At 67.2% G+C, this 57671-nt stretch carries 49 protein-coding genes, 1 tRNA gene and 6 pseudogenes (1 of these 56 running past the window's edge); 25 read left to right on the plus strand and 31 right to left on the minus strand.

Annotation, left to right across the window (positions count from 1 at the left end; all coding sequences use genetic code 11):
• Positions 1 to 6: 6 nt before the first annotated feature.
• Positions 7 to 79: transfer RNA gene (locus tag ASC56_RS07060), tRNA-Arg, on the plus strand.
• Positions 80 to 169: 90 nt separating this feature from the next.
• Here ASC56_RS07060 and ASC56_RS07065 read toward each other — a convergent pair.
• From ASC56_RS07065 to ASC56_RS07075, 3 genes and pseudogenes are all read right to left on the minus strand, one after another.
• Positions 170 to 1294 carry a tyrosine-type recombinase/integrase gene (locus tag ASC56_RS07065; RefSeq protein ID WP_055490356.1) on the minus strand — a complete coding sequence of 375 codons (1125 nt, stop codon included), beginning with the start codon at positions 1292 to 1294 and terminating at the stop codon, positions 170 to 172.
• Complete coding sequence (locus tag ASC56_RS07070) at positions 1294 to 1506, minus strand: excisionase family DNA-binding protein (RefSeq protein WP_055490641.1); 213 nt, start codon at positions 1504 to 1506, stop codon at positions 1294 to 1296. The genes ASC56_RS07065 and ASC56_RS07070 overlap by 1 nt, the downstream gene beginning before the upstream one ends.
• A pseudogene (locus tag ASC56_RS07075) lies at positions 1506 to 2081 on the minus strand (replication initiator); the annotation flags it as partial. The gene ASC56_RS07070 and the pseudogene ASC56_RS07075, both read right to left, overlap by 1 nt.
• Here ASC56_RS07075 and ASC56_RS07080 point away from each other — a divergent pair.
• The 7 genes and pseudogenes from ASC56_RS07080 to ASC56_RS07110 form a co-directional block, all read left to right on the plus strand.
• Positions 2082 to 2207, plus strand: a pseudogene (locus ASC56_RS07080) (GntR family transcriptional regulator); the annotation flags it as partial.
• Between the two features lie 67 nt (positions 2208 to 2274).
• Positions 2275 to 2400 (plus strand): annotated as a pseudogene (locus ASC56_RS41675) (GntR family transcriptional regulator); the annotation flags it as partial.
• 551 nt (positions 2401 to 2951) lie between these two features.
• Positions 2952 to 3329, plus strand: a complete 378-nt coding sequence (locus tag ASC56_RS07085) for a hypothetical protein (RefSeq protein WP_159039603.1) — start codon at positions 2952 to 2954, stop codon at positions 3327 to 3329.
• A gap of 936 nt (positions 3330 to 4265) precedes the next feature.
• Complete coding sequence (locus tag ASC56_RS07095; protein ID WP_055490360.1) at positions 4266 to 4784, plus strand: SigE family RNA polymerase sigma factor; 519 nt, start codon at positions 4266 to 4268, stop codon at positions 4782 to 4784.
• The gene (locus ASC56_RS40520; RefSeq protein ID WP_159039604.1) at positions 4781 to 5821 is read left to right on the plus strand and encodes a hypothetical protein; all 1041 of its coding nucleotides are present in this window, start codon (positions 4781 to 4783) and stop codon (positions 5819 to 5821) included. The genes ASC56_RS07095 and ASC56_RS40520 overlap by 4 nt, the downstream gene beginning before the upstream one ends.
• Positions 5822 to 6949: 1128 nt before the next feature.
• Positions 6950 to 8791 (plus strand): trypsin-like serine protease, encoded by a 1842-nt coding sequence (locus ASC56_RS07105; RefSeq protein WP_055490362.1) that lies wholly within the window; start codon positions 6950 to 6952, stop codon positions 8789 to 8791.
• Positions 8792 to 9460: 669 nt separating this feature from the next.
• A complete protein-coding gene (locus ASC56_RS07110) occupies positions 9461 to 10123 on the plus strand; it encodes a hypothetical protein (RefSeq protein WP_055490363.1) in 663 nt (220 codons plus the stop codon).
• 490 nt (positions 10124 to 10613) lie between these two features.
• Here ASC56_RS07110 and ASC56_RS07115 read toward each other — a convergent pair whose 3' ends face one another.
• A complete protein-coding gene (locus ASC56_RS07115; RefSeq protein WP_055490364.1) occupies positions 10614 to 10967 on the minus strand; it encodes a hypothetical protein in 354 nt (117 codons plus the stop codon).
• A 215-nt stretch (positions 10968 to 11182) separates the two neighbouring features.
• On the minus strand, positions 11183 to 12658 hold the full coding sequence (locus tag ASC56_RS07120; RefSeq protein WP_055490365.1) for a helix-turn-helix transcriptional regulator: 1476 nt from the start codon (positions 12656 to 12658) through the stop codon (positions 11183 to 11185).
• A gap of 999 nt (positions 12659 to 13657) precedes the next feature.
• Between ASC56_RS07120 and ASC56_RS07125 the strand changes: the two genes are divergently transcribed.
• A complete protein-coding gene (locus ASC56_RS07125) occupies positions 13658 to 14182 on the plus strand; it encodes a hypothetical protein (RefSeq protein WP_055490366.1) in 525 nt (174 codons plus the stop codon).
• Positions 14183 to 14520: 338 nt separating this feature from the next.
• On the opposite strand, the gene ASC56_RS07130 is transcribed toward ASC56_RS07125, so the two are convergent.
• Positions 14521 to 15360, minus strand: a complete 840-nt coding sequence (locus tag ASC56_RS07130; RefSeq protein ID WP_079102340.1) for a site-specific integrase — start codon at positions 15358 to 15360, stop codon at positions 14521 to 14523.
• A gap of 255 nt (positions 15361 to 15615) precedes the next feature.
• On the opposite strand from ASC56_RS07130, the pseudogene ASC56_RS37635 reads away from it, so the two are divergent.
• The 7 genes and pseudogenes from ASC56_RS37635 to ASC56_RS39465 all read left to right on the plus strand — a co-directional run.
• Positions 15616 to 15780 (plus strand): annotated as a pseudogene (locus ASC56_RS37635) (winged helix-turn-helix domain-containing protein); the annotation flags it as partial.
• Positions 15780 to 16325: pseudogene (locus ASC56_RS41680) on the plus strand (transposase). The pseudogenes ASC56_RS37635 and ASC56_RS41680, both read left to right, overlap by 1 nt.
• 40 nt (positions 16326 to 16365) lie before the next feature.
• Positions 16366 to 16914 carry an AAA family ATPase gene (locus ASC56_RS07135; RefSeq protein WP_199835936.1) on the plus strand — a complete coding sequence of 183 codons (549 nt, stop codon included), beginning with the start codon at positions 16366 to 16368 and terminating at the stop codon, positions 16912 to 16914.
• 120 nt (positions 16915 to 17034) lie between these two features.
• Positions 17035 to 17892, plus strand: coding sequence for a sugar phosphate isomerase/epimerase (locus tag ASC56_RS07140; RefSeq protein ID WP_055490369.1), 858 nt, complete (start codon positions 17035 to 17037; stop codon positions 17890 to 17892).
• A 376-nt stretch (positions 17893 to 18268) separates the two neighbouring features.
• Entirely contained in the window at positions 18269 to 18637 is a 369-nt protein-coding gene (locus tag ASC56_RS41685; protein ID WP_234376865.1) for a GNAT family N-acetyltransferase, read from the plus strand.
• Positions 18638 to 18686: 49 nt separating this feature from the next.
• Positions 18687 to 19484, plus strand: coding sequence for a class I SAM-dependent methyltransferase (locus ASC56_RS37645; protein ID WP_159039605.1), 798 nt, complete (start codon positions 18687 to 18689; stop codon positions 19482 to 19484).
• A gap of 31 nt (positions 19485 to 19515) precedes the next feature.
• Complete coding sequence (locus ASC56_RS39465; protein ID WP_159039606.1) at positions 19516 to 20565, plus strand: glycosyltransferase; 1050 nt, start codon at positions 19516 to 19518, stop codon at positions 20563 to 20565.
• Between the two features lie 73 nt (positions 20566 to 20638).
• On the opposite strand, the gene serS is transcribed toward ASC56_RS39465, so the two are convergent.
• From serS to ASC56_RS07180, 8 genes are read right to left on the minus strand one after another with little or no spacing between them, the layout of a single operon-like run.
• A complete protein-coding gene (gene serS, locus ASC56_RS07155; RefSeq protein ID WP_055490371.1) occupies positions 20639 to 21877 on the minus strand; it encodes a serine--tRNA ligase in 1239 nt (412 codons plus the stop codon).
• Between the two features lie 10 nt (positions 21878 to 21887).
• Positions 21888 to 22973, minus strand: coding sequence for a Gfo/Idh/MocA family protein (locus tag ASC56_RS37650; RefSeq protein ID WP_371330040.1), 1086 nt, complete (start codon positions 22971 to 22973; stop codon positions 21888 to 21890).
• Positions 22951 to 23820 (minus strand): phytanoyl-CoA dioxygenase family protein, encoded by an 870-nt coding sequence (locus ASC56_RS37655; protein WP_267887615.1) that lies wholly within the window; start codon positions 23818 to 23820, stop codon positions 22951 to 22953. Before ASC56_RS37655 ends, ASC56_RS37650 begins: the two co-directional genes overlap by 23 nt.
• Positions 23821 to 23863: 43 nt before the next feature.
• Positions 23864 to 24703, minus strand: a complete 840-nt coding sequence (locus tag ASC56_RS07160; RefSeq protein ID WP_055490642.1) for a shikimate dehydrogenase — start codon at positions 24701 to 24703, stop codon at positions 23864 to 23866.
• Positions 24704 to 24730: 27 nt separating this feature from the next.
• Positions 24731 to 26248, minus strand: a complete 1518-nt coding sequence (locus ASC56_RS07165; protein WP_055490372.1) for a nucleotidyltransferase domain-containing protein — start codon at positions 26246 to 26248, stop codon at positions 24731 to 24733.
• Positions 26249 to 26258: 10 nt separating this feature from the next.
• Complete coding sequence (locus tag ASC56_RS07170) at positions 26259 to 27956, minus strand: radical SAM/SPASM domain-containing protein (protein ID WP_079102343.1); 1698 nt, start codon at positions 27954 to 27956, stop codon at positions 26259 to 26261.
• A 31-nt stretch (positions 27957 to 27987) separates the two neighbouring features.
• Complete coding sequence (locus tag ASC56_RS37660) at positions 27988 to 29025, minus strand: Gfo/Idh/MocA family protein (RefSeq protein WP_159039609.1); 1038 nt, start codon at positions 29023 to 29025, stop codon at positions 27988 to 27990.
• Positions 29022 to 29828 carry a sugar phosphate isomerase/epimerase gene (locus tag ASC56_RS07180; protein ID WP_055490375.1) on the minus strand — a complete coding sequence of 269 codons (807 nt, stop codon included), beginning with the start codon at positions 29826 to 29828 and terminating at the stop codon, positions 29022 to 29024. The genes ASC56_RS37660 and ASC56_RS07180 overlap by 4 nt, the downstream gene beginning before the upstream one ends.
• 682 nt (positions 29829 to 30510) lie before the next feature.
• On the opposite strand from ASC56_RS07180, the gene ASC56_RS37665 reads away from it, so the two are divergent.
• Positions 30511 to 30780 (plus strand): transposase, encoded by a 270-nt coding sequence (locus ASC56_RS37665; protein WP_371330041.1) that lies wholly within the window; start codon positions 30511 to 30513, stop codon positions 30778 to 30780.
• On the opposite strand, the gene xerC is transcribed toward ASC56_RS37665, so the two are convergent.
• Positions 30665 to 31066: a tyrosine recombinase XerC gene (gene xerC, locus ASC56_RS07185; RefSeq protein WP_055490376.1), complete on the minus strand. Its 402-nt coding sequence runs from the start codon at positions 31064 to 31066 to the stop codon at positions 30665 to 30667. The genes ASC56_RS37665 and xerC overlap by 116 nt on opposite strands.
• 202 nt (positions 31067 to 31268) lie before the next feature.
• Between xerC and ASC56_RS07190 the strand changes: the two genes are divergently transcribed.
• Both ASC56_RS07190 and ASC56_RS39470 read left to right on the plus strand, forming a co-directional pair.
• Positions 31269 to 31577, plus strand: coding sequence for a transposase (locus ASC56_RS07190; RefSeq protein WP_055490377.1), 309 nt, complete (start codon positions 31269 to 31271; stop codon positions 31575 to 31577).
• Positions 31574 to 32446 carry an IS3 family transposase gene (locus ASC56_RS39470; protein ID WP_055490378.1) on the plus strand — a complete coding sequence of 291 codons (873 nt, stop codon included), beginning with the start codon at positions 31574 to 31576 and terminating at the stop codon, positions 32444 to 32446. Before ASC56_RS07190 ends, ASC56_RS39470 begins: the two co-directional genes overlap by 4 nt.
• A gap of 21 nt (positions 32447 to 32467) precedes the next feature.
• Here ASC56_RS39470 and ASC56_RS07200 read toward each other — a convergent pair whose 3' ends face one another.
• A complete protein-coding gene (locus ASC56_RS07200; RefSeq protein ID WP_055490379.1) occupies positions 32468 to 32857 on the minus strand; it encodes a hypothetical protein in 390 nt (129 codons plus the stop codon).
• Between the two features lie 504 nt (positions 32858 to 33361).
• Between ASC56_RS07200 and ASC56_RS42965 the strand changes: the two genes are divergently transcribed.
• The gene (locus tag ASC56_RS42965; RefSeq protein ID WP_159039610.1) at positions 33362 to 36067 is read left to right on the plus strand and encodes a PKD domain-containing protein; all 2706 of its coding nucleotides are present in this window, start codon (positions 33362 to 33364) and stop codon (positions 36065 to 36067) included.
• A gap of 480 nt (positions 36068 to 36547) precedes the next feature.
• Here ASC56_RS42965 and ASC56_RS07210 read toward each other — a convergent pair whose 3' ends face one another.
• The 3 genes and pseudogenes from ASC56_RS07210 to ASC56_RS07220 all read right to left on the minus strand — a co-directional run bounded on the left by ASC56_RS07210 (position 36548) and on the right by ASC56_RS07220 (position 38543).
• Entirely contained in the window at positions 36548 to 36844 is a 297-nt protein-coding gene (locus ASC56_RS07210) for a GYD domain-containing protein (RefSeq protein ID WP_055490381.1), read from the minus strand.
• Between the two features lie 253 nt (positions 36845 to 37097).
• A pseudogene (locus ASC56_RS39475) lies at positions 37098 to 37498 on the minus strand (IS5 family transposase); the annotation flags it as partial.
• Positions 37499 to 37826: 328 nt separating this feature from the next.
• Positions 37827 to 38543, minus strand: coding sequence for a TetR/AcrR family transcriptional regulator (locus tag ASC56_RS07220; protein WP_055490382.1), 717 nt, complete (start codon positions 38541 to 38543; stop codon positions 37827 to 37829).
• Between the two features lie 101 nt (positions 38544 to 38644).
• On the opposite strand from ASC56_RS07220, the gene ASC56_RS07225 reads away from it, so the two are divergent.
• Entirely contained in the window at positions 38645 to 39838 is a 1194-nt protein-coding gene (locus ASC56_RS07225) for an FAD-dependent monooxygenase (protein WP_055490383.1), read from the plus strand.
• A 448-nt stretch (positions 39839 to 40286) separates the two neighbouring features.
• On the opposite strand, the gene ASC56_RS07230 is transcribed toward ASC56_RS07225, so the two are convergent.
• Complete coding sequence (locus ASC56_RS07230) at positions 40287 to 41063, minus strand: alpha/beta fold hydrolase (protein ID WP_055490384.1); 777 nt, start codon at positions 41061 to 41063, stop codon at positions 40287 to 40289.
• Between the two features lie 478 nt (positions 41064 to 41541).
• On the opposite strand from ASC56_RS07230, the gene ASC56_RS37675 reads away from it, so the two are divergent.
• From ASC56_RS37675 to ASC56_RS07245, 3 genes are all read left to right on the plus strand, one after another.
• A complete protein-coding gene (locus ASC56_RS37675) occupies positions 41542 to 42093 on the plus strand; it encodes a hypothetical protein (protein WP_159039611.1) in 552 nt (183 codons plus the stop codon).
• A gap of 391 nt (positions 42094 to 42484) precedes the next feature.
• Positions 42485 to 43315, plus strand: coding sequence for an RNA methyltransferase (locus ASC56_RS07240; RefSeq protein WP_055490386.1), 831 nt, complete (start codon positions 42485 to 42487; stop codon positions 43313 to 43315).
• Positions 43316 to 43638: 323 nt separating this feature from the next.
• Positions 43639 to 44544, plus strand: coding sequence for a LysR family transcriptional regulator (locus ASC56_RS07245; RefSeq protein ID WP_055490387.1), 906 nt, complete (start codon positions 43639 to 43641; stop codon positions 44542 to 44544).
• Between the two features lie 28 nt (positions 44545 to 44572).
• Here ASC56_RS07245 and ASC56_RS07250 read toward each other — a convergent pair whose 3' ends face one another.
• The 8 genes from ASC56_RS07250 to ASC56_RS07285 form a co-directional block, all read right to left on the minus strand.
• Positions 44573 to 45139 carry a nitroreductase gene (locus tag ASC56_RS07250; protein WP_055490388.1) on the minus strand — a complete coding sequence of 189 codons (567 nt, stop codon included), beginning with the start codon at positions 45137 to 45139 and terminating at the stop codon, positions 44573 to 44575.
• A 345-nt stretch (positions 45140 to 45484) separates the two neighbouring features.
• Complete coding sequence (locus tag ASC56_RS07255; RefSeq protein ID WP_055490389.1) at positions 45485 to 46513, minus strand: TauD/TfdA family dioxygenase; 1029 nt, start codon at positions 46511 to 46513, stop codon at positions 45485 to 45487.
• A gap of 26 nt (positions 46514 to 46539) precedes the next feature.
• On the minus strand, positions 46540 to 47622 hold the full coding sequence (locus ASC56_RS07260; RefSeq protein ID WP_055490390.1) for an aspartate kinase: 1083 nt from the start codon (positions 47620 to 47622) through the stop codon (positions 46540 to 46542).
• Positions 47619 to 48662, minus strand: a complete 1044-nt coding sequence (locus ASC56_RS07265; RefSeq protein WP_055490391.1) for an aspartate-semialdehyde dehydrogenase — start codon at positions 48660 to 48662, stop codon at positions 47619 to 47621. The genes ASC56_RS07260 and ASC56_RS07265 overlap by 4 nt, the downstream gene beginning before the upstream one ends.
• A 105-nt stretch (positions 48663 to 48767) precedes the next feature.
• Complete coding sequence (locus ASC56_RS07270) at positions 48768 to 49745, minus strand: DMT family transporter (protein ID WP_055490392.1); 978 nt, start codon at positions 49743 to 49745, stop codon at positions 48768 to 48770.
• Between the two features lie 212 nt (positions 49746 to 49957).
• The gene (locus ASC56_RS07275; RefSeq protein WP_055490393.1) at positions 49958 to 50932 is read right to left on the minus strand and encodes a transporter substrate-binding domain-containing protein; all 975 of its coding nucleotides are present in this window, start codon (positions 50930 to 50932) and stop codon (positions 49958 to 49960) included.
• Complete coding sequence (locus ASC56_RS07280; RefSeq protein ID WP_079102348.1) at positions 50929 to 52254, minus strand: methylaspartate mutase; 1326 nt, start codon at positions 52252 to 52254, stop codon at positions 50929 to 50931. The genes ASC56_RS07275 and ASC56_RS07280 overlap by 4 nt, the downstream gene beginning before the upstream one ends.
• 1 nt (position 52255) lies before the next feature.
• Positions 52256 to 52729, minus strand: a complete 474-nt coding sequence (locus ASC56_RS07285; protein WP_055490394.1) for a cobalamin B12-binding domain-containing protein — start codon at positions 52727 to 52729, stop codon at positions 52256 to 52258.
• A 361-nt stretch (positions 52730 to 53090) separates the two neighbouring features.
• On the opposite strand from ASC56_RS07285, the gene ASC56_RS07290 reads away from it, so the two are divergent.
• Positions 53091 to 53972 (plus strand): slipin family protein, encoded by an 882-nt coding sequence (locus tag ASC56_RS07290; protein WP_055490395.1) that lies wholly within the window; start codon positions 53091 to 53093, stop codon positions 53970 to 53972.
• Positions 53973 to 54015: 43 nt separating this feature from the next.
• Here the strand turns inward: ASC56_RS07290 and ASC56_RS07295 are convergent, their stop codons facing one another.
• The 3 genes in view from ASC56_RS07295 to ASC56_RS07305 are tightly spaced (at most 5 nt apart) and all read right to left on the minus strand, a layout consistent with a single transcriptional unit that may run on beyond the window.
• Complete coding sequence (locus ASC56_RS07295) at positions 54016 to 55362, minus strand: DUF4407 domain-containing protein (protein ID WP_055490396.1); 1347 nt, start codon at positions 55360 to 55362, stop codon at positions 54016 to 54018.
• Positions 55352 to 56893: a hypothetical protein gene (locus tag ASC56_RS07300; RefSeq protein WP_055490397.1), complete on the minus strand. Its 1542-nt coding sequence runs from the start codon at positions 56891 to 56893 to the stop codon at positions 55352 to 55354. Before ASC56_RS07300 ends, ASC56_RS07295 begins: the two co-directional genes overlap by 11 nt.
• Before the next feature lie 5 nt (positions 56894 to 56898).
• A protein-coding gene (locus ASC56_RS07305; RefSeq protein WP_234376867.1) for a hypothetical protein crosses the window boundary here: on the minus strand, positions 56899 to 57671 show its 3' end. 1291 nt of this gene lie beyond the right edge of the window; the window shows 773 of its 2064 coding nt (coding positions 1292-2064); its start codon lies off the right edge, out of view; the stop codon is at positions 56899 to 56901.

The raw sequence follows: 57671 nt of genomic DNA on the forward strand, positions 1-57671 counted from the left end.
AACCCCGCCTTCGTAGCTCAGGGGATAGAGCACCGCTCTCCTAAAGCGGGTGTCGCAGGTTCGAATCCTGCCGGGGGCACACGACTAAGGGCCAGTTCAGGGGCGTAATCCCCTCGAACTGGCCCTTTGCCGTGATCACGGCCGTGCCACGCACGTGCCACAAGGTCCGCTAGGAGTCCGCATCACCCCGTTCCCCGCGGATCATCGAGCCGAGCCGATCGGCGATCTCACGGTCACGTCCGTTGACCATGTGCTGATAGATCAGCGCGGCGCGGGGCGTGCTGTGGCCCATCCTGGTCATCAGCTCACGCAGGCTCGCCCCGGACGCGGCGAGGGTGTTCCCGGTGTGCCGAAGATCGTGGAAGTGCACGTCTGTCGTGATGCCTGCCTTCTTCCTGGCTCTGATCCAGTCGTCCCGGAAGTTGCTGCGGCGGAGCCGACCGCCCTGGGGACCAAGGAAGACGTGGCCGTCACGGCCGGGGCCGGCGTTGTCGTCGAGGTGGCGCTTCACGTCCGGAAGGAGTTCGGTCGGGACGGCCACCGGGCGGACGCCGGCGTCGGACTTGGGGGCCTTGTCGAAGAGGGCGCCCGTCTGCATCTCGGCTTGTGAGCGCTGGACCATGAGTACTGAGTTGTCCGTGTCGACGTCCCGCCGGCGGAGTGAGGCCAGTTCCCCGAAGCGCAGGCCGGTGAAGGCGGCGAGGAGGACGAGCAGCCGGTAGCGCGGGGTGATCGCATCGGCCACGGCGTACACCTCCGCCACGGTGAGGACGGGCCGCTCTGGCACGTCGTAGCAGTCGGCGCCCTTGATCCGGCACGGGTTACGGCGGATCAGCTCGTCATCAACGGCCGTGTTCAGGATGGCCCGCAAGATCTGGTACGCCTTGACCACGGTCGGCTCACCTGTGCGCGTGAGGCACGCCGTACGCCAAGCCCGCACCTGTGCCGTCGTGATCGACGACAACGGACGTTCACCGAAGGCCGGCAGGAGGTAAAGCCGGATCACCGACTCATGGCGCTCGCGCGAACGGGCCGCAAGCTTGCGGTCCTTGAGCCATGCCGTGGCGTACTCGCCGAAGTGAACCTTGCCCGCGTCGGGGTCATTCCACTGGCCACGGGTGATGTCTGACTCGATGAGGGTCAGCGCGACCTCAGCATCGGTCTTGGTGGCGTAGGTCTCCTCTGCGCTGCGAAGCTGACCCGTGTGCGGATCACGGTAACGCGCCTGCCAGCGGCCGGACTTGAGCTGTCGGACCGAGCCGAACCGGCGACGCCTGCCCTGGTTATTCGCCATCAGGCAACCCTCCTCAGTGCGGCGCGACGTACGGCCACCGGCTGAACGGTGTGCTCAGCGACGTAGGCGGACACCGCGCTCTCCGGGATGCGGACATGCCGCCCGACCTTGACGAAGGTGATCCGACGCTCTTCGATCAGGCGTCGGGGGAAGCGCACGCCGGTGCCGAGGACTTCGGCGACCTGCTGAACGTTGAGAAGTCGATCCACGATCACCACTCCCCCGAGATCTCGTGTTCGTACAGGTCCGCATGCACTGCGCGGGCGGTTTCGCGGTTGAGCTGGATGTCCCGGCGGATGTTGGCGGCGAGCCAAGATTCACCGGGCGTGTAGCCGTGGCCGGCGTAGGTCCAGTGGGCGAGAGTGAGCGTGGTTGCCTCCGCGTCATCGGTGTCGGGCAGACCGAGGGCGGCGCGTTGTTGGGCGGCGCGGTAGTCGGCGCGGGTCTGGCGCAGGGCGCCGACGGTGGTGGAGTAGCGGCGGGACTTGGTGGAGAAGTGGCCCCGGAAGCCGAGCATGTGAGCCCAGTCCCGCAGCTTCCGGTCCGGGTAGAGCGCGTGCAGGTCGAGGCACGCGGTGATGAGCCGGGCGGGGTGGTCTGGGACGCCGAGCAGGGCGAGCGCCTCTCTGTTGCCGATGCGGCGGTCGACGGTGCCGGTGGTCTCAGCCGCTTTGGTCGCGTACTTGGCCACGTAGGAGGCGACGGCCTGTTCGGTGATCTCCTCACCGTGGCCAAAGGCGCCGATCGGCTGGACGTCGAGCTGTGTGCCCCACCGCAGGGTGCGGGCTCCGCCGGCACTCCGGTCATCCTCATCTGCCGGACCGCGTTCGCGGATGAGGGGCGCCCCGTCGAGATCAACGAAATGACGCTCGATGCCGCCTCCTACATCCTGGAGTACGACTTCGACGCGTAGACCCCGCGCGAGCTGTTACAGGTTTCTCTACCTCATCGAGCTGTGTGCCCCACCGCAGGGTGCGGGCTCCGCCGGCACTCCGGTCATCCTCATCTGCCGGACCGCGTTCGCGGATGAGGGGCGCCCCGTCGAGATCAACGAAATGACGCTCGATGCCGCCTCCTACATCCTGGAGTACGACTTCGACGCGTAGACCCCGCGCGAGCTGTTACAGGTTTCTCTACCTCATCAAGCCCCGGCTGCGCTCCGCTCCGCCGGGCGCGCTTCCCGGCTCCGCTGCGGGCGACGCTCCTGCCTCCGGCCCGCTCCGCCCGCGCTGCGCCGACGCGCGCCCACATGTGGATAGGGCCGGTGGCCATGAGTCGATCACCGCATAGAGCGGCCACGGTCAAGGCCATGCCTCCGGCGGGGGATCGGCCGGCACCGGGATGGAGGGGGCGCCGTCGCCGACCGCGGGCCGCGTAGTGGCGTGCGTGGGATGCTCCCATCCCGTCCACCGTCGACCCAGGCAGAGCCGAGCAGACGCGGCCCAGGGGCGTCAAGGTCGTTCGTACAGTGGCGCGCTCCACCTTGACGCCCCTGGACCACGCCTGCTCCACGGTGTGTGGGTCGACGGCGGACGGGATGGGAGCCGGGGGTGGTTGCTGCCGGAGGCAATAGCGAGCACACGGCTGTCCCGCCGGTGAGGTGTCGATCTATTCTCAAGCGAGCCGTGTGCAGGGGGACGATGAGCGGAGTTGGCAAGTGATCGGGGGCCTGATTGCGCTAGCCGTGCTCGTGGCGCTGGCTGTCCGGTACGTCGTGGTGGCCGTCCGGCTCTGGAGGCATCCCGAGCGTGCTTCCGAAGCCGCGCGGTCGTTCAGTGTGAGAGGGGCGCCAGGGTGGGTCATCACACGGGGCATCGTGGTCGTGGCGGCCCACTTCGTTTTGATGGCCATCGCGGTGATCGCGCTGGGAACCGCGGTCACGCAGACGCAGAAACCGGCTGAGCCGTGGTGGGCGATTTCGCTGGTGGCAGGCGGCGGGGTGATCCTCTGCTGGCTGCTAATCACCCTGATCGGGGTCTTCAACAGGCCGCGTTTCCTTGTGGTTCCCTACCTCAGAGACAAGCGGCGACTGTGACGCAAGAAACAGCCACCCTTGGGAAGCCCTGGCCCTCACGTGCCCCCTGCGTGCCCGATCCAGCAGCGCCGCACAGGGAACAACGGGGAGTCACGGTGACCGGTCTGGGGACGCGCACGTCAGCGTCTTGCCATCTCAGACAGCATCCCCATACGCGATCTTCCAAACTGGTGCTGCCGGGTGGATGGCCACCCTGGTCAACCAGCCAGCACGATTCGCACTTTATGTGAACAGTGCCGAGGCAACCCAGAGAAGGATGAACCCAACGGGAATGGTCGCGAAGGCCGTACCGACGGACAGACATCCGTAGGCGAAAATCTTCGAGACCTTGTGGTTCTGGGCACGGAACGCAGCGAAGCAAATGAAGCAAATGATTGCGAGGCAAGGCAGGAAGACGAAGAAGATACCCAGCGCTCGCACGCTTCCTCCCCCAAGTCACAGGATGCGCAGTACAGCAGGAAAGTACAGCAACCACCGTAACCGTGGCCGTCCACCACTGGCCCCGGGACCACCGCCTTACCTGCCGAGCAGATCTCAACAACCGTCCAGCCCGTAGTTCGCATCGAGGGGGCACACCGAAAGAGCCCCGCTCGGGCCGTCTCTGGGCCGTCCGGGGGCGGCCGACGACGACAGATGACGACAGCCGACGACAGCCCTTCCCCTGCTCAGCGAGGGTGGTCTGCGCACCGGCGCAGGCGCCCATCAGCGAAGCACAGTTGAGGAACCACTGAGATAGGCCGCCTGCGGTACAGCACAGAAGTGGCTGAACTGAAGGCGGGGTGCAGGCCGGCCCGCAGGTGAGCGATGCAGGAGTACGTCGGCGCGCGCTGAGCGTGATCCCACGCGATTTCGACGTGGCATGCAACCAAAAGAAGGCTCGCGCGCATTAGAGGATCGAAGACGGACGTGAGATGACCGAGAGGGGCGTGGGCGCGGATGGCGGAGCGCAGACGCGACGCCGAGTTCACCGAGTATGTCACCGCGAGGAGTTCATGGTTGCGTAAGGTCGCCTACCTGCTGTGCGGGGACTGGCATCACGCTGACGACTTGGTGCAGACGACCATCACCAAGCTCTACACCAACTGGCGTCGCGCGGAAGGGATCGAGAACGTCGATGGTTATGCCAGGGCGATCCTCGTCAACACCTTCCTGGCCGAGCAACGGTCCATGTGGGGTCGGCGGGTCGTCCTGCGGGCAGCCGACGATGATCCTGCTGCACTGAGTCCCGATGTCGACACCGCGCTCGACCTGCGTGCGGCGCTGGCGCGTCTTCCACCCCGTCAGCGGGCCACCGTGGTCCTGCGCTACTACTGCGACCTTTCGGTCGAACAGGCGGCCCAGGCAATGAGCTGCTCGCCCGGGAACGTCAAAAGCCAGACGTCACGAGGCATCGACGCGCTACGTCGCTTCCTCGAAACCCGTCCCGTCGCTTCGCCAGAGGGGGCCCAGCAGTGACCGGAGACACCATCAACCTCGCAACACGACTTGAACATCTGACACAAGCGCCCGCACCGCCGAGCAGTATCGACATCGCCAAGGCTCGCGTGCAGGGGCGGCGACGCCTACGCCGACGCAGGGCCGCATGGCTAGGAGCCACCTCCTGCGCTCTAGCCGTCCTCCTCTGCGTCATCGCACTGCCAGGCCACGGCGCCACGCTGCTCAACCCTCCGGCGGATGGCACAACCGGCACACCTCCCTCCACGGGCGCCACCAGCCACGTTCCACTGGTCGCCCCCGCCAGCTTCGGCTGGCTCCCCGCGTCGATCGCCGGGGTCGGCTACACCGAGGGCTCCGAGACAGGATTGCCGGGCGCGACGGCCCAGGCTCTTGGCCGGGGAATCTCGGCCCCGCGCATCCTGCTGAGCCTTTACCCGACCGGAGTGACACCCAGTCTCGGCAGATTCGCCGGCGGCGCCCGCCAGCTGAAGGTGCCCGCCCCGTCCGTCCATGGGCGCACCGCGTACTGGCTCACTGACGACAGTGCCAATCCCACCGACCAGCGTGCCGGATCAGGCACGCTGCGGTGGCAGACGAAAGACGGACGATGGGCCCAGATCATCGCATATAACCTCACTACCCCTGACATTCAGGGCACATTGCTCCGGGTGGCAGATGGGGTCGCCGTCGGCGATACGGCCGTACCCCTGCCTCTGCACATCAGCGGTCTGCCCGCGGACTTCCATGTCAACGAGGTCGACCTCGACCGACCGGATCTCCCCGGTCACGGAGCCTGGAGACTGTGGATGGTCTACGGCGCCAGGGGCGGCGCCAAAGACGCAGACGTCTCCATCGTCGTCCGTCCAGCGGAAGGCGCTCCAGGCCCCGACCCAGGCTCGACCTGCACCACGGCCAACAAACTGAGCCTGTGCATCGCGGTCGACCGCGGCCCGATCCCCTCACTTACCGCCATCGGTGGCATCCAAGGACTGCAACGCCGTATCACCCTGCTCGGCACCGATGAGCACAACTGGACCGCCAGGGTTATCGGCTGACAGCCGCGCCGCCCCACCCGCAACGAGGGACGGGACGGCACACCCAGGCGACAAGAGTCCAGCGCCTTCTTTCCCCATGCGGGCAACCGGTCCGACTTCCCCGATGAGCGCCACCTCCCCTCTCCCGTCGCGGGGAAAGTGATCGGCCGCGCTGACCACAACTGCCAGATCCGACTGAGGCTCAACGAGTAGGCACAGACCGGACTGTGGTCGGCGCCAGATCGCACCAGATAGAGCGGTGAACCACGGTCAACAGCGGCGAGATCGGCATGCGCACGAACGCCGGTCTCGCCGCTGTCCGTGCAGGACGACGACAGTCCTTCCCCTGCTCAACGATGGTGGTTTGGGTACCGGCGCAGGCGCCCACCAGTGAAGCAGAGTTGAGGAACCCTGAGATAGGCCGCCTGCGATACAGCACAGAAGTACAGCAACTGTGGAGACCTCAGGTGACCGCCCTCGGCCGCTAAGAACCCCGTGACCGGCTCAGGAGACCTCAGCGCACTACCCGCCCGTAGTTCGCATCGAGAGGGTCACCGGTGCACGGCCCTGTGCCACTCTCGTGCCAGAACGGGCGGGGAGTCACGGGGAGTCGGGGTGCGCAAGGGTACGGCCGCCGGACTCCGCCCAAGATAGGGAACCCGCAGCTCAGGCCCGTGACCGCCCAACCTCGCTCCTAAAGCGGGTGTTGGGTTGCTGATCAGCACATCTCACCGGCTACAGGACAACACGATTGGTCAGCCGAGCAGACCTCAACGACCGCCCCGCCCATAGTCGGCTTCGGAGAGCACACCGCGACACCCCCGCCCGGGCCGTCTCTGGGCCGTGCGGGGGTCGCAGGTCGCAGCGTTGGTCGATCACACGGCCGCAGGTCAGAGACCCCGCCCTTCACTTCTTCGGCTACTGGTCACACTCCACGGCGCGTGACTCGCCCGCTGTGCCGCCGCGGCCGTTCAAGCGAGAGACGATGTGACCGGTGGTGTTGCCAATGTTTTGGATAGTGCAGGGCAACGGCGAGAAAATTAAAGACTTCTGTGGTGCATGAAACTGGTGAAGATCGATGAGCCGGAAGTACGATCAGCCGCTTTGTTCGATGCCACCCCCCCAGCATCTTCATCACAGGAGACATAAGTGTCCTCTGCCCACAGAGGCGGGAAACACCGTCGCCGGGGCCGGATAGCCGTACCTGCCGCTGCCGCCACGCTGCTCATCGGCGGCGCCGGTGCGCTCACCATGGCGCCCGCCAACGCGGCACCACTACCGACGGACATCGGCGTCAACGGCCACAGCAGCGTCGGCAAGTCACAGCTCACCGCCCGCGTGCACGGCGCGATCACCGCGCCGGCCGCCAATACCCCCGCAACCCTGCGACCTGCCGCGAGCACTGGCGCGCCGTCCGGCACCACCACCAGTCCGAAGCCGCAGCCGTCGGCCTCCGGCACTGCCGACACGCAGATCATCGGCGGCACGACCACCAGCATCTCCACAGTTCCGTGGATGGTGCAGTTGTGGTACTACGACGACAAGGGAACCACCGACACCAGTGACGACGTCGGCTTCTTCTGCGGCGGAACCGTCGTGTCGCCCACGAAGATCCTCACGGCCGCGCACTGCGTCTCGGGCTACGACTGGCACAACAACGGCTCCATCGTCTACGGCACCGACCAGTTGCCGACCACCGACTCGTCGACCAACACCACCGATCTCCACGGCGGCACGGTGACGGGCGTGTGGCGGCAGTGGAACGATCCTTCGTTCAAGATCACCTCGAACGGCGCCGCCGTCAACGACGTCGCCGTGCTGACGCTGCCCAACCGGATCAGCGCCAAGCCGCTACCCATCACCACCTCCGACGACACCACGTCGTACAAGACGGGCACCCAGGCGCAGATCTACGGCTGGGGGCGCACCAGCTCCACCAGCCAGGACATCTCGCAGACCCTTCGCAAGGCCACCGTGCCGGTGAACGGCGATTCGACGTGCTCGGGTTTCTACGGCAGCGACTTCGTGTCGGGCGCCATGACCTGTGTCGGCGCGTCGGCCAGCGGTTCCGACAGCGGCACGGTCGCCACCTGCAACGGCGACTCCGGCGGCCCGCTGGTCGTCGGCGGGCGCGTCGTCGGTGTCGTGTCGTGGGGCGTGCAGGACTGCGTGAGCCGGGGCTCGTACAGCGTCTTCACCAAGCTGAGTACGTACGTCGGGGCGGCCGAACCGCGTATCGATGACACCGACCTGAGCGGTGACGGCCGCGCTGACATGTTCGCGATCGCCTCCAACGGCCAGGGCTACGAGTACGACTCGCGTGGCAAGTCCTTCGGGTCCCGGGTGTCCCTCGGCGACTGGAGCGGGGTCAACCTGGTGCGCCAGGCCGACCTGGACCGCGACGGCTACGCCGACCTGCTGGTACGCACCACCGACGGCACCCTGTACTGGCAGCACTACAACCTGTCCACCGGCAACACCGACGTCACCAAGCTCGGGTCCGGCTGGAACGGCATGAAGGTCATGCTCGTGCCCGGCGACGTGACCGGTGACGGCTACCAGGACCTGCTGGCCGTGGACTCCAGCGGCAACTTCTGGCTCTACCCGGGCACCGGCCATGGCAACTTCGGCTCGCGCGTCAAGCTCGGCTACGGCTGGAACATGTACGGCGCCAACGTCTTCGGCAAGGGTGACTTCACCGGAGACGGCAAGCTCGACCTGCTCGCCCAGGACTCTTCCGGCAACCTGTGGCTGTACAAGGGCACCGGCAACCCGACGGCCCCGCTGGCGTCCCGCGTGAAGATCGGCTACGGCTTCCACTACACCGCGTACGTGATGAACGGGGACATGACCGGCAACGGCCACTCCGACCTGATCGCCCGCGACAGCAGCGGCAACCTGTGGCTGTACGAAGGCACGGGCAACGTCTCGCACCCGCTGGCCTCCCGCGTCAAGGTCGGATACGGCTACAACGGCTACCGGCTGAGCTGACCGACCCTCAGGCGGAAGGTCAACCCGCACCCGGACGACGGGCCCACGTGCATCCTCACCAGAGCGTATGTGGGCTCGTTCGCCCCAGCGCCCCAGCCAGGCAGCCGCTGCCCGCAGAGCCTCGATGGCGTCCACCGGTGCCACGTACCAGGAGCCTCCGTCGACCTGCCGTGCTAGCGCGGAAGCCGCCGTCACCCACGCGCGCCGAGCCGCCCAAGCTATACAGCAGAGAAGTACAGCAACCCCAACGACCGCAGGTGATACTCAACAGCCGTCTACGGCCGGTTAACCAGCCCAGCACACCTCAATGACCACCCAGCCGATAGTTCGGGGCGGAAAGGTCGCGTGCCACCTCCGTTTTGGATGCAGGCGACAGGAGCGGGCAACGGGATGTCCGTTCCCACCGCAGGGGCGCCTGCTTCCCCGGACCATTCCTCCCGCGCCGTTGCCATCTCGTCGCAGCCGGGGCCCTTGACACGGGGGTGCCACGCCCGTCCACTGTCACTGGGCGATCGGCAGGGGGACCTGATGGGCTCAGATGCGGACGAGACGAAGCAGACTTCGGCCCCTCCCTCGGAGGGTCCGGCCCGAGCATCCAACTGGACTGACGACTGGGGTCGACGAGCGCTCCACTGGGGTGCCTGGGCGGGAGTCACAGGCCCCATCCTGTTGATCATCTATTTCGCCGTCCCGGCACTGGCCGGCTGGCCCTACGCGGGCGCCTCACCCCATCAGCTGATCAGCTACGCGAACAGCCACACTCTCCTGTTCTATGCGGGCGGGTGGCTCCAAGCCACCGGCGCGACGCTCAGCATCCTGTTCTTCCTAACCCTCCTGAACCACAGCGGCACCGCACGACAGATGGCCGGGCTCGTCACCCTCGTGGGCTGCGCTGTGCTGCTCGCGGTCGTCCTCATCGAAGCTGCGTTCCTGGAAGCGGTCCCTGCAGCCGCTCACGCGAAGGACCCGGCCACCGTCGCCACTGCTTTCGCCCTGAGCAACGGAGTCTTCGCGCGCATCTTCCCCCTGGCGCCCGCCCCGCTGCTCTTCATCGGCATCGGGTACGCCTTGCGCCCCTCCGTGCTGCACAAGCAGTATGCCAACTCCGCCAAAATCGTTGCCGCACTCTTCGTTGTCGCGGGCATCGCGGCTGTCTTCGGCACCCCCGGGCTCATCTTCGCCATTGTCATGTCGGTCGTGCAGGCCCTCTGGATTCTTACCGCCGCCGTCGCCCTCGGCGTCTCCTCACGCCGCACCCGGCAGGCATTGGGGAATGCGAGCCATCGGCCACCTCGTGCCACCGCACATCCCCAGGCGCCGAACGGTGGCTGAGGGCCAGTGGCCCGTACCATGAGAGCAATCGCCGTCACCGCCGTCGCCAGCTCGTCCAGTGATGCGGGCTGACATCCATCCTTGACATCAACGATCGCGGACAGCAACGCACCCAGGCATGCAACCAGAGCAGCCCGCTCGCCCGGCAAGACCCGGCATCCCTGCCACGTCCCAGGGGTGGATCGAACTCCTAAAGCGGGTGTCGGTTGCCTAGTTGTCCTGGTCTCTGTCCAGTGCGCCCACGGACAGCACCGTTCACCGCCGTGCGCGCAACCCCCTGACCTGCCCTATGAACCCCTGCGAACGCCCCCGGACGGCCGCGCGGACAGTTGGAAAGCGTGCACCTGTCCAGCATGCAGTGAAGATACGGCGCGGGCGACGGTCACGCACCGTGTCCACTGGCCACGACCCCAGCGGTATCTGCGTCTCGTCTCCCGATCCATCATCTGTCATCTGCCTGTGGGAGGTTGGTGGCTTCTTTGAACTCTGACTAGGCGCGGGTGACGCTGACGCCGCCAACCAGGCCCCAGGCGTCGATCCGGACCGTCGGGCCACCCGGCTCACTCGGGCCATCGTCCTTCACTCCGCCCAGGCGCAGCCCGTGGACCTCCACCCGGACATCGCGGCGGACCTTGAGGCTGACGCCGCCGATCAGGCTCAACTTGGTGATGCGCAGCTCGGTGCCGTCCGGGATGTCGATGTCCGTCAGATCGACGTCGGCACCACCGATGAGGGAAGTGGTGACGGTCCTCTCGTGAAGGGTGGCTCCTGCCAGGCGATGACCGCCGATCAGGCTCACCTTGATGTCGGTCTTCTGTGGGTTCTCCCCGTTGCTCTTCGTCATGGGAAGTACCGTACGGACGTCGACCCGCGAGCCCCAGTGCTCTGCATCCGGTATTGCATATGACAGGTGTCATGCCTGAGCCGACACCGAACCTGAGTGGAACGCGGCGGGCGTTCCTGGCCGAAGCGGCAGCAACCGGCCCCTCCAGCAGCATGGGCCTGGGTGACGGGGAACGGTCACATCGCGAAAATGGCCCGAGCAGCTCCCACGTTCCCTCAAGAGTCGGTGGGTACCCACTGACGCACACCGTGGTCGTTCGTGCCGTACCAGTAGTGGGGCAGGCCCTTGATGCTGCTGGTGCGGAACGGGTGGCCGTGGTCGTCGATGCGGACCGTGCCGGTGCGGCCCTGGGATGACCAGTCCAGTTCCAGGTACCAGTTGCAGTCGTAGGCCTCGGTCGTCGCGGTGACCTGCAGCACCTCCGGGTCCTCGGCGGAGACGCGGTAGGGGAACTGAACCGCGGGGACGGGCTTTCCGCTGTCGTTGCCGGGGCGCGCGTGGGCGATCGGGCGGTCGACGTCCAGGTTCACGGAGAAGTTGCGGGGCGGCAGATCACTGCCGCAGCCCTGGCCCATGGCGTACGCGTTGCCGGTGACCGGGGTGCCGCGGCTGACGATACGGACCCGGAGGGCCGCGAGGACCACGGCCGTGGACGACTTCCCCTGCACCGAGATCTGCACCGTCGTCTGCCGCCCAGGTACCGCCTGCTGCGTCGCTGCCCACACTCCGGCGTCCTGCTCTACCGGCGGCGGGGGCACCTGGGCCGGCTCCTTGCCGATGACGTAGTCGTGCCCGCAACCGCCGTCCCAGATCCGCGAGTCGGCGGTCCACGCGAGCGGCACACCGGTTGGCACGGGGGCATCGCTCTTCGCCTCCGCCGACGATCCGCCCTTCGACTCGGGGCTCCCTGAAGCCCGTACTCCTGTGGAGGGCGAGGCCGAAGAACGGCTGCGGGAGGGGCTGGCCGCAGTGGCCGAGGGGTGGTGTGACGTACCGCTTCCTGTCGTACGGGACTGACCGGGGGCTTTGGCGGAGTTGTCGTGAGACCGGTCGGCCGACAGCGCCGACATACTGCCCAGCGTCACCAGCAGTACGGTCGCCGTGGCTGCGCCGACGACGGTACGGCGACGGCGGTACCAGGGCCGTCCAGTTGAGCGGACCGCATCCCACTGGGCCGTCGACTCGCAACTGCCCGGTCCGGGAGCGTCGGGAGCAGCCAGTGCGGCGTCGGGGGCGCCCGCATCGAGTCGCGGTGGTGAACCGCTCGTGCCGCCCCCGTCACCACCGATGCCGTCGGCGCCACCACCCACACTGCACGTGCTGCCACCCGCACGCCCCGCCGTCCGGCTATCCGGACCCGAAGCCCGCTCGTCCCCTGTCGGCTTCAGTGCTCCTTCGGTCTTTGTCGGCTCCGCTGCCTCCTCACCCGCCCTCGGCCTCTGTCGTGCCGTCACCGCGAGCAGCCACAGGCGGTGCAGATCGAGGCGTTCCTCCGGTGTTGCTCCACAGAAGGCAGCCAACCGCTCCACCGGGGCGTAGTCCTGCGGGACCGTCTCGCCCGCGCAGTAGCGGTGCAGCGTGGAGGTGTTCATACCGAGACGGCGGGCCAGGGAGCCGTAGCTCCGGTCCGTGCGGTCCTTCAGCCGGCGCAGCAGCGCCGCGAACTGCTCGACGTCGTCCTCGGTCGACATCGCTCCCCCAACCTCCCACGTTTCCCCGTATCTCAGGCGGTCCATATACCTGCACGTCAGACGGGCTGGGATGGTTCCACCCTCGCCGGGCGGCCGTCCGGCGTTGCGCCGAGCCGTCGTGACGGCTGATGCTCTTGGTGTCGCACCGACCAGGACCGGACCGACCAGCCGGCGACGGGCGACAAACGACACTCATCCACTCATCCACGGGAGACACCCATGCCCCAGCGCACCCGAGCAGGCCCGCCCCTCGCACTCGCCGTCACGGGCTCGCCCTCGGCACGACGCTCGCCACACTGGCAAACGTCGCGGCCAAGGCGTCGGCTTCCTCACGGCGGCCCAACTCCCGTCGTATCCAAGCTCGTCCTGAACGGTGGGCAAGGTCACCGCCTGCGTACCGGAGGCGGTGGAACAGGACCGCTGTCTACGCATGGCGCTGGGCGGCGACAGCCCGGACCTGGTACCGGGAGCTCCGCACCGAAGTCGACAGGAGCGACCGTCCGTCAGGTCAGAGTGCAGTTGTCCAGGACGGCTGTGGCGAAGGGGCGCTTCTGGCGGCCGCGCAACGACACCAAGTCCTGTGCGCACGTATCGAGAAGGATGGCCCGGAGACCGAGGCCACGCTGAAGGACTACGGCACGCTGCCTGTCGAGGACAGCGGGCACGGCCACGGCCTGCACACGGTGAAGGCCTTCAAGAAGACGGCCATCACGGGCCGTGGACAAGCTCCGCTGACCGCATGACCGAGGCCGCCCTCCGCCACGGGGGTGGGGAGGGCGGCCAATCGACCGCTGACAGGGTCATTCGGCGCGATTCCGCAGGACTGGGTGTCGTCGATCGCGCCCCGAGCCGCGGCAGGGGGGAATGGGTCCGCGCAGCGGATGTTCATGACTCCGGGCAGCGCTCGCTGACCCGAAAAGGCGATAGCCACACAACGGCCCCGACACGAAGACACCGGGCCGTGAGCAACCACATATGGACCAGAAAAGGAAGATGCACATGAACAGGAAGTCCCCCGCACAGCGCCGTCCGGGCCGCCGCGCGGCCGTCGCCGCCGGCCTCGTCCTGGCTGTCGGACTCGGTGTGTCGACACAGGTGTCGGCACAGGCATCCGTCCATGCCCCCGCAAAGTCGTCCGCCGCCGCACCGCAGTCGGTCAGCGGCACGAGCGGCCAAGTGGTGACCCGGGTCGCCGACTTCTACGGCGCGTACATCGACGCGATCGGCGACTACACGGACCCGGACGCCACGCTGGAAACGGTGCTCCGCAAGCACTACCTGACGCCCGACTTCGCCAAGCGACTGGCGGCCTGGGAGAAGAAGCACGGGGCGGACGGTGTCCTGCGTGCCCAAAACGTCCCGCGGAACTGGACGGTGACCGACAACGGCGCCGTGGGTAACGGCCATGAGGTCGTCGTCACCCTGACCTTCGGCAGCGGGGGGACGACGCAGAAGATCAAGCTCTTCGTGCTGGTGGAGCGGTACAACCACATCGTCGATATCGGCACCACGAGCAACCGCTGACAGCGGAGCCGCTCCGCCACCTTGCCAGCGTGGGCGGCATCCTGGCGATCAAGTCAGGCATAGCGGCTACGTTGCAACCAGTGTTCGGTGGGGGTTGGTGATCGGTGACGGAGCTAGCTGACATCCACGTCTGACATCAACGGCAGCAGACGTAGGCACCCCGTGGAGACCTTTCGTGGCCCACCCCCACATGAGCCGCCACGAAGTCCCTACCTGGCGATCGAACTCCTAAAGCGTGTGTCGCAGGTTCGAATCCTGCCGGGGGCACAGAGAATCACCAGGTCAGAGCCTGTGTGAGCATGAGGAAGGCCCTCCGTGAAGATCGCGGAGGGTCTTTCTCATGTGTGCTGGGAACGCTCTGGGAACATGCCGTCAGGCGGCCGTCTCGCCGGGAACGTCGGGCTCCTCGGCTGGTCGCCGGAGACGTCGGGCACCTCAGGCTCATCGCCGGGAGTGTCCGGGTCAGGCGCGGTCTCTTCTGGGCTTCCGGCGCGTGGTACGAGGGCGATGGGAGCGTCCGCCTCTGCCTTGTCGAACTGCGGCTGTACTGAGGTGTAGGTGTCGGCCGTCAGCGAGTAGCTGCTGTGGCCGAGGAGGGCTTGGATCTTCTTCATGTGGATGCCAGCGGTAAGGGAGAGGGTCGCCGCGCAGTGGCGGAGATCATGGAGCCGGACCGGCGGCAGATCCAGCTTCTTGATCAGCCGTTCGAAGACCTGAGACAGGTACTCGGGGTGGTAGGCGCGGCCGTCCTCCCAGGTGAAGACGAGTCCGGTTTCCTGCCACGGGTGCTTCTTCTCGGTCTTGCTGTTCGGCTCGTCGGCCCGGTTGGGTCGCTGTTGGCGTTGCCGCCATTCCTCGTATGCGCGGTTCCACTCCTCGCGCTCTGTCTCCTGGCGCTGCTGCCAGAGGCGGAGCAGTTCGTGGGTCTGGGAGTCCAGGGAGACGGTGCGCTCCCCGCTGTCGCTTTTGGGTGTGTCTTCCCAGACCTCGTAGGAGGCGGCGACGAGTTGTTCGCTGATGTGGACGGTGCCGATGGTCAGGTTGGTCTCGCTCCAGGGCAGGCCGGCGACCTCGCCGCGGCGCAGGCCGCCGAAGACCATCAGGTGGAACATGGGGTAGAGCCGGTGTTCGGCGACGGCGTCGAGGAATGCGCCGGTCTGCTCGGGGGTCCAGACCAGCGCAGCGACGGGCGTTTCGCGAGCACAAGAACTCGGTGCTCAATGGCACCACCGTCATCTCAATCCCGCCCGCAAGACCCGAGACCTTGTCCGTCAGCTCCAGGCTCTCGGCCACCAAGTCACTCTCACACACCCGCAGCCTGAACCTTCCGTATCCGCCTCGGACGTCCGTTCTGCTTCGCAGAACGGACCCTGCCGCCTGCCTGGCCAAGGTTCGATTCTCCCTTCAGCATGACGCTTTCGGCGATCGCGCAGATGCTGCACCGGCACGGCTTCAGCCACCAGGTCCCGGCCCGCCGGGCGGTGGAGCGCAACGATAAGGCCGTCACCGGCTGGGTGAAGGAGACCTGGCCCCAGGTGGAAACACCGTGGCGGCGCTCGGGGCCTGGCTCTGTTTCGAGGACGAAGCCGGCTTCTCGATGGCGCCGCCCACCACCGGGACCTGGTCCCGGCGCGGGCACACCCCCTCATCCGGGTTCGGGGCCGCTCTCAGCGGCGCATCTCCATCGCTGCCCTGGCCTGCTACAAGCAAGGTGAACGCTCACGCCTGATCTACCGGCCCAAAAGGCACGTCGACCACAAACGCGGTGGGCGGCGCAGCTTCGCCTGGACCGATTACCGCGACCTACTCATCGCCGCCCACCAGCAACTCGACGCCCCCATTGTGGTCGTCTGGGACAACTTGAACGTTCACAAGGACGCCCGGTTAGGGACGTTCATCGAGACCCATGACTGGCTCACCTGTTACTTCCTGCCAGCATGCACCCGATCTCAACCCCGTTGAAGGCATCTGGTCACTACTGCGACGCAGCAGCCAGGCCAACACCGCCTTCACCTACCCCAACCACCTGATGCGAGCCCTCCGGCACAGCCTCCGCCAGATCCAGTACCGCAGCAACCTCGTCGACGGATGTCTCGCCGAAACCGGCCTCACCACAACGACATCACGCCAGCAAGCTCAGTAGCGGATCGCGCGAGGCGGTCGTCAGCTGGCACGCTGCCCTCATGAATCACGCAGAAGTGCTGCTCATCGGTGGGCGGGCTGGTGTTGGCAAGACGACGGTGGGGTGGGAGGTTTCGGCTTTGCTGCGCGATGCGGCGGTCTCTCACGCTGTCATCGAGGGTGACTTCATGGGGCAGGTGCATCCGGCACCAGAAGGGGATCCTCACCGCACGGAGATCGTCGAGAGCAACCTGACTGCCGTGTGGGCGAACTTCGCCCAGCGCGGCTACCGACGTCTGATCTACACGAACACCGTGAGTGTGCTGCCAGAGGCGACGGGCATGTTTGAGCGTGCCATGGGCGCCGGGGTGCGGATCATACGAGTCCTGCTCACTGCCTCCGATGCCACAGCCCGCGCGCGGCTGGTGGGACGGGAACTCGGCTCGGAGCTGGATCAGGAGCTGGAAGGCAGCGTCCGCAAGGCACGGCTTCTGGACCAGCGGGCCCCGTCAGAGGCCGTGCGGGTGGTGACGGACGGACGGCCTGTCGTGGACATCGCTCGAGAGGTGGTGGCCGCCACCGGTTGGACCCAAGCCTCACTCCGATCGTGATCGGCGGAGACCGCTGCCTCTTCCGCCCCCGCCGATCCCGCCCCCGGTCCACGGCAACTGAGCCTGCGCTAACGGCTCCTGATTGTCCCCTCACCCGCGCCACCGAAGGAGAAGACGGCCATGGACGCACGCCCACCGAGCACGCTCGTACTCAACCCCGATGAACTCGGCCCCGACCCGGCACCGGGTATGGACCTGGCGGTGCAGCTCGGCATCGGGTACCTGGAGATCCGCTCGGCCGATGGCGCCAACGCGGTGACGCTGCCTGTCGACCGGCTGCGATACATTCGCGCCTTGGCCGACGAACGGGGCTTGGCGGTGGCGGCGCTGGCATCGCCGCTGTGGAAGTGGTGCCGGCCCGAGGCGACGCCCGGGAGGGTGGACACCTTCGGCTTCCCCACCCAGATCCCGCCCGAGGAACGGCTGGGCTGGATCAAGCGGGCCATCGAGGCCGCGCGGATTCTCGGTACCCCGGTCGTGCGGGTCTTCTCTCACCTGCGCGTCGAGCCGCACCTGACTGAGTATCTGCTCGGAGACCCGCTTCTGGACAAGGCCCTTCAGGCGGCGGACGCCGCCGGGGTGCGGCTGCTGCTGGAGAACGAGCCGGTGTGCACCGTCGCCCACACCGAGCCGCTACTGGAAGTCCTCGACCGGTACCACAAGCGGGGTCTGGGGCTGTGGCTGGACGTGGCGAATCTCTACGAGGTCGGACAGGCCACGCCCGACACGGTCCGCGCGCTGGCGCCATATGTGGGCTACGTGCACGTCAAGGACTACCGGCCCACCGACGATGACAGGCGGGCGTTCTGTCCGGCCGGTGAGGGTGTAGTGCCGTACGGCGAGTTGCTGCCGGTGCTGCATGCCGCTCGTCCGGCGCTGCCGTACGCGCTGGAGACTCATGTGCGCGACACCCCCGCCGACGCGCTCACCGCCGGGGCGGCATTTCTGCGCTCGGCCGTCCCGGGCGGCGTCGCATGAGGCGGGTACTCGTGATCGGGGGCCGGTGAGGTTGGCGCCAAGCTCCTTCGGAATCCGATGGCGCGATGCAGCTCGTGCGTCAAGAACTACCGGGTGCATGAAGTGACGCTGTCCGACCGGATCATCGCTCTGTCCCCGCTGCGCTTGGACGATGCGGAGGCGCACCTTGCGGGGGGGGATGAGCCGCTGGTTCGCTGGCTCAGCGGCGGTCCCGGCACACGCGAGGGCGTCGAAGCGTACATCTGGCACTGCCGGGAACAGTGGGAGACCGTTGGGCCACTCCGCGCTTTCGGCATCCGCATAGGCGCCGACGAGGCGCTCGCGCGGACGATCGACCTGCGGTTCGCAGCAGAAGGCTTGGCTCCCGGCCAGGTGAATGTCGCCGACGGGCTCTACAGGTCCTGGAGGGGGGCGCGGCCTGGCCACCCGCGCGGTCCTCGTGGTATCCCGGTACGCGGCAAGTGAGGGCGGGAAGGATGCGGTGATCCGGGTAGAGCCGGATAACGCCGCATCTGCCGCAGTAGCCCAGCGGGCGGGGTTCACCCCCGGCAAGCGCACGCACGGCGAGGACGGGACACGTCTCGACTGGTACATCCGGGACCTGTGCAACGAGACCAGTGACGACCCCGCTGCCCCAAGCCGGCATGAGGGCGTTTGGCAACGCGTGACCCGCGATTACGGGACAACCCTTTGCCGAACCCTTAGCCGTTCTCAGAACATCCCTTCGTTTGCGGCTCGGCCGTGACAGCATGATCGGGCACTGACTCCATTCGGACGCTCCGGGAGGTTCGCACGTGCCTATATGGCGCAGTCACGGTTCCAGTCACCAATTGCGACGGCCTGCCCTCACGGACGAACAGCTTCTGGCCCTGAAAGTCCGCGAGCGGATGAGCCCGGCCCGCGGCGATAAGGCCTATGCGCTCCTCGCGGACCTCCGGGACGCCCTTGAGGATGCGCTCGACGGTGCGGTGGGTGAGTGGCTCGACTACGGTGCTGGTACTGCGCCTTACCGCAGCCTGCTCGGAGGGGCAAAGCTACGGACAGCAGATCTGGAGGAGGCTCGCGGCCGTCCGGTCGACTATGTGGTGAGTCCCGATGGACACCTTCCGCTTCCTGACAGTTCCTTCGATGGAGTTCTTTCCACTCAAGTCCTGGAGCATGTTCAGGACCCTGCTGTCTACCTCAGCGAATGCCGGCGCGTTCTCAAAGACAGTGGCACCCTCGTTCTCAGCACACATGGAACATGGGGCGATCACGGGCAGGTAGATCTGTGGCGCTGGACGGCAGCAGGGCTTACCGCCGAGGTCGAACGTGCAGGTTTTCACGTTGACCGTTGCCTGAAGCTCACTGGCGATGCCCGGGCAATGTTGACGCTACTTCGACGGCAGATGAGATTTACAGAGTGGCCAGTGTTTCACCCCGTCGGCCTGCTGCTGAAGGCTCTGAAGCTCCTCGATGCTGCCCGACCCTCACTCTTCGATGACTATTCAGATCGTTACTTCCCTCAATCGGAGCAGGGCTCCACCGATCACCGCTTGTACCTTGTGGTGTTGATCGTTGCAAGACCGGCGAGGGCCACAGGGGCGCTGTGATATCGCTCGTACTGGGAGTCAGGGGACGCGGTTGAAAATTGCTGTCATCGCTCCACCATGGTTCACGATCCCGCCTGTTGGGCAGGGAGGCGTCCAATCCATCGTTGACGTACTGGTGGAAGAGCTTGTTCGGCAAGGGGAGCGTGTCCTGCTCTACTCGGTGGGAGGTACCCGTACCAGTGCCGAGTTGCGATACCTCTTCGACCGGGAACAGAAAGACGTCCTGGCCACGAAACCTCAGTCAGCTGTAGATAGCGCCCATGTGGCATTCGCCTTGAGTGACGCCCGTGCCTCAGGGGTTGACGTCATCCACGACCACTCAGGACGCATCGGCCCGACGGTAGGCGCATTCGCCTCGGGGCTACCGATGCTGCACACGGTGCACACTTCGCTCCACGGGGCGGCAAAGCTGCTCTACGGCTCGCTGCCTCAGCGACCCGGCTTCGGGCTGAGCGCAATCAGCGAACGCCAGCGCGCTCAGGCACCGGAGGTGCCCTTCCTCGGTACCGTGCACAACGGCATCGAGGCTCACGCGTTCCCCTTCCACCGAGCAAAAGGGGACTACTTGGTGATGCTCAGCCGGATTACCCCGGACAAGGGGTGCCACATCGCCATGGACGTCGCCCGAAGGGCTGGCATCCCGTTCAAGCTCGCCGGGCGTCCTGAGCCAACCGCCCTAGGCCGGGCCTACTTTGAGAACGAGATCACGCCGCGGCTCGGTGAAGGTCTCGAGTATCTGGGGCCGCTGGGGCCGGAGGAAAAGGTCCCATTGCTGGCGCACGCCCGTGCGTTGCTGCTGCCCGCCCAGTGGGAGGAACCATTCTCTATGGTTGTCCTGGAAGCATGGGCGTGCGGCACGCCGGTGATCGTGAGCTCACGGGGCGCATTGCCCGAACTGGTCAGAGACGGTGTGGACGGCTTCGTCCGCGATGATCCAACTGGGATGCTGGATGCCATCGACCATCTGTCTGAACTGGACCCGGCACACTGTCGGGAGCGGGCCGAACGCGACTTCAGCCCGAGCAGGCTCGTCGCTGGGTATCGCAAGCTCTATGGCCAGCTACTCAGCGATGGACCATGATATTGCGGCCTTGAATGCGTTGTGAGTGCGAGCCGCGTGGCCCGCACCCACAACGCGATGACAGTTAGGTCCTTCAGTCCTGGCGACCGATGTACTCAGGTGCCCCATACGCGTGCAGAACTTCAGGGACGGTGACCGCTCCGTCTGCGTCCTGGAAGTTTTCCAGGATAGCTAGCAGGGCACGAGCGGTGGCTCCTGTCCCGTTGACGGTGTGAACGAAATCGCGCTCGTCACCGCGCTGATAGCGGATGTTCAGCCGACGCGCCTGGTAGTCCGTCGTGTTCGAGCAGGAGGTGATTTCGCGGTACTTACCCTGAGTGGGGAACCATGCTTCAATGTCGTACTTCTTGGCGGCTGGATTGCCCAGGTCACCAATTGCGATATTCAGCACGCGGTAGGGAAGGCCCAGTGCCTGCACAAATTCCTCTTCGTAGGAGAGGAGGCGCTCATGAATTTCTTCGGACTGCTCTGGCAAGCAGAACGCAAACATTTCGACCTTGTCGAACTGATGCTGGCGCAGCATGCCCCTGGTGTCGCGGCCTGCCGCACCAGCTTCGCGCCGGAAGTTCGTGGAGAACGCCGTGTAGAAGGCCGGAAGCTCCGCCTCGTCCAGACGTTCATCAGCGTGAATGCCCGCGAGAGTTACCTCGGATGTACCGGAGAGGTACAGGTTGTCCCGCTCCAGCTTGTAGAGGTTGCTCTCCTCAGTGGGCAGATATCCCGTCCCGAACAGTGCGTTCTCATTGACGAGCACCGGCGGCAGTACCGGCATGAACCCACGCCGGACAACCTGGTCCATGACGTAGCGGTACAGCGCCATCTCGGTCAGTGCGATATCGCCGAACCGGTAGGCGAAGCGAGAGCCAGCAACGCGCGCACCTCGGCGGGTGTCGATCCACCCGCGAGGCGAGCGGATCTCCATGTGATCACGCGGAGTGAAGTCAAACTCCGGGATTGTCCCCCACTCGCGGAGGACGACTGAGTCTTCTTCGCCACCGTCTGGCGCCGACGCAGCGGGAAGGTTGGGCAGACTGATCAGTAGCCTGTCGCGCTCCTGCTCGGCCTGGCCGAGGGACGTCTCCGCGCTCTGCAGCTCGGCCTTGATCCGCTGCAGTTCAGCGACGTCCTCGGGTGACGGGCGCCCCTTGGACCGCTTCTTCTGCTCCGCGCGCAGCTGCTGCACGACCTCGGTGAGCTTCCGCCACTGGACGTCGGCTTCGAGGAGTGCATCGAAATCTTGCGCGGCCCCCCGGCGGTCGAGGGCGGCCCGGAAAAGCTCTGGCTCGGCACGAGCTGCCTTGATATTGATCACTCTCGGGATTCTACCCTTCCCTCACACCGCTTCTTCTGGCGGAGGGCACTCGGTCAACTCTGGCCGAGGCCCGCCAATGATCAAGTACGCGGGCATTGCCCACGCAATCGTCGCCCCGCATGCCGAGAGCTCCGGGTTTCCTTCCTCTCACTGCGGCCGTGAACTCGTGGATCTCGTGCTCCCGAGCTGTGGCCGTGCCGGCGACCGGTACTCGTTCAGTCGTTCCTTCCCGGTGGCGGGTGACGATCAGCGTGTTCGTGCCTTCCGGCCGCCAGGGGTCTGGCACTGTTATGGATCCCTCGCTCCCGTAGAGGCGCAGGCGGCCCGGCTGTCGCATGCTGATGCTGACGGAAGCTGTCGCTAGGAGGCCTCCCGGGAACCTGAAGGTGCCTACTGCCGACTCGTCCACACCTGTGCGGCCGATCCGTGCAGCCCCTGCGACCGTGTCGGGTTCGATCACCCCGACTCCCTGTGCCGCCCCTGCCAGCATCCTGATCATGGAGGTGGCATAGCAGCCGATGTCGAGGATTGCGCCCCCACCCAGCGACGGGGAGAAGTGTCGGCCATGCGGTTCACCGGAGGCTTCGTAGCCCAGCGTCGCTTCGATCTGGAGTAGCGTGCCGATGCGTCTCTCCTGGACCATTGCGGCAAGCTGGCGGGTCTGAGGATGGCTGCGATATGTCATTGCTTCCATGAGGATCACGCCTGCCGCCTCGGCAGCATCTACCATCCGTCGAGCCTGGGCTGCGTCGACCCCCAAGGGTTTCTCGCACAGGATGTGCTTCCCCGCCTCAGCGGCCCGCACAACCCAGTCGGCGTGAGCTGTGTTCACCAAGCCGACGTAGATCGCGTTGATGCGACTGTCGACCAGGACGTCGGCCAAACCGGACCAATCCACGTGGCGCCCTTGGCTGGCAGCTAATGACTTCGCCGAGGATGGGGTACGGCTGCCTACTGTTCGTAGGGTGCCGGTTTCGGAGCGTGCGAGCGCGTGAGCGAACGACGATGCCGCTCCGCCGCTGCCCAAGATTCCCCATTCCATGATCGGCCCTGTGGCCTGTTCGCCTGTCTCGTTAACCGTGGAAGACACTGCCATCCCCCCCGGTGGTGGCGACGCCGTCCGGGATGTCGATCCATGCCTGTGAGGACCATCCCTGAGTGAGCTCGGCCCAGCCCGGGATGCGGGCTGACTGGTGCGGCTGGCAGACCCATTGCGGGACGGGAGTGTGCGAGCTCTGCCATCGGAAGTCAGCTGACAGTCGGATCCGGTCACCTGATTGGTTGGGCTGTCCCGCGTGAACGGTGAGGCAATGGAAGACGATGACATCTCCCACGCGATAATTTGCTGAAACCCAATTTCCATTATTGACGCTCAGCTCGCTCACCTGATCTTCTTCAGGAATATCTCGGTGCGAGCCTCGGAGTATCTTGAGGCCTCCCAGGTCCTGCGGGCAGTCGACTAGTGGTAGCCACGCCGTCAGCATTCCGGGAATTCTGAAGGCCGCGTAATCGCGATGTATGATCTTCTTGAGCTGCGCCGTGTAGGGCCTGACCATGCGCAGCACCTTCAGTGGCAGCGTGAACGACTCGGGCCCTAGCACGGCCTCACGCACGGCCGCGAGTTCAGCACTGTGACCGAGGCGGTGAAACTCCTCAAGGCTCTGAACCGCGGCATAGGTCTGCCAGTAGTCCTCGTCTTCCACATGCCGGTCTGGGGGCGGAGCCGCCCACGCGGTACGAGGTGCCTGACCGACACCTGTCAGCCAGCCCCGCTCACCCAATTCGGCCAGCACCGAATCTGCTACACCATTCACCTGTGTTTCCGGAAGGAGATCTCGGAAGAATAGATACCCGTCTACCTCGAGCCGGGCTGAGAGACGTTCAGGATACGCGAGGAGTTCTGAGGAGTCTGTGGCTACGAGCAAGACAGAGAGTCCTTCCACGACCTGCGAGGCCAACTGTTCAAGGACCAGTTATGTTCAGTGGTTAGCAAGTGCTCTCGGATCTACGACCCTGAAGGGCGTGGATCGCTGCTTCGAGCATCTGGGCATGTGGCGGTGTCTCGCACCCTGTCTGCAGCTCGACCTGGCGTGCAGCCTGGTGTACGAGCATTGGCAACCCTCCGATCACAACCACTCGAGCCCCATGAAGGGCGGAGCCCAGGACGGTCGGCCAGGGCCGGTAGACAACGTCCATAAGAGTGCCGCAGCGGCCGCCGGCCGCCGCAGTGACCAGTGTGTCAGCAGCGTACGGCGGCAAGGCCGACACGACGAGCTTCCGTTGAAAGGCCTCGACAGCCCTGTCCCAGCCGACGACTTGCAGGCCCATCCCCAGACGCTCCGCCGCTGCGCGGAGTTCTCGGATCCTCGAAGGTGCCCGCGCCACGACAAGTGCGGACTGGAGGCCAAAGTTGGAGAGGACAGCGAGAGCAGAGGCGGCTGTCGCTCCGGCGCCCAGAACCGCTGCGTCCTCGGGTGCTTCCACGCCTGCCTCTCGCAGGGCGCGTTCCATGCCGGCGACATCGGTGTTGTCGCCGACTAGACGTCCTTCGCGGACGACAACAGTGTTGGCCGTGCCTGTGACCGTGACGGTGTGGGATACGTCGTCGAGCAGGGGCACTGCGGCTCGCTTCAGGGGCATCGTCAACGACAGGCCAGCCCACTGGCCGTTGGTCGCGAACTTTGCGAAATGGGAAGGTAGTTGGTCTGGTGAGCATTCAATCGCTTCGTATCTCCAGTCCAGCCCAAGTGCTGTGTAGGCCGCGCGGTGGAGGACTGGGGAGAGCGCACCACTGATGGGTGAGCCCAATATGGCGAGTCGCTTCATGGCGCTGTCCTTGTTCCACATCGAATCTCAGGCGAAGAGATTCTCGTACTTCCAGTACTGGATGTCCCACTGCGTGGCGAGCGGATCATCGACAGCGGTATGAGGGACCAGGCCTCGAGTCACGAGCTGCCTTTGAATTCCTGCGAACTCATGCCAAGCCCAAGTCAGGAATGCTTCCGTATCGCGAAGCGCCCCGGCGGCCTGCGGCGTGGTGAGCATGTCGATCTGCCGCTGTTCCAGGAATGACAAGGTTCTGGCATCCCAGTTGCCCACTGGGGGTGAATAGGTTCCATGGAGCCGAGCCCATGCTTCCACCAGATGCTCGACGGCCTGGAGTTGGTACCAGAGGCGGGTGAGTGGCTGGCCGCGTTTCTGAGCCTTCGGAATGACCCGCAACTTTCGCCAGATGACGAAGTTCAGGTAGAGCCAGCGCCTGCGTTGAATGACACTGTCCTGCCTGGTCAGGGCCTGGCCGGCGAGCCACCGAAGTCCGTCTGAGACTCGCAGGTTTCTGTCGTAACTGCGTTCACCAGATCGGAGGTGGTCGGCTCCCATCTCCTCGGCGAGATAGACGTGCGCGCCTTCTCCCGCCGCGGTTCTCGCGGCAGCGTGAAACGCCTGGCTGGGTGCTCGCTCTCGCGCGACCCATACCCGCGTGGGGCCGTCGGTGAATGCGTCGGCGTGTTGAGCCAAGCATCCATCCCAGTCGATTGCTGGCTCGTGGGGGTTCGGGGCCTGGGTGGCTCTGTGGCCAGCAAGAGTCTCAGCGAGGGAGGCAGGCTCGTCTTGGGGGCTAGCCAGTGCTGTTGCGAGGTGATCAACAGCTGCCAACGCGGCCTCTGCCGCATGGTGTCCGGTGAGCAAGCCGGCTGCTTGAGTGTGCCGCCACTTGGGGTGAGGGGCGTACTGGTCCGCAGCCAGGTAGGCGATGTCAAGGCCGGCGGTGGCGGCGTGGCAGGATGCCCGGAGGGCTGGGAATGTGACGCCATTCTCGTCGAGTGCGAGGAGAGCACGGCTTGTCCACGTCACCACCCGGGTCTGCGCGGCAAGCTGTCGTTCTTGGCGTATGGCGGCGGGCCACTGGCCAGCGACCCGGCTGAGCCGTTCGTGAACACCGGCTGGGTCATGGATAGGTACGGAGTCGATGAACCACCGCAGTAGCCACTCGGTCTGCTGGCGCCACTGCGCAGCCCGCTTGGGATGATGGTAGAGCTGGCTGAGGTCAGAGCGAGGCAGGCTCTCCAACTCGAAGCGCACACCCTTGTCGCATACGTTTCCGTAGACGTCGTCGAGGCGCAGTCCGTCGATCAACTTCGCGAGTGCGTCCGCGTATAGGCGGTAGTCCCGTTCGGTTCGAAACACGATGAACACGTCGAGGTCCGAGTGGCTGTCTGCCGTCCCGTACGCGACGGAGGAAGTGATGAGGACGGTGATCAGGGTCTCCACCTGGGGAAGTTCGCTGCGAATCGCGGGCAGCGCGTAGTCGTGGAACGCTGCGGTGGCGATGTCACGCAGTCGTAGCGAGTCTGCCGATGCCGATGTCACGGGGCTCCTGTCAGTCGAGTGTCTGGTGGCCTATGGAGTACGACAAGGTCCGAGGCCGCGCAGACACTGCGCCGAGGAGGCGTCCCCGTTCCTCCTTGCTGGGCACGTGCCACCACTGCGGATCGATATTTCCGTTAGGGCGTACCTGCTCGAAGAGGTCTTCAATGAAGAGCTGATTGAATCGCTGCGTGTACTGGCAGCTGCGGGTGTCGATCGCCATTTCGTCACCACTGTGGATCATGGCGTCATAGGCACAGCCGTTGCCGCACATGCCTCGTGCCGAGCAGCCATCGCAGTGCGTGTAGTAGATCGGCGATCTTTTCCGCCACTCGCTGACCACCGCTGTCTGGTATTCCTCGATGTCGAGGTTGCGCATCGCAAGTCGATCCATGACCAGGAAGCTCTTGCAGGGGCCTACGTTGCCCTTCGCGTCGACGTTCAGGTTGGTGCCGCCCGCCGCGCCGCAGTCGTGGAAGCGGTATCGCTGCTCCACGAACGGCTGGAGCTTGCGGTAGACGAGTTCGAGGAAGAGGCCTCGGTCCCGGAAGGTCTTGTGGATTGCGTACATGCGGTCGGCGTAGCCATCCGGGTCGATGAGCTGATCGTAGTCCTTCTGATCGGGGGTCGGTGGTTTCATGAAGTTCACGCCCAGCCCAGTAGGTTGGTACTGGTCCATGAACCATTCGATGATGCTGTCGGCCCGTTCGAGGTTGTGCTGGCCGAGCACCATGGACAGGGAGACTTCAGCACCAGCGGCCTTGAGCCTGCGAATCCCTGCGTCGACCATGCGCCAGGAGCCGCGGCCTCCGTGGTTCTTACGCAACTCGTCGTGGATCTCCTCGGGACCGTCCATCGACACGATGCATTTGACGTCGTGCTCGGCGAGGAAAGCGGCGTGGGGGTCGCGGATCAGTGTGGCGTTCGTTCCGATGACGAACCAGAAGTTCTCACCTGGCCGAGCAGCTCGCTCGGCGGTAGCGACGATGTGTTGGATCTGGTGGAAGAAGAGGGTTGGTTCACCGCCAGTGATGTGAATTATCTTCGGGCGGTCGACCTGGGAGTGTGCGAAGAAGAAGTCGATGACTTCGGCCAATCGGTCGCTCGCGGTTGGCTCGGCCTGTGGCGCGAGGACGTTCGGGATCACTTTGCAGTAGTCGCACGAGAGGTTGCACACGTCGGTGAGCAGGATTCGTAGAAGTGTGAACGAGGGGGTGACGTCCCGTTTGGCGTCCTCGGTGAGCATGAGCTGCCGGTGAAACGCCTCTGGCGCTTGGCCCGGAGCGACGGCGAAGCCTTTTTCTATCAGAGTGCGCGTGATCGATTCGTCAACGGGATTCCGCCCGCTCCTCAATGCCTCATAGGCATCCTTGAGCACCGCGCCGCCGTAGATCTGTTCTTGCCGTAGAGAGTGGTTCAGGCACCATCCGCCATCGCCCAACTCAAGTAGCTGGGTGTTGGTTTCCAGCGTGGGCATGTCGTCAGTGGTCGCGGTACGGGGAAGGGCTTCGGCACTGCCATAGACGCGGGTGGCAACGTGCGTTCCGCCGCCGCCAGTGGGGAGTCCATCTCGCCCGTAGCCGAGTTCGCCCTCCATGCCTGCTGAACGAATGCGGGGTAGGGGAAGCATCACCTGCGTCGTGCTTGTCGTTCCTTGCGTCGGCCCGCACGATCCGCAGCCGCTGGCGCCGTTATCGATGTGCTGAGTCATTGGGCGTGCTCCTCATTGGGGTCTTGGGCGATCAGACACGGACAGGTATGCCGTCTCCTTCCGCAGATTGGGCGCATGCCGCCAGTACGGCGGTTACGGCGAGGAGATGCTCAGGGCCAGTGACCGTGGGTCTCATCTCACGGCAAGCCTTGGCGAACTCTTCGAGTTCCACCCGCAACGGCTCGGGGTAGCCGATGGCAGCTTCCCCCCGCACGTCGCGACCGCAGCCGTGGAAGAGAACGTCCCGGTCGAGCGGTCGGCCGTCGTTTCGTGTGGCGTTCAGATAGTCGCTGCCTCTGCCGTGCCGGTAGGTGAGAGTCCAGTCTTCGGCCAGCACCCGAAGGGATCGCTTCGCGCCAGGGTGCCTCCATGCCACGTAGATCTCGCCGCGGGCCCCGGAGGCGAAGGACAGGTCTATCGTTGCCGTGTCCCAGCGTTTCCCTCCCGGAAAGACGTGTGCTCGCGTAGAGACCTCAATGATTGGCTCGTCCATGAGGTAGAGCAGGAGGGAGATGTCGTGGGGTGCTAGGTTCCACAGCACATCGCAGTCAGCCCGCCGGCGCCCGCCCAGGCGTTCGCTACGCAGCACCCATGGACGGCTTGGAGCACACTCGCGGATCCAGGCTGCCACGTTGCGGACCGGCTGCGCGTAGAGAAAGGTATGCCCGGCTGAGAGTTGCAGGCCACTGGCTTCCGCTAGATCGACAAGCCGCTGAGCCTCCGTTCGGGCGGTCGCAGCAGGCTTTTCGACAAGGACGTGTCGCCCGCTCAGCAGGGCCTGCTGGGCTACTTCGGTGTGGGTAGAAGCGGGCGTCGCGACGACTACTGCTTCGACGTCGGGATGGTCAAATGCTTCGCTGATGTTAGTCCAGCACGGAATGTCGTACGTCGCCGAGGCGAAACTCCTACGGCCCTCCTCTGGCTCGACAACACCGACGAGCCTGACTCCGTCTGCCTCGCCTGCGGCGCGGGCGTGGTTGGCTCCCCATCTGCCAAATCCGACAAGGGCGATGCCGACCGACGACGTAATGGTCGAGGCGTCAGTCAGCGGCAGCACTGGCGCCTTCATGCGACACCCCACCCCCGTAGGGCTCGAATCGAGGCAGCGATTCCAGCGCGGTCACCACGGAGGTGCGACTCCAGAGTGACAGGCCCTGCATACTCCTCGCCCGCGAGCCGTTCAATGATCGCGGGCCAGGCCAGGGTGCCAGAGCCAACCGGAACGTATGCACCGTTGAACCGATCCTTGACGTGGACATCGACGGCTCGCGCGATCAGCCTGTCAGTGAGACCCGACAGCCCGTCTCCGCCCTTGGCGACGTGCTCGTTACATGGATCGACAACCGCGGCCAGTTCACTGGACTCGCAGAATTCCTGCAATTCACTAAGAGTCCGCACATAGCAAACGAACTCGTTTTCAACGCCGACGTTGACACCGCGCCATGAACCGACCGTGTCGACGATCACTGTCCTGCAGTGAGGAGGCTGCGGGCCCACGATGCCGGCATACGTGAAGGTGAAGATTCGAACGGTCGGAGCGCCAAGTTGTTCAGCGATGACGGGCAACCGTTTCGCCTCGGCGAGGTGCCTCTCATACGAAGGTGGGAAGCCCACGAAGTGAGGATCCTTGAGGTCCTCCTGGTCCCTAGCCTCTGGCGGACACTTGAAGAGCGGCGAGAGGATAGAGGACACAGTGAGCTCGTAGCGGCCTAGCACCGATGCGAGCCTCTCAAGATCGCGATCGGTGCACTGCATAATATTGCGGCCCCACATGGAGCGAATGGCCACCTGGTGTACGCCGTGGTCCACGGCGAACTCGGCTGCCTCTTGGGGGTTTTGACTCACTTCGTCTGTTATGAGCGACAGGCGCATTGAGCCCCTTGGGCTATTCGTTTTCAGGGTCGGAACACGAACTCGAACCATCCGTCACGGTTACTCACACACCGGGCGAATCGGGCACCGCGACTATCACGGCTGTCGAGTTCGGAGGTCGCGGGCTCGGTATCCCATGGGCTCCGCGAGCGGCTGCGCCGCTGGCAGCTCGTTGTAAACCGGCTTCATCGCCCACCTTCGCCCTTCCATGACTGATCGATTACAGCTCAGTACTGACCGTATGATGATCCGGAGCCGGATGATCGGCAGTTGAGAGAATCCGTACTGCCACCGCCCAGGCCAAGTCGCATATGTCGCCTGATGGCAGGTCGCGAGGCCCCCGCGCCCGCCGCCGGCAGCAAGCCAGCCACCTTGATCCGATGCTCACCCAAGCCCAACCAGTTCGCCCTATCACCGATCTCGCCGCCCCGCAGTGCTGCCGGTTCAGCCGACTGTTGCAACTCTGCTTGAACCAACGAGAGTTGACACATCACTGCTAGTGACATCACGCAGGTGATGCGACGCTCCGTGAGGACGGAGGCCTGCGGTTGCGTCCTGAGAAGTGGTGTACCGGTTCCCACCTGATCCGGGCGTTTGCCCCGGCGTCGGAGTGAGTGTCCGGATACAAGAACGGCCACCGGCTGATCTTCGAGTTGTCGAAGGCTCGAAGGAGATCAGCACGATGACCGCTCCAGATAGTGTGCCCTTGCACGCCCTGGCGGAAGACAACCTCGCCGCGGCGAGTCCCGATCTGCTGCGCGCGATGGTCAAAACGTTCGCCGACGCCCTCATGTCCGCGGAGGCTGACGCCCTCTGCAACGCCGAGTACGGGCAGGTCAGCGACGAACGCGTCCACCACCGCAACGGTCCAGGCGGTCGGAGAAGAGGTGCCCGTACGTGTCCAGGGTCAGCGTCGCGAACGTGTGGCCCAGCATCGTCTGTACGACATTGACGTCCGCGCCACTGGCGATGGCGAGCGAGGCCGCCGTATGCCGCAGCTTGTGCGGGGTGACCTTGAGGTGCCCCAGCCCGGCCTTCACGACCGCCGGCGCGAAGAACCGCTGCCGGAAGTTCCGGGCCCGCAGCGGTCCTCCCTGCGGGGCCGTGAAGAGCAACTCCTCATCTCCCCGGCCCTGGACATGGGGCTTCAACTCCTCGGTGGGTGTGTCGAGGTAGAGCTTGCGGGTGTCCTCGGCGTACGCCTCGACGATGTGTGCCCGGCAGGCATCCAGGTCCACGCGGCCCACCTTCAGCGTGACGCCCCGCCCCAGCGCAGGCCGGTGTAGGCGGGCAGCAGGGATGAACACCGGTAGACGCCCGACGTCGCATCAATACGGCGGCGCTTGCGGTGGATGCCCACCACTTGGTGGGCGAGCGTGGGCTTGATCCGCTTTGACAGACATCCGAGATCAGGGGTTCTGCCCCGGAAGGATGTCCATCATGGAGAGCATGGGGAAGAAGAAGCCTCGGCCTCGCCGTTCGTTCACGCCGGAGTTCAAGGCCGAGATCGTCGAGCTGTGCCGGCGTGGTGACCGCTCGGTGGGCCAGGTCGCCAAGGACTTCGACCTGACTGAGACCGCGGTGCGGCTGTGGGTCAGCCAGGCCGGGGTCGATGCGGGTGAGCGTGACGGGCTGACCAGCAACGAACGTGAGGAGCTGGCCGCGCTGCGGCGGGAGAACCGCCGCCTGCGGGAGGACGTGGAGGTCCTCAAGCGGGCCACGGCTTTCTTCGCGAAGGAGACCCGGTGACGGTGCACCCGTTCATCGAGGCGGAGAAGCGAGACGGTCACAACGTCAAGCGCGCGTGTGAACTGCTGCAGGTCTCCCGAGCCGCCTTCTACGCCCGCCGCGCCGACAGGCCCGGTCCGCGGGCGGTCCGTGATGCCGAGCTGACCGAGAAGATCACCGAGGTTCATGAACACTCCCGCGGGACCTACGGCGCCCCGCGCATCCATGCTGTCCTGCAACGACAGGGCGAGGAGTGCGGGCGCCGCCGCGTCGCCCGGCTAATGCGAGGTGCCGGGCTGCAGGGCCGGCACCGCAGACGACGGCAGTTGACCACGATTCCCGACCCGCGGGCCGCGTCCCGGCCCGACCTCGTCGCCCGCGACTTCGCTCCCGCCCCGGACAAGCTGAACACCCGCTGGTGCGGCGACATCACCTACATTCCGACCGAGGAGGGCTGGCTCTATCTGGCGACCGTCATCGACATTGCCTCCCGCCGCGTGGTCGGCTGGGCTACCGCCGACCACCCGCGGACCGAACTGGTCGCGGGCGCCCTCCAGTCCGCCTGCCGCAGACGTCGTCCCGCCCGGCCGGTGATCTTTCACTCGGATCGCGGCTGTCAGTACACCAGCCAGCAATTCGCCTCTCTGGCAGCAGAGTTCGGCGTTCGCCTGTCGGTCGGCCGCTCCGGCCAGTGCTGGGACAACGCGCTCGCCGAGTCGTTCTTCGCCACCATCAAAAGGGAGTTGCTCGACACGAGAACCTGGCTCAGCCGGGCCGCCGCCCGCACCGCGATCTTCGACTTCATCGAGGGCTGGTACAACTTGCACCGACTGCACAGCAGCCTCGGCTACCGCAGTCCCGCCGAATACGAGACCGCACTCGCAGCCTGACCACCACACCGACGGTGTCCGTCAAAGCGGAACAAACTCAAGCGGGAACAGCAGCCCGTTGACGGTGACGCCCTTCACCTCTCGGATCTCCTCGCGACCGTGCCCGCGGTCGCGGGAGCGGTGCACGACGGGCACGTCCTTCCAGGGCAGGATCCCCAACTGCTTGGTCAGGATGGCTGGTTGCTTTGTGCGGAGAGCAAGTAGCGGGCTCGCGGGGTCTTCGACGAGGTAGCGGGCGTGGTCTGTCTGGGCGTGCGGCGCGTCGACCGTGATGGCGGCGTCGGAGAGTTGGGCCTCATCGACGGTGTCCGGCAGGGGACGGAACTCGGGGATTTCGTTGGTCTTGGCGCCGATTTCTCGCAGCGCGGCGGTGAGCGTGTCGTCATGGCGAACGGCAGTCATGACGAACACGCGGCTGCCGTCGGCGCGGACCGCTCCTGCGCAGGTCCGTACCGTCGACGGCGCAGGCCCGTACCGTCAACGGCGCAGGCCCAGCGTCGCGGCGTCGCTTCCTCGTCCTTGCGGCGGTCGGCTGCCCGGTGCGCCCGGGGCGCTGTTTGCCTCCGGCAATCCAGGCGGACTTCGACACGTGTCGGGGGAGACCCCGTGCCGCCAACGGTGCACAAATGCTCCATGAATGTCGCGCCAACGCTGCCCCCGAGACCTTTTCGACGCGCATAGACACGGCGACCATCGTCATGTCATGTACCGGCCCATCGAGCCGAAGGGCGCGCCGGTGTCGAAAGGTGGAGCACCACCAAATTCGGGGGGGCGCGCCGCGATGGCGCTGGTGCCCCCCGGGCCGAAGGCAGGCACGATCGACCGTCGACATCAGGGGTGGTGGCCCCTCCCAGGCGAAGCTCTGGGGGAGTCCGGGGGCGAGAGGGACACGTTCTGTGTTGGAGGCGGTTCTTCGTGATCAGATGGAAGTGGAGAGGCGCGGGCGCCTTGGCCGCCGCTCTCTCCGTCAGTTTGCTCGCAGGCCCCGCGGGCCTCTCGACGACCAAGGCCGAAGCCAGCGCCCATCCGGCGGCAGGCGTTGGCTCGTGCACCATCAAGAACTGGAAACCCAGTGCCGACCCCGACGACGCCCCCAGACTCCCCGAGGGCAAGCGTCCCCAGTCGTACAAGCCTGACGACTTCGACTGCGTCGGTGCCACCTTCGCGAAGAAGGGCGTGGAGTTCGCGAAGTTCCCGCAGCCGCACAACTTCCACATCACCAACAGGAAGACGGTCCGGTCGGTCTCGCAGTGCCGGACGGGGGTCTGCCCGGCCACGACCAGCGTGATGCAGCCGACCGCGGCGGCCAACCCGCTGGCCCCCTACTTCCCGCCGTTCAAGCACGTCGTGGTCGTCCTACGGGAGAACCACACCTTCGACGACTACCTGGGTGACTGCGCCACCGCGATCGCGGCGGGCTGCAACGGCGTCATGCAGAGCACCAACCACGTCAGTTCCGTGCCCAACCTCCACACGCTCGCCAAGACCTACGGGCTGTCGGACGCCTACAGCACGGGCACACAGCCCCCCAGCGGCCCCAACCACTGGTGGCTGTTCTCCGGGCAGTCGGCGTCCAGCTCGCAGCAGCAGTCGTACCCCACCGCCACCGGCACCCAGTTCGACCGGTTCCTCAACGGCACCGGCGGCAAGACCTTCCCGTTCGTCACCAACGGTGACATCTACTGGATGGTCAACAGCGGCAGCGGGTACTGGCGCAACCCGTCCACCGGCAACGTCGAGTGGCTGCCCGTCAACCGCCCCGGCACCACCGTCCCCGAGGAACTGCACTACAACGAGTACACCACCAAGGGACAGAACGTCTCCGACCAGACCATCGCGAACGACTACCTGAGCTACGTCAGCGCCAACGGCCTGCCGGCCTATTCCTACGTCGAGTTGTTCAACGACCATCCGGGCACGTACCAGGACATCCCGACGAACGACGCCACCACCAAGCAGGTCGTCGACTCGATCATGGGCAACGCGGCCTACAAGGACAACACGCTCATCGTTGTCACGGAGGACGACACCCAGAACGGCAGCAACGGCCCCGACCACGTCAGCAACACCTACCGCGTGCCGCTGGTCGTCATCGGGTCACCGACCTACGTGAAGCAGCACCACCTCTCGCACGTCGCGTACAGCACGGACAACGTGCTGGCCGCGATGGAACGCGTGATGGAGAACAACAACCCGGGCATCATCGACCCCAACAACAACATCGGCCTGTCGTCCTTCCCCATGACGACGGCCGACCAGGCGGCCCTCGGCGATCCCCTCGAGGACTTCTGGGTCCAGGGCTCCACCCCGCTCACGGCCACGGCCTCCGCGTCGCCGACGTCGGGCAACGCGCCGCTGAGCGTGAACTTCAGTGGCTCGGCCACGGGCGGCACGTCCCCCTACTCCTACAACTGGAACTTCGGCGACGGGTCGGCGGCGAGCACGGCCCAGAACCCCGGCCACACCTACAACTCGGCCGGCACCTACACCGCGACCCTCACCGTCACCGACAGCTCCTCACCGGCGAAGACGGCCCAGTCGACGGTCACCGTGACGGTCAGCGCCGTCGGCAGCGCGCTCACGGCCTCCGCATCCGCCACGCCGACCTCCGGACAGGTCCCGTTGAACGTCTCCTTCAGCGGCACGGGCACCGGCGGAACCCCGCCGTACTCCTACAGTTGGAACTTCGGCGACGGCTCGGCGGCGAGCACGGCCCAGAACCCCAGCCACACCTACAACTCGGCCGGCACCTACACCGCGACCCTCACCGTCACCGACAGCTCCTCACCGGCGAAGACAGCCTCGTCGAACGTCTCGATCACGGCCTCGCCGGTCGCCGGGACCGTTCCTGACGCGCCCACCGGCCTGACCGCGACCGGCGGCAACGGCCAGGCGTCACTGTCGTGGACGGCTCCCGCCAGGGACGGGGGTGTCTCCATCACGAACTACCGGGTCTACCGCGGCACGTCCTCCGGCACGGAGACGCTCCTGACGTCGGGCGGCTGCAGCGGCCTCGGCGCCGTGCTCTCGTGCACGGACACCGGCCTCACCAACGGCCAGAAGTACTACTACAAGGTCAGCGCGGTGAACGCCATCGGCGAGGGCGCGCAGAGCAACGAGGCAACCGTCACCCCGGGCAGCAGTTGCGTGGCGAAGCAGTTGCTGGGCAACCCCGGATTCGAGACGGGTACCGCGTCGCCGTGGTCGGCGACCAGCGGCGTGGTCAGCAACAAGACGGCACAGCCGCCGCACTCCGGGTCGTGGGACGCCTGGATGGACGGCTACGGCAGCACCCACACCGACACGCTGTCGCAGTCGGTCACCCTGCCGACCGTGTGCACCACCTACAACGCCAGCTTCTGGCTGCACATCGACACGGCCGAAACGAGCACGACAACCAAGTACGACACCCTGAAGGTGCAGGTGCTCGACAGCTCCGGAACGGTGCTGTCCACGCTGGCCACCTACTCCAACCTCGACCACAACACCGGATACGTCCAGCGCAGCTTCAACCTGGCGCAGTACGCCGGGCAGAACATCACCCTGAAGTTCACCGGCGCCGAGGACTACACGTACCAGACGTCGTTCGTGGTCGATGACACGGCGCTGAACGTGAGCTGAACGCAGGACTGGAGTACAAGCCGTACCCGAGCTGAGTCCCAAATGCGAGTCGAACGGAATTGGCGGGCCGACCGGCAACTGGTGCCGGCCGGCCCGTCGCCGTTCGTCGGTCGGCAAGGCTCGCGCGTCCGCTCGGAGCCAGTCGCTCGATGTTCGACATCACGACCATTTCTGCATCCGTCTTCAGTACGCTGACCTCACCGGTCGGGGTTTCGATGCCGGCGTGCACTCGGGCAGAGCATCGTTGAACGGGTACGCGTGGAACTCCTGGAGCACCGCGACCGGACGCGGCACTCGTGTGGGTGAGCGAGCCGGCCCTGCGTCGAGCGTCCACTTCCCACCCCCGAGGTGCTGTGCCCCGCACAGCTGATCGCAAGCACTGCCCTGTCGGCGAGGCAGGTGACACCTCTGCTGACGCCAGCTGTGCCAGCGACAGCCCGGCAGCCGAGCCGACTCGTCGCTCGCACTGTGTGGTGGTCGTCAGCCAGCCGCCTTGGCGATGATGCTCTCCATCTCCTCTCGGTCGAAGGCCCGCAGAGTCGTGGAACGGACGTTGCCCGCCCCACCGAGCTGCAGGAGTGCTGCTGTGGCCGTTTCGTCGTCGGGCGCCTCGACGATGGCCACGAGGTCGTATGGACCGACGGTCCAGTAGATACTCAGGAGCTTCGCCCCGAGCTTCTGTACCGCTGAGCCGAAGGTCTCGGCGCGCTTCGCGGTGTCCTTGTAGTTTCGGACTCCTTGATCAGTCCAGCTCAGCAAAGCGACGTACGTCGGCATGTTCTTCCACCTTCTCGAGAAGACACATCACGAGGTCAAGCCTGGGCATCTAGTCCAGAACCCGCACGAGATACGCGCCCGAACGAGCATATGAGCGACCACAGGCATCGAGGGGCGGGCTGACATCCACGCCTGACATCGACGAAAGCGGACACCACCGGATCGCCGCGGTTCTCGGCAAAGTAGGTGCAGCCATGCAGCCACAGCGATCCAGAGCCGCAGTTATCGCGGATCGAACTCCTAAGACGTCGTCTCATTTGGTGAGTCTGCGGTAGCAGATGAGGCTGCAGGCGATGGCGGTGAAGGCGAGGAAGTGTTCGGCCTTGCGTTCGTAGCGGCAGTGCAGGCGGCGGCAGCCGCCCAGCCAGGACATGGTTCGCTCGATCGTCCAGCGTGCCGGCCCAGTCGGGTGGAGGACTCGATGCCCTTGCGGGCGATGCGGTGCCGGATGCCTCGCTTGCGGAGCCATCGGCGCAGGTGGTCGTAGCCGTAGCCCTTGTCCGCGTGGAGCTTGGCGGGCCGCCGTCTGCGCGGGCCGCGGCGGGAACGGATCGGCGGGATGCCCCGGACGAGCGGCTCGAGCGCCTGGCTGTCGTGGAGGTTCGCTCCGGAGATGCCGATGGAGAGGGGTAAACCGGTCCGCTCGGTGATCAATCAGCACCAGCCCAGACTACCGATCACGCCAAATGAGACGACGTCTGAATGCGGATGTCACTTCCCCACCCGGCCCGGCTCGAACGGGCTGGTCCCCTCTCGACGACGGCCGAACCCTGACCCTCCACAACGGGCCGACATTGAAGGAAGCAGCCGCCGACCGACGCAGGCCACGTCAATCGCACGGGTGCGTGACCGGCAAGGGCCACCAACGGGGTAGCTGGTAGCTCATCAAGGGCGAGGCACGGCGCTTGGTCATCGCGGACCGGTTCCTGTCACCGTGCGGCGATGAGCAGGGCAGGCCGGACGACTGTGATACAGGGCGCGGTCAACGTGCACGCTTGTCGATGAGTGCGGCCAAGCCGTCCAGGATGCGTTGCAGGCCGAACTCCCAGGCCTGATCCTGCCCGTCGGACTGGGCTGCTGACGCGAGGGCCCCAGTGAGCGCGGGAAATCGCTCGCCGTGTGCCTGCATCAGATCGCCGAGGAAGGCGCCCAGCTGGGCCTCGGGGTCGCCTGCGGGGCCTGCTGCACGGGCCTGCTGGGTGATAGCACGTACGTGACCCACCAACAGGACAGCCGCGTCGATCCGTTCGGCACCGCTCAGCCCCGTACCATCCAGGGCCGCGACGGCGTGCTCCAGCCAGGACAGCTCTCCAGGCCCCGGGATCCGCGGCCCGACGGTGGCGTCCAGCGCCCAGGAGTGCCGGCCAAAGACGGTGATCAGCTGCCGGGCCCATTCCTCCAGCTGCTCTCGCCAGCCACCGCGCCGTGCCCTCGCCGCCGGGTAAGGGCCGATCGCAGCGTCCACCATCAGAGCGACCAACTCCGCCTTGCCCGGCACGTAGCGGTACAGCGCCATCTTGGTCACGCCCAGTTGCGCGGCGACCCGCTGCATGGACACCTCGGCCAGCCCGTCCGAGTCGGCGATCTCGATCCCGGCGCGCGCGATGCCGTCCAGGTCGAGTTTCGGTCGGGGGCCCCGCGCGGGCTTAGGGCGCGGACCCCACAGCAGCCGCACCACCTCGGCGTGCTCGCCACCCATGTCTGCCGCCCCTCCTGCCCTGGCCTTGCCGAACCATCTGTGTCTACGGTACACAGTAATTATCAGTGTCCGTAGGACACAGTTTTTGGAGGGGAGAACCCGTGAACAGGAACGTCCTCATATCCGGTGCGAGTATCGCCGGCCCGGCGCTGGCTCACTGGCTGGGACGCCACGGCTTCAGGCCCACCGTCGTCGAACTGGCCCCGTCCCTGCGCCAGGGCGGCCAAGCCGTCGACTTCCGTGGTGAAACACATCTGACCGTGCTGGAGCGCATGGGCCTGATCCCCGAACTACGCCGTATCCAGACCGGCGGCAGCCCGGTGCGATTCGTCGACGAACTCGGCCGGACGCTGCTGCATCTGCCGGCCGAGTTCACCGGCGGCGAGATAGAGGTACTCCGCGGAGACCTGGCCCGAGTGCTGTACGAACACAGCCTCCCCTACACCGAGTACATCTTCGGCGACTCGATCACCAGCCTCGCCGAGACCTCCTCCGGCGTGCGGGTCGGCTTCCAACGCGGAGCCTCGCGCGACTTCGACCTGGTCATCGGCGCGGACGGGTTGCACTCCAACGTCCGACGCCTCGCCTTCGGCCCGGAGGAGAACTATGTGAGCCACCTCGGCTACTACGCCGCCACCTGGCAGCTGCCCAACGACCTGGGCCTGGGAAAGGGCTCGATCGGCTACAACGTCCCGGGTCGGTTCGCCTCCGTCGGTGCCGACCACCGGAACCCGGCCCAGGCAGGGGCGTTCTTCGTCTTCGCCGCACCTGAGCTGTCGTATGACCGCCGCGACCCCGAACAGCAGAAGCGTCTGATCGACCACGCGTTCTCCGGCCTCGGCTGGGAGGTGCCCCGCCTGCTCGGCACGCTGCACCAGGCCCCCGACCTGTACTTCGACTCGATCAGCCGGGCGGACGTGGATACCTGGTCCACTGGGCGAGTGTGCCTCGTCGGCGACGCCGCCTGCGGGGCGACCATCGGCGGGATGGGCACGGGAACCGCCGTCGTTGCCGCCTACGTACTGGCCGGCGAACTCGCGCGAGCCCAGGGCGACCACCGGGTGGCCTTCACCCGGTACGAGAGCAGGCTCCGCAAGTACGCCAGGGGCTGCCAGGCCGGCGGCGACCGCACCGGGAAGTTCCTCGCGCCCGGCACCGCAGCCGGCATACGGTTCCGCAACACTGTGTTGTCCCGTCTTCTGTTCCTGAACGGAATGCTCAGGCTGGGGGAGAAAGTCAGCAGCACCGTGGCCCTGCCCGACTATCCAGCCGGCCCCAGCCGCGTCAGCCGGTGACTCGGCTACCTTGGTGATGCCCGGGGACGCGGCGCGTTGAGGCGGGAGATCAAGGCGAGCGCCGTGTCCCAGCACTGGCCGGTCCGACCGAGCGACAACCGGATGGCCGAACTCGCAGGCAGGGACGGCGAATTCGCGGCTGGTGTATCGGCGTCCGCGGACAATCCGATTGGAAGATCACCGCAGCGGCCGGGCGGCGGCTTCGGCACGCAGCCCGCGGTGCCTCGGCGACCAGAACGGTGCGTTGAGAGAGCCGTGGCCCGCTTGAGGGTCTCCACGTCCTCCCGCAGCCGGCGGTTCTCCCGGCGCGGTGCGGGAACTCAGGCGTGAACGAGCGGCCAGGACGCGGCTTCTTCTTGCCATTCCCATGCGTCAGCCGGATGGCTGATCGGTATCCCGGCTTCTGAGTCAGCCCGACGTTCTCGTCTGCACCCGTTAGGACTGCGTGTCAGCTCTTGCCCGCGGCTTGCAGAATGAGCCTGGCGATCGCTTCCGGGTGCGTCACGAGCGAGAGGTGACCTGCGTCGACCTCGATGGTCGTGGCCTTCATGCGCTGGGCCATGAAGCGCTCAAGCTCGGGATTGATGGTGCGGTCGTTCTTCGAGACCGCGTACCAAGACGGCTTCTGATGCCAGGCGGCGACGCTCGTGGTGGGCGGAGCGGTCGACAGCGGCACTTGGGCCGCGTAGAGCACGAGGGCCTCCTTCCTGGGCACGCCGTTCGCGAAGTCCTGGAGGAACGCCGGCTGGCTCAGAAACCTGAAACCGTCCGAGGTGATGATTCCTGAGCTGACCGGAGGGGTTGGGAACTTCGCCGAGAGCGCGGCGAAGTCCTCGCCGGCTTCTGGGGCGCGGGCGGCGACGTAGACGAGTCCAGTGACGTTCGGTGCGAGCCCGGTCTGGGAGATGACGGTGCCGCCATAGGAGTGTGCGACCAGGAGAGTGGGCCCGTGCTGCCGGGCTAGTACGAAGTTCGTGGCGGCGACATCGTCGGCGAGAGAAGTAAGAGGGTTCTGCACCGCGGTGACGTTCAATCCGGCCGCTTGCAGCAGCGGGATGACCTTCGCCCAGGAAGAGCCATCCGCGTAGGCACCGTGTACGAGTACGACATTGCGTACTGCGGGCTTGCGGCTACGGGTTGCCGCCCGGGCCGTCGGGGCCCCGGAGAGCGTGGCTGCTGCGACTCCCGCGCCCAGAGCAGAGAACTGACGACGACTGATCACCATCGGTACCGTCCCGTCCCTTACCGGTACGCATATTTCTTGGGCCTCCAATGGCGCCTACTTTTGAGCGCCGAGCCGGAGAGTGCTACCTGGGATACGCCGTTCGTATGGCGCCCCCAGTGGCTGCCCTCTCGGCACAAGGACCGGTGCCGGTTGGTTGCAACGACGTGCGCGGGGGCTTCCACGAAGTTCCACCGACGAAGGGGTCCGTGCTCCATCCGTGGTGTCGAGGTGGAGCTTGCCGTTGTCCTCGACGTACGCCTCGCCGATGTGTGCCGGGCAGGCGTCGAGGTCGGCACGGCCCACCTTCCTGGGCCAGGAGCAGGATGAACATGTTCGGCCGGCGTCGCCTTCGGCGCGTGACGGAAGCCGGGAAGTCGGGCCTTCGAGGTCGCCCCGGGACAGACGCGCGATGGGGAGGTCCGCCTCTTCCAACCGCTCGTCACTTACACTGTGGCCGTTACACACCGTGAGGGATCATGTGAGAGACGTAACCGAATCACTACGAAGACTGCAGCCCCACCTCGTGCTCCGCGGAGCACTGATCGCCGCGCTCGTCGCACAGTCGGCCGCGCTCGTCGCCCAGCAAATGCAGATCGACGATCTGCAGACACAGCACATCGATCTGCAGGGACACCACGTCCAGACCGGACCCTCTGGCCCCTCCGGTCCACCCGGCCCCGCTGGCCCGCCCGGCCCTGCCGGCCTGAAAGGCAAAGACGGGAAGGATGGGAAGGAAGGGAAGGACGGGAGAGAGGGGACTCACGGAAGGGAGGGGAAAGAAGGGAAGGAAGGAAAGGAAGGCAAGAACGGCAAGGATGGGATGAACGGGAAGGATGGGCAGAACGCTGTCGCCAGACCAACGCCGACCGAGTCCCGCGGCCACCGTTGGAACAACCCGAACAGGGCCCTCCCGGGCAACTCCTCCGTCCTGCCCGAGGACCATTGCATGACAGAACGGGGATACTCGCAGTTGCCGACGGCAACGCCCGACGAACTGCAGCACCAGCGCGAGTGTCGACCGGACCGGTGACCAGGCGGGTTTGCTCGCTGCGGGAACGGGCCCGCGAACTCCTCGTCACGAATCAGGGGCCCGGCTCGTCCCGGACCCGGATCGCCGGACTCCCCTTCGGAACCCGGTCGGCGCCGGCCGCGCCACCCGCGCCGGACTCACCGGGACCTCGTCCCTGAGGTGGTGGGCAGTGCGGTTGCTGTACAGCAGGGAAGTACAGCAACCGCGGCCACAACCAACCGCCACCAAACCCGGGCGACCGTCTGATGTGCCCGGCAGATCTCGGGGACCGCCGCACCCATCGGAGACGTACAGCCACGACGCGGTCCGTGTAACCTGCTGGGCACCCCGGCGCCATGTCTCGCCTGGGACGATCGGGTTCGCAACGATCATCTTTCGGCTTGGAGGACGGGTGGCGTTACAGCGGATCTCGACCCGCAATGCCCGTTTCCAGCAGCTGCAGACGCTGCTCAACAACCGCACGAAGCGACGGCGCGCCAAGGAGTTCCTGGTCCAGGGTGTCCGGCCGATCACGATGGCCCTGGAGCACGGCTGGACCATTCATTCGCTCCTCTACGACACCAGCCGCCCCCTCTCCCGATGGGCCGAGGATCTGCTGCGCAACGCTGGTGCCGAGCGCGTCGCGGTGACGCCGCAGTTGCTCGCGGAGCTCAGCGAGAAGGCCGACGGGGCTGTGGAAGTGCTGGCGGTGATCGGGATGGCGCCGGACAGCCTCTCCCGGATCAAGGTTCACGACGCCTTTCTCGGGCTGGTCTTCGACCGGCCGACGCAGCCCGGCAACATCGGAAGCATCGTGCGGTCGGCCGACGCGTTCGGTGCCGACGGGCTCATCGTGACCGGGCATGCTGCGGACCCTTACGACCCCAAGTCGGTACGTGCCTCCACGGGATCCTTCTTCGCCGTGCCCGTGGTGCGCAGCCAGTCGCACCACGAGGTCATGGAGTGGCTGGAGAGGGAGCGCGCTCATGGGCGGCCGGTGGCCGTCGTCGGCACGGACGAGCACGGTGAGGCCGACGTCTCGGAATTCGACCTGACCCAGCCGGTCCTGCTGCTCATCGGCAATGAGTCCGCGGGCCTCAGCGCGGCCTGGCGTGAGGTCTGCGACCACGTGATCAGCATTCCGATGACGGGCTCGGCCAGCTCCCTGAACGCGTCGAACGCCGCCTCCGTCGTTCTCTACGAGGCGCGCCGTCAGCGCCTGGCGAAGCAGCGCACGGCGTGACCTGCCGAGGTCGTGTCCAGACCTCGCCGCTGACTGCCAGCGCTTCCACCACCAGGCGTTCCCAGCGCGAGACCGGGGGCGGGCTCGGTGGGGGTCTCGGGATCGCCCGACACCCTTATCACCATCTGCGGCGTGTGCGGCCGCCGCCACCGCCGCTCTTGACGGAATTCTTGCAAGACGCTGGGCTGCGAATTGCGGGAGTGATAGAGATCACGCACCCTACTTGCCGTACGGGTGTTTTTGTCACCCTTGTACCCGCTGCACATCTGCCTCTAGAGGAGGCATGATCGTTGTAAAAAAGCGTCTCACCGCTGGGGGGAACGATGGAAATTCGCCATCTGGTCACTTTTCAGAGAGTGGCGGCTCTGATGAGTTTTACTCGTGCGGCAGAGGAGCTCAGTTATGCTCAATCGAGCGTGACCACACAGGTACGTGCGCTGGAGACTTCTCTGGGGGTGGAACTCTTCGACCGGCTGGGCGGAAGGATTCGCCTCACGGCGGCGGGCGAGAAGCTGCTCACGTACGCCGAGCAGATCCTGACCCTGACCGAGGAGGCCCGGGCGGACGTCGCCGGCGGTGACGGGCCCTCGGGAACGCTGGTCATAGGCACCATGGAGAGCATCACCTCCTACCGGTTACCCCCGCTCCTCGAGCTCTTCCACCACCGCCATCCCAAGGTGCAGCTGTCGCTGCGGCCCAGCCTGTGCGCCGAGACCTGCCACGCGCTGCGGCAGGGCACGTTCGACATCGGCTTCCTCATGGAGGCGGAGACCCGGCAGCAGGGGCTGGAGATCGCCGTGCTGGCGGAGGAGCCCCTGGTCCTGGTCGGGGCCCCCGGCCACCCGCTCGCCCAGCGGGACGAACTGTCGCTCGACGATCTGCGGACGGCATCCATTCTGGCCACCGAGGCCGGATGTTCATATCGCGACCTCTTCGAAGAGGAACTGCGGGGTGGAGTGGAGACCGTTTCCTTCCTGGAATTCGGAACGATAGAGGCCATCAAGCGGGGGGTCATGTCCGGGCTCGGCATCTCCCTTCTCCCCGAGGTCACCGTCTCGACGGAACTGGACAAGGGCGAGATGATCCCGCTGCCCTGGGAGGCCCCGTTTTCCGTGTACACGCAGTTGGCCTGGCGCAGCGGCAAACGGCTGACCCGTGAGCTGAAACTGTTCATCGACCAGACGATTCGACTCCTGCGCGAGGAGACCCCGCTCGCCGAATCCTCCTGAATGCCCGTCAGGTGGCGGGGCGGCTGCGTCACGCGGGCACCAGCTCGGGGGCGAACACCGAGACCCGGTCGGTGACGTCGTCCGGTACCCGCCTGCGCAGCGGCCGCCCCGGCTCCGGCGTACCGATGTACAGCCACCCCAACAGGCGTTCGTGCCCTCGCACACCGAGTAACCGCCGCACGCCGTCCGACTCGGTGAATCTCCCGGTGCGCCAGATGCCGCCGAACCCCCGCGAGTGCAGCAGGAGCATCAGGTGGCCGGTCATGGCGCTGGTGGCGGCCAGTTGCTCCCACTCGGGGACCCGGTGGCCCGGGGCCGGGCTGAACACCAGCGTGGCCAGCAGCGGCGCCCGCCGGGGCTTGGCCTCGGTGGCGTCGCGGCGCGACGCGGAGCCCGGATCCTCGTCGGCGAAGCAGCGGCCGAGAGCGTCACGGCCCTCGCCGCGCACCAGGATCCACCGCCAGGGGCGGAGGTGGCCGTGGTCGGGTGCCGTGGCGGCGGCCCTCAGCAGATAGGTGAACTCCTCGTCGCTCGGGGCCGGTTCGACCAGCCGGTGTTCGCTGCGGCGGGTCAGTACGGCGGTCATGACGTCCATCGACGGTCCTTTCGCGCTGTCCGCGTCTGCGCTGTCGGGGGTGTGAGGTGGGTCTGTCGTGCCTGTGGGTCTGTCGTGCCTGCGGGTCTGTCGTGCCTGCGGGTCTGTCGTGCGTGTCGTGCCTGCGGGTCTGTCGTGCGTGTCGTGCCTGCGGGTCTGTCGTGCGTGTCGTGCCTGCGGGTCTGTCGTGCGTGTCGTGCCTGTGGGTCTGTCGTCCCTGTCGTGCCTGCGGGTCTGTCGTGCCTGTGGGTCTGTCGTGTCTGGGCTGTCGTGGGTCCGTGGTGCACAAGACGGGGGGTGGAGCGCCCGGCCGGTTGTCCGGGCGCTCCACCCCCAGTGGCGGGCTCAGTAGTGGACGCGGCGGTCCTCGGCGGTCTGCCGGTAGCGGATGGTCCACTGGCTGCGGCGTACGTAGGTCCGCTGGAGCCAGCGGTCGGCGCCGTCGTAGCGCGCGGTGAACGGGGTGCGGGCGTGGAGTCCCTTGCGGTTGTTGATCAGGAGGGCCTCGCCGGGGCGGAGGAACACCTGGTGGGCGACCTCCCGGCAGGCGGCCTGGAGCCGGTCCAGGGCGGCCTGCGCGGCCGTCGTCATGGCCCGTACGCCGTTGGCGGAGCAGGCGATCTCCGGGGAGCCCTCGGGGCCGTTGATCATCGCCACCGGGTCGGAGAGCACCTCGCCGCCGCCGGCCACGTCCCGGATGTAGCTGCCGGGGGCGTTGAGGCGGAAGAGCGGGCTGCGCAGCAGTTCCAGCGTGCGGGGGTCGAGGACGGAGATGATGTCGCGGGCGTCGGCGTAGTGGGTGGCGGCCATGCCCTCGTGGTCGGCGCGCAGGCAGCTGAGGACGAGGAAGTCGGGGTTGCTGACGTCGTAGCGGCCGATGGCGTCGTGAACGATGTCGTTGTGGAAGTTCAGGAAGACCGTGGAGCCCTGGTTGGTCTGGGTCATCGCCCCGCCGGGGACGGGGATGACATCGTGGATCAGCTGCCCGTTCTTCTCGGTCCGGAAGCCGACCGGCTCACCCAGCAGGCCCGACAGGCCCAGCAGGACGCCCTCGGCGACGAACGTCGGCTTGTCCGGCGCCGGGCCGCCGTTCGACGGTGTGGCGGGCAGTCGCTCGTCGACGGGCAGATTGCGCACGTAGCCGACGCCCGGGGTGTCGGTGTGGCGGCCGAAGTCGAGGATCTGCTGCAGCAGGTCGAGCGGCAGGCCGGCGAAGATCTGGTGGTAGCGGGCCATCGCGCGGTCGATGTTCAGGGTCGGATCGGGCTCGGCGGCCAGCTGCGCGCCGATCGAGTCGCGCACGCTGTCGGGGAGTTCGGTCGTGCCGAGGGTCTGGACGGTGCGGGCGGCGGTCTCGACGGTGGTCGCGGTCATGGTCGTGACTCCTTCGTGGTGGTGGTCTAGAGGGCGCGGAGGGCGGCGGGAGCGGGCAGTGCGTCGTGCAGCTTCTGCGCGAGCTGCCGGGCCTGTTCGGGGTCGGCGGCGATGTGGGTGGTGGCGCGGGCCCCGGTGATCTCGGTGACCGGGATGCCCAGCACCCTCGGCTGGGGCAGGTCCTGGGTGCGGTGGAAGAGTTCGATGTCCAGGTAGCCGCCGACGACGGCGAGGTGCGGTTCGCCCTCCAGCCGTACGGTGTCGATGCCCTCGGCGTGGAAGACGCTGTGCGCGTGGTCGGCCTGCGCTGCGGTGTCGTAGGCGAGGGCCTGGGACTTGGTGTTGAGGACGACGCTCGCAGCCGGCGCGCCGACCGAGCTGATCACCGTGCCGGTGCGGAACGGCTCCCGGTTGTGGCGACAGACCAGGGTGATCCCGTGCTGCCGGGCGGTCCGTACGGATCGCCGGTGGAGCACCTTGGCCCCGTACAGCGACATCAGGGAGGCCGTGTCATAGGTGACGTCGGGCAGGAGGCGGGCTCCGGTGACGGCGTTGGGGTCCGCGCTGTAGATGCCGTCGACGTCCGAGTGGATCTCGCAGCGGTCGGCTCCCAGGGCGGCGGCGACGAGCACCGCCGACAGGTCCGAGCTGTTCTTGCCGAGCCAGGTCGGGCGGCCGTCCTTGTCGGCGGCCTGCCCGCCGGGGATGAGGATCACCTGGTGCTCCTCGAAGGCCCGCCGGAGCGGTTCCGCGTCCAGGTGCCCGACCTTGGCCCACATGAACGTGCTGTCGGTGACCAGTCCCTGCTGGTGTCCGGCGAGGACGGTGGCCGTGACTCCGGTGCGGTGCAGGGCGGCCGCCAGGAGGTGGGCGCTGGTGGTGTCGGCGAGGGTGAGCAGGCCCGCGACGGTGGCGTCGGCCGGCTCCGGGGCGACCTCGTGGAGCAGGGCGCGCAGCTTCTCGGTCTCGCCCGGCATCGCGCTGACGACGACGGCGAGCGGGCGGCCCTCGTCCTCGATCCGGCGGCGCAGGGCCCCGGCGAGGTCGGCGTAGGCCTGGAGGGTGGGGAAGGTGGACCCTCCGAACTTCAGGACGGCTGGGGTGGTCACAGGACACCTCGCTCGGTGAGGACTTCGGCGATCTGCAGGGCGTTGAGGGCGGCGCCGATACGGACGTTGTCGGCGACGATCCACATCCAGAAGCCGCGCGGGTTGTGGCCGGCCACGCGGACCCGGCCCACGTGCACCTGGTTGGGGTCCCCGGCGGTCCGGGGGGTGGGGAAGGCTCCCACGGTCTCGCGATCGTGGACGGTCACCTCGGTCTGCCCGGCCAGCAACTCGACCAGTTCGGCCCGATCGACCGGGTTGTGGCACTCGACCCAGGCGGCCTCGGAGTGGCTGTTGACGACGGGGACACGGACGCAGGTGGTGGTGACGTCCAGGTGCGGCAACCCGAGTATCTTGCGGGACTCCTGGAGCATCTTCTGTTCCTCGAAGGTGAAGCCGTCGTCGAGGAGCCGGTCGATGCGGGGAATGACGTCGAAGCCGAGGGACGGACTGAACGTCTCGGACACGCCGGGGCTTTCGGGGTCCTCCAGTACGGAGCGGGCGGCCGCGCGCAGTTCGTCGATGCCGGAGTACCCCGCACCGGACGCCGCCTGGTAGGTGCTGACGACGGCCTGGCGGATGCCCCAGCGCTCCTCGACCGGCTTGAGCAGGCGGACGAGGGGGATGGTGGAGCAGTTCGGGTTGGCGATGATGCCGCTGACCGGACGGGCGTCGAGTTCGTGGGAGTTGACCTGGGGGACGACCAGAGGCGTGTCGGGGTCCATCCGGAAGGCGCTGGTGTTGTCGATGACCAGTGCTCCCTGGGCGACCGCCTTCGGGACCCAGGTGGTGCTGACGCTGCCGCCGGCGGAGAAGAAGGCGACGTCCACGGAGGAGAAGTCGAAGCCGTCCAGGTTGTGCACCCGGTAGGTGCGCCCCTCCACGGTGATCTCGCGCCCGGCCGAGCGGGCGGAGGCCACCAGGTGCAGATCGCGGTAGCGGAATCCGCGGTCCTGGATCAGCTGGAGGAGGGTGGTGCCGACGACTCCGGTGGCGCCGACGACGGCGATACGGGGTGCGGTGGGGTCGGTGACGTAGGGCATGTGAGGGGTTCCTCTCGGGACGCGGTACGTGATGCCGCTGGGTTGGCTGTCCGTGCGTGGTGCCGTTCGGGAACTCGCTGAGCTGTGGGGGCTTTCGGGTGCCCGTCAGGCCGTGGTGCTGTTGCCGGATACGCCGGCCTGCTGCGGTTCCGCGGGGGCCGCGACGCTGCGTGAGGTCGGGGTCAGGCGCGGGCGCCAGCCGAGGTTGGTGCCCAGGGAGGCGGCCACGATGAGCGGGACACCGAGGGCCTGGGTCCAGGTGACGTGGTGGCCGTACACGGCCCAGTCGCAGACCATCGCGGCGGCCGGGTAGACGAAGGCCAGGACGGCGATCTTCGAGGTGGGCAGCTTCTGGTACGCGGAGTACATCAGGACGTACATGACGCCGGTGTGGATGAAGCCGAGGCCGACCAACCAGGCCCAGCCGGAGCCCAGGTGGGTGCTCTGTCCGAGCTGGGTGAAGGGCAGCAGGAGCGGGATGCCCAGCAGGACCTGGACCAGGGCGATCAGATGGGGCTTCACGCCGGTGACGCGCTTGGTGATGATCGTGGACAGGCCGTAGAAGAGGGCCGCGATCAGGGCGTAGCCGAGGCCGACCAGGTAGCTGCTGCCGCCGGAGAGGTCGGAGGCGGAGACGCCGGCGACGAGGATGAGTCCGAGGAAGGCGACGAGCAGCCAGCCCGCCTTCTGTGCGGTGATGCGGTCCTTGAACAGGAGGGCTCCCAGGAGCACCACGAAGAAGGGCTGGGTGTGGTAGACGACGGTGGCCACGGAGATGGACGTCTTGCTGTAGGACTCGAAGAGGAACGCCCAGTTGAAGACGATGAACACTCCGCCCAGGGCGGCCAGGCCCAGCTTCTTCGGGGTGAACCCGTGGTTCTTGAAGAAGCCTCGGAGCAAGCAGTACAGGCCGAGGAACAGAGTGCCGAAGACACACCGGTAGAAGACCACGTTGAACGGTGAGGCGCCCGACTCGACGACGAAGACGCCGATCGTGCCGGACAGCAGCATGGCCGCCGTGAGTTCGATCGGGCCGCGCGTCTCCTGCCGCGCCGCCGCGTCCGCCGTACTTGAGGTGCTCATGTCATACTCCTGCTCTGCGGGTGAGGGTGTCCCCTGGCCCGGTCCGGTCCAGGGCTTGGCGGGTCCGGTCGGGGTCGGGTCGGGTCGGGTTCGGGTCGGGTCGGGTTCGGGTCGGGTTCGGGTCCCGGCCTTCTCAGGTCCGGGCCGTCTCAGATGCGGGCCTTCTCAGGTCCGGGCCGTCTCAGATGCGGGCCGTCTCAGGTCCGGGCTTGTCAGCCGAGGGGGAAGGCGTAGTGCAGACCGCCGTCGGTCCACAGCGCGTTCAGGCCGCGGGGCACACCCAGGCCGGAGGCGGGGCCGAGGTTGCGGTCGTAGAGGTCGCCGTAGGTGCCCACGGCGTCGAGGACGCGGTTCGCCCAGTCGGTGTCCAGGCCGAGCGCCGGCCCGTGCTTGCCCGCCTGGGCGGCGGCCTCCCGCGCGGCCCGGTCCGCCTCGCCGGGCGGGGCCGAGGCGGCGACGTGTTCGGCGACCAGGAGGAAGTGCAGCACCCACCGGCACACGCGGAACCAGGCGGGATCGGCGTCGGTCACCGCCAGGGCCATCGGCTCCCTGGAGATGGTGGTCTCCAACAGGGTGTGCTCCGCGGGGTCGGGCAGCGAGGCGCGGATCCCCGCCAGGGCCATACGGTCGAGGACGTACGCCGCGCACGTGCCGTCGGCGTAGGCCGCCAGGGTCTCGGCGGGGGTCGCGTACGCGACCGGCTCCACCCGCAGACCGCGCGGCCCGAACCAGGCGTCGAGGTTGCCGACGGTGGTGGTGCCCGCCTGGACGGCGACCCGCCGGCCGGCCAGCTGCTCCGGCGAGGAGATCCCGTCGGCGGTCCGGACCAGGAAGCCCTCTCCGTCGTAACAGGTGACACCGGCGAACAGCACCGGCTCGGTGGCCTCGCGCCCCAGGGTCCACGACAGGTTGCAGGTGGCCACGTCCGCTTCGCCCGACACCAGGCGGGTGAGCCGCTCGGCGGGATCGGTGGGCAGCCAGGACACCGCTTCGGCGTCACCGGTCACCGCGGCCGCGACGGCACGGGCGACATCGGTGTCGAGCCCCCGCCACACGCCGTCCGCGTCCCGCAGGGACAGCCCGCGGATCCCCTGGCTGACCACGGCCCGCACGGTGCCGCGGGCGCGCACCGCCTCCAGCGTTGACGTCCGCTCCGAAGACACGGTCGCCGTCGCAGATCCGGTCACAGCATCCCCCTCACGGCCGACCCGACCAACTGCTCACGGTCGAAGCGGCGTTCGTTGTAGCCGAGCATGTCGATGAGCGAGCGTGCCGACACCGGCTGCACGGCGCCGTCCGAGCCTGTGGACACGGGCATCGCGCCCGCATGGGACCAGCGCAGTGTTCCGCCGGGTCCGATGGTCGCCCGCGACCGGTTGGCGTTGTCCCCGTGCAGGCAGTACGGCACGTCCAGATGGCCCTGGGCGAAGGCGTTGACGAGGGCCGTGCCGACGTCGTCGCCGAACCGCAGCGTCGAGGCGATCAGCATGAGCGCTTCCTCGTAGATACCGGTCCCCGGCACCGGTCCGGCGTCCTCGCCGTGGCCCCGCTCGTCCTCGGCGACGGCGGCGGCGAACTCCAGGGCGTCGATGTTCTCGTCGATCGTGGGGATGCGGTGGGCTTCCACCGCGGTCTTCACGATGAGCCGTTCCGTGCCGCTGCGCACCGCGAGACGGGCGCTGTCCTCCAGCATGCGGAACGCCCCGACCGAGGTCCTGGGGAAGACCCCCATGTACGTGTAGAGGACCACATGCCAGTCGACGTCCCCCAGCCACTCCCCGGCCAGGCGGCGCAGCGCCATGAGCGCTTCGAGGTCCTGCTCCGGGTGGGTCTGCTGGGCGTAGCTGACCGAGATGCTCCGCAGGCCGTGCTCCCGGAAGAACATCCCCTCCAGGACGCTGAGCGCGACCAGCAGGCTCGGCGGGCACAGCTGCCCGAGCATGCAGCCGCCGAAGCTCTCCAGGTGCATGACCTCCGGCCGGTCGGCCAGGATGCGGCAGCACTCGGCCCACGCCGCGGTCGCCTGCGGCAGCGGTACGCGGCTGTAGGGCAGACAGTACGAGACCGGGCCTCCCTCGGTGGCGTCCGCGCCGACCGCGGCGAGGGCCCGGAACAGCTCCTGCGGCAGCGCGGAACCGTGGCGGAACTGCACCGGGAAGTCGTCGTCCGCCACACCGGCGAGAAGTCGGCGGGTCTCGTCCGTGCCGTGGGCCACGACCGGGTAGCCGTTCAGGTCGTCGCCCCGGTCGAGGGCTCTGCGGGCCGACGCGTGGTCGTTCACCCGGGTGTAGCTGTCCACGGTGACCGTCCCGACGGACGCGCCGCGCACCGCGCGCACGGCCTCGAGGCCCCGCCGCATGGTCGCCGAGTCGGCGAATCCCATACGCGGCTGGATCACCAGCCGTCCCTGCTCATGGCTGCGCCTGACGAACCGGGAGAACCGGCCGACGGGCGGTGCGGAAGACGTGCGCGCTTCCTCCGCATAGCCCACGATCGATTCGCTGCTCACTTCACACCTCCTTTCCCGAGAGGGCGAGCCGGCGGCCCGCGCCCGATTCCACTTCCATGGAGCTGAGGAACGCGTCGAATTCCGAGAGGCCCGCGTCGGCCTCGAAGGCGGAATCGAATCCGGCCGCGACGAGTTCGGCGCCGAACCTGACGTTCTCGCTTCCCTTGATTCCGAGCTTTCCGCCGATGACCACGCGCATCCCGGCGAGTTCGGGGTCCGCTCTGATCTTCTGGATCAGCCGGAGTCCGTCCAGGTGCCCGTGACCGTTGACGGTGCTGACCACCAGGGCGTCCGGGCGGCTTCTTCGGCACTCCTCCATGATCACGTCGTCCGGGACACAGGCCCCGAGGTTGATGACAGTCCCCCCTCGTTCTTCCAGCAGCAATTGCAGAAACACGAGGTTCCACATATGGGCGTCCGACGAAACGCTGGTAACGACGAATCGTGCGGTGCGCACCGGAGTTATCTCGTCCATCACTCCCGTCCGATGTTCCGTGCGGCTGACGACATTGAAGTTACGAGCCGTGGATGTGCCGCGTCCACAATCCACTGGGGAACGGAATCGATGCCTGCATCAAACGCGTCGATGGGGTGCGGGAACACGGGCAGAACCGCAGGTGAGGGAGCCGGCGACGCGGCGCAGGGGCCCGGCCCGAGCGTCGACCGGGGGCGCTCGGCAGGCCGATCGTGAGCGTCTCGTCGTGGACGGGAAGCCGGCGCCCGGAGGCGCGGCAGAATCTTGACGAAGTCATGACGCCCGCGCCGCATCCGAAGATCGGTTCCCGGGTGTCCCCTTGGGTGTCCCAATCGACACCCTGTGAGGGAAGTGAAGTGCCATGGTAGGCACCTTCGTCGTGGTCGTACTGCTGGCCGTGCTGGCCCTGCTCGTACTGCGCAGCGGGATGCGGGTCGTCAACCAGGTGGAGCGCGGCGTCGTGTTCCGCTGGGGGAAGGCGCTGCCGCAGCACCGGCAGCCGGGCATCACGTTCCTGATCCCGTACGCCGACCGGATGCGCAAGGTGAACGTGCAGGTGGTGACCCTGCCGATCCCGACCCAGGAGGGCATCACCAAGGACAACGTCTCGGTCAAGGTCGACGCCGTCGTATACTTCCGGGTCACGGATCCGGTACGGGCCGCGATCGAGGTCCAGGACTACGTGTTCGCCGTCGGGCAGGTCGCCCAGTCCTCGCTGCGGTCCATCATCGGCAAGAGCGACCTCGACGATCTGCTGTCCGACCGTGAGCGGCTGCACGAGGGGCTCGCCGTGATGATCGACAGCCCGGCCGCCGGCTGGGGCGTGCACATCGACCGGGTCGAGATCAAGGACGTCCAGCTGCCGGAGTCCCTGAAGCGGTCCATGTCCCGGCAGGCCGAGGCGGAACGGGAACGACGGGCACGGGTCATCACGGCGGACGGTGAGTTCCAGGCGGCCCAGCAGCTCGCGAACGCGTCCCGCATCATGTCGGACACGCCCGAGGCGATGCAGCTGCGTCTGCTCCAGACGGTCGTGGAGGTCGCCGCCGAGAAGAACTCGACGCTGGTGATGCCGTTCCCGGTGGAACTCCTGCGGTACTTCGACCGCGCGGCCCGTAACCTCGGCGCCGGTCAGGAGACCGCGCCGGCGCCGACCGGGGCCCCTTCGCCCGACGCCCGTCCGGCGCCCGCGCCCGCCGCGTCACGCGACCCGCGCGTCACCGAGCCTCCGGCCCAGGCGTAACGGCACCGGGCGCCCGCCGAACGCGGGCGCCCACGGCCGTCGTTCACATCCTCCCCGGCCCCAGGATCCGCGCCATCCTCGCCTCCAGTTCCGCCCGTTCGTCGGCCGCGCGCTCGCTCCGCAGGGCGCGGTACTCGTGTTCCAGGCCCCGCATGCGGTCGGTCGTCTCCTGTTCGACCCGGTGGCGCTGCACCTCGTGTTCCATGCGCGCACACGCCTGCTGGACCTGGAGTTCCTCGGTGTGCAGACGGCGGCTCGCCTCGAAGCGGGCGCCGAGCAGGGTGTCGTACGTCGTGGCGCCGCTCATGAACTTGGCCAGTACGGGCAGCGAGTCGAGGGCCACCAGCAGCAGGTGGAGGACGACCGTCAGGAAGAAGGCGAAGCCGTCCGAACCGGCGACGCTCTTGAGAGCGTGCGCCCGGGTCAGGATGCCGTCGGTGTCGAGGTCGCCCGCCCGCTGCCGCGTCTTGGCGTCGATGGCCTTCTGCAGCACCGGCTGGTACGCGTCGGCCGCCCCGTCCTTCTGAGCGGACAGGGTACGGCCCTTGGCGACCAGGTCCGCGAGCTCCTTCTCGTACGTCGACACCTTGCTGGTGGTGCGGTACGACGACGAGTCCTGGCGTGCCCGCTCGCAGGTGATGGTGACGTCCCTGCCGCCGCCCCGCCAGATCCAGTGGTCCGGCCCGCACTCGCGCTGCTCGGTGGCCATCTTGTCGTTCAGCGTCTTGTTGATCGCGTCGACCTGGGTCTGGAGCGCCTTGGTGCGGGCGGCGTTGCTCTGGATCTGCGCGGCCAGCTCGGCGGGCGAGCCCGCCACCTTCAGCTGGTACCGGAGGCACTCCGGTCGGGCTGCCGTGGACGCGCCGTCGGTGGGGTTGCAGGAGACGAGCATGCCGCGGTAGTCGGCCACCGTGCGTTCGTTGCCGACGGCGACCTCCTGGCGGATCTCCTTGTCGAAGATCTGGAAGAGGATCGGCTCGGCGATGAACACACCGAGGAGCACCGACAACAGGAAGCGGAGTATGAGTGTCCACTTCTTCACGGCCGTGCCATGGGTGCTCGACACCAGCCAGCTGTCCATCGCGAGGATCACCCAGAACCACACCACGGCGACCACGAGCACGGCCGGCAACGGCAGATCGGGACGGAAGCTGGTGAGCGCCAGGCTCATGGACAGGGCCCCGAGCAGCGCCGTGTTGCCGACGAGCGCGCCGTACCAGGTGTAACGGGCGCGTTCCTCCGGCACCCAGGCGAGCAGCTCCTCGTCGATGCCGATGAGCCGACGCAGCCGGACCGGAAGGCCACGGCCGCGCGGCACCGGGCGCACGGATCCCCGGTGGTCGTCGAAGGAGGCACTGTCCGGGGGCCGGACCGGAGTGTCAGTGGCCAAGGGACGCCTCCGAGTCCGTACCGCCGAGGTCGAGGTCGCCGTCGTCGCCGCCGTCGTACTCGACCGCGTCGCCCTCCTTGGCCGGCTGCGGGATGCGCTGCAGCTCGCCCTTCTGCAGCTCCCGCTCTCCACCCTGGCGCAGCGGCTGGGCCTGGGTGTACGGGATGTCGCCCACGTTGTTGATGAAGGCGCCGGCGTCGTACATGGTGCTGTCGATCAGGCCGCGGTCGATGACCTGCTTGCTCAGCCCGACCTTGGCCGCCAGTTGCTCCCGGCGCCACTCGCGCTGGTCGTGCTGCAGCCGCTGGGCGTCCTCCCGGTTCTCCTGGCGCTGGCGCAGCCGGTCCTCGCGCTCCAGATCCCAGCGGCGGCTCTGCTCCTGTTGCCGGGCGGCCGCCTCGTCCCGTTCCGCCTGCCGGGTCAGCGCCAGGCGCTTCTCGTCCCGTTCCACCTGCCAGCGCTGGTCCTCCCGGGCGAACGCACGCTGCTTGAGCTGCTCCTCGCGCTCCAGCCGGGCCCGTTCCGTCTGCTTCTGGTCCCGGTACTGCTCCGCCTCGCGCAGCCGCCCGGCGAGTTGGTCGGCGGTGATGTCGCCGTTGCGCCAGGCGTTGAAGTCCGCGGCCAGCGGGTCGGAGCCGATCACCTCGAAGTCGGCGGCGAGCTGGTCGCGCACGAAGTGGTTGCGCTCGGCTTCGAGGGTGAGGTCGTGCCTCTGGCGTTCGGTGCCGGCCCCGAACTCGTAGTGCGTCCGCAGCGTCTCGTACTCCTGGCGGTTGCGCTCCTTGCTGAGCTCCTCCTCCTGCCGGTTGCGCTCCTTGAGACGGGCGTTCAGGTTCCGGATCTCCTCCTGCTTCAGCTCCAGCTCGGCCTCGGCGAGGGCCTTGTCCAGGGCCCGCTGCTGCTTCAGGTCCTCCAGCTCGCGGTCCAGCTCCCGGGCCCGCCTGGCGTCCTGGATCTGCTTGAGGTGCGCGGCGAGTTCCTCCGGAGTGAGGACCTCGACGAGGCCGCTGCGGGCCCGCAGGCCCGACACGACGGGCGGATGCATCTCGTGATACGCCGTCAGGCGGGCGGATATCCGGTCGCGTACGGCGGCGGACTCGACGATCGGCCGGTCGCCGCCGTCCTCGGTGAGTCCCGGCACCCTGCGGAGGTGGCTGAGCAGCAGCGCCTCCACGTCCGTGATCCCGTCGCGCACGACCGCGCAGGCGTCCGTGACCGTGCAGTAGAACGTGACCCGTACGGTGAAGTCGCCCGCCTCGGCGGACGGGATGCGTGTCTCCACGACTACGGGCACCTCGACACGCCGGTCGACGACCGTGACGGAGCCGGCCTCGACCACCACCGGGTCGTCGGGCCGCAGGTGCCCCTGGTCCTCGACGTACTGCTCGCCGACCCGGAAGACCCTCACATGGTGCGCGGCGAGCCGGGGCAGCTCGTCCGCCTCCCGCATCGCGCGCCTGTTCAGCCAGCCGCCGCGCTTCTCCGGCGGCCCGTACTCCCGCTGCTCGACCAGCGGGTATCTCTCGGCCATACGTGTCAGTCCTCCGTGCTCAGTACGGCGGTAAGGAAGGTGTCGATCAGGGGGGCGGCCGGCTCGTCGGGGCGCGCCGCGATCGGCCGCAGGACCGTGCTCAGCAGCCGGCGCTCGGTCGGCTGGAGGGCCGTGCCCAGGGCGTCACCGAAGCGCGCGGCCACCGGCTCCGGCTGCTCGCACACGGTGGGCAGGGCGCGCAGGGTGGCGTTGAGGCCCCGCAGCGCCAGGGCCTGGCGCGGCCGGTTGCCCAGCACGCCCGCCCACAACTCGCCCAGCTTGTCGATCAGTTCGGGTTGCCGCTCCATCACTTCGGCGCAGACGAGCCGTCCGGTACGCGTGTCGCGCGCCCGCAGGACGGTCAGCACGGCGTCCAGGGTGCTCTCCTTGCGGTGCCCGGCGGCCAGCGTTCCGCGCTGGACGGCGAGCCGGTAGGCGAGCGCACGGAACACCACGCCGGTGTCCTCGTGGCACTCCGCGAGGACGGAGACGAGATCGGCCAGGGCGGCCGCCGCCTCCATGGGCCGGCCGGCGCGCCGGCCGATCAGCCGCAGCAGTGTGTGCACGGCGTCCGTGGGGAAGCGCACGCCGAGCGCCCCGCTGAACACCGTCGTCGCCGTCGACCACAGCGCCGGGTCGGGTGCGCGGACCCAGTCGCGGGCGACGCCGAGCGCGATGGCGGCCAGTCCCTCGTCCAGGCACATCCACTGCAGCACCAGGGTGGCCGTGGACTGTCCGGCAGGGCCCGCCGCGCCGCCGGCCCAGGGGTGCAGACAGC

Origin of the sequence: Streptomyces sp. TP-A0356, from assembly GCF_001417775.1 — a bacterium.
In the GTDB taxonomy this organism is placed as follows: Bacteria; Actinomycetota; Actinomycetes; order Streptomycetales; family Streptomycetaceae; genus Streptomyces.

Bases quoted from the DNA above. Each gene is read 5' to 3' on its own strand.
- ASC56_RS07065 (WP_055490356.1), bottom strand. From the start codon at position 1,294: ATGGCGAATAACCAGGGCAGGCGTCGCCGGTTCGGCTCGGTCCGACAG.
- ASC56_RS07095 (WP_055490360.1), top strand. From the start codon at position 4,266: ATGGCGGAGCGCAGACGCGACGCCGAGTTCACCGAGTATGTCACCGCG.
- ASC56_RS07115 (WP_055490364.1), bottom strand. From the start codon at position 10,967: ATGACGAAGAGCAACGGGGAGAACCCACAGAAGACCGACATCAAGGTG.
- ASC56_RS07120 (WP_055490365.1), bottom strand. From the start codon at position 12,658: ATGTCGACCGAGGACGACGTCGAGCAGTTCGCGGCGCTGCTGCGCCGG.
- ASC56_RS07125 (WP_055490366.1), top strand. From the start codon at position 13,658: ATGAACAGGAAGTCCCCCGCACAGCGCCGTCCGGGCCGCCGCGCGGCC.
- ASC56_RS07135 (WP_199835936.1), top strand. From the start codon at position 16,366: ATGAATCACGCAGAAGTGCTGCTCATCGGTGGGCGGGCTGGTGTTGGC.
- ASC56_RS07140 (WP_055490369.1), top strand. From the start codon at position 17,035: ATGGACGCACGCCCACCGAGCACGCTCGTACTCAACCCCGATGAACTC.
- ASC56_RS41685 (WP_234376865.1), top strand. From the start codon at position 18,269: ATGTCGCCGACGGGCTCTACAGGTCCTGGAGGGGGGCGCGGCCTGGCC.
- ASC56_RS37650 (WP_371330040.1), bottom strand. From the start codon at position 22,973: ATGGCAGTGTCTTCCACGGTTAACGAGACAGGCGAACAGGCCACAGGG.
- ASC56_RS07160 (WP_055490642.1), bottom strand. From the start codon at position 24,703: ATGAAGCGACTCGCCATATTGGGCTCACCCATCAGTGGTGCGCTCTCC.
- ASC56_RS07170 (WP_079102343.1), bottom strand. From the start codon at position 27,956: ATGACTCAGCACATCGATAACGGCGCCAGCGGCTGCGGATCGTGCGGG.
- ASC56_RS37660 (WP_159039609.1), bottom strand. From the start codon at position 29,025: ATGAAGGCGCCAGTGCTGCCGCTGACTGACGCCTCGACCATTACGTCG.
- ASC56_RS07180 (WP_055490375.1), bottom strand. From the start codon at position 29,828: ATGCGCCTGTCGCTCATAACAGACGAAGTGAGTCAAAACCCCCAAGAG.
- ASC56_RS37665 (WP_371330041.1), top strand. From the start codon at position 30,511: ATGACCGCTCCAGATAGTGTGCCCTTGCACGCCCTGGCGGAAGACAAC.
- ASC56_RS07190 (WP_055490377.1), top strand. From the start codon at position 31,269: ATGGAGAGCATGGGGAAGAAGAAGCCTCGGCCTCGCCGTTCGTTCACG.
- ASC56_RS07210 (WP_055490381.1), bottom strand. From the start codon at position 36,844: ATGCCGACGTACGTCGCTTTGCTGAGCTGGACTGATCAAGGAGTCCGA.
- ASC56_RS07220 (WP_055490382.1), bottom strand. From the start codon at position 38,543: ATGGGTGGCGAGCACGCCGAGGTGGTGCGGCTGCTGTGGGGTCCGCGC.
- ASC56_RS07230 (WP_055490384.1), bottom strand. From the start codon at position 41,063: ATGGTGATCAGTCGTCGTCAGTTCTCTGCTCTGGGCGCGGGAGTCGCA.
- ASC56_RS07245 (WP_055490387.1), top strand. From the start codon at position 43,639: ATGGAAATTCGCCATCTGGTCACTTTTCAGAGAGTGGCGGCTCTGATG.
- ASC56_RS07250 (WP_055490388.1), bottom strand. From the start codon at position 45,139: ATGGACGTCATGACCGCCGTACTGACCCGCCGCAGCGAACACCGGCTG.
- ASC56_RS07255 (WP_055490389.1), bottom strand. From the start codon at position 46,513: ATGACCGCGACCACCGTCGAGACCGCCGCCCGCACCGTCCAGACCCTC.
- ASC56_RS07265 (WP_055490391.1), bottom strand. From the start codon at position 48,662: ATGCCCTACGTCACCGACCCCACCGCACCCCGTATCGCCGTCGTCGGC.
- ASC56_RS07270 (WP_055490392.1), bottom strand. From the start codon at position 49,745: ATGAGCACCTCAAGTACGGCGGACGCGGCGGCGCGGCAGGAGACGCGC.
- ASC56_RS07285 (WP_055490394.1), bottom strand. From the start codon at position 52,729: ATGGACGAGATAACTCCGGTGCGCACCGCACGATTCGTCGTTACCAGC.
- ASC56_RS07290 (WP_055490395.1), top strand. From the start codon at position 53,091: ATGGTAGGCACCTTCGTCGTGGTCGTACTGCTGGCCGTGCTGGCCCTG.
- ASC56_RS07300 (WP_055490397.1), bottom strand. From the start codon at position 56,893: ATGGCCGAGAGATACCCGCTGGTCGAGCAGCGGGAGTACGGGCCGCCG.